The 57,671-nt window shown below is 72.5% G+C and carries 49 protein-coding genes, 1 tRNA gene and 2 pseudogenes (1 of these 52 only partly in view); 37 read left to right on the top strand and 15 right to left on the bottom strand.

The features are described from left to right. From pflB to AB0D46_RS14885, 9 genes are all read left to right on the top strand, one after another. On the top strand, positions 1-267 hold the end of the coding sequence (gene pflB / locus AB0D46_RS14925) for a formate C-acetyltransferase (protein WP_362877718.1). The gene continues 2,004 nt to the left of window position 1, outside the view; 267 of the gene's 2,271 nt are visible here — the last part of the coding sequence; the start codon falls outside the window, past its left edge; it ends in the stop codon at positions 265-267. Between the two features lie 109 nt (positions 268-376). After that, positions 377-1,225, top strand: a complete 849-nt coding sequence (pflA, locus tag AB0D46_RS14920) for a pyruvate formate-lyase-activating protein (RefSeq protein ID WP_362877717.1) — start codon at positions 377-379, stop codon at positions 1,223-1,225. Positions 1,226-1,330: 105 nt separating this feature from the next. Continuing rightward, positions 1,331-2,431 carry an MFS transporter gene (locus tag AB0D46_RS14915; protein WP_362877716.1) on the top strand — a complete coding sequence of 367 codons (1,101 nt, stop codon included), beginning with the start codon at positions 1,331-1,333 and terminating at the stop codon, positions 2,429-2,431. After that, positions 2,428-4,755, top strand: a complete 2,328-nt coding sequence (locus tag AB0D46_RS14910) for a molybdopterin oxidoreductase family protein (protein ID WP_362877715.1) — start codon at positions 2,428-2,430, stop codon at positions 4,753-4,755. Before AB0D46_RS14915 ends, AB0D46_RS14910 begins: the two co-directional genes overlap by 4 nt. A gap of 6 nt (positions 4,756-4,761) precedes the next feature. After that, the gene (locus tag AB0D46_RS14905) at positions 4,762-5,361 is read left to right on the top strand and encodes a 4Fe-4S dicluster domain-containing protein (RefSeq protein WP_362877714.1); all 600 of its coding nucleotides are present in this window, start codon (positions 4,762-4,764) and stop codon (positions 5,359-5,361) included. After that, positions 5,358-6,044 (top strand): Rieske (2Fe-2S) protein, encoded by a 687-nt coding sequence (locus tag AB0D46_RS14900; RefSeq protein ID WP_362877713.1) that lies wholly within the window; start codon positions 5,358-5,360, stop codon positions 6,042-6,044. Before AB0D46_RS14905 ends, AB0D46_RS14900 begins: the two co-directional genes overlap by 4 nt. Continuing rightward, entirely contained in the window at positions 6,041-6,409 is a 369-nt protein-coding gene (locus tag AB0D46_RS14895) for a DUF6755 family protein (RefSeq protein WP_362877712.1), read from the top strand. Before AB0D46_RS14900 ends, AB0D46_RS14895 begins: the two co-directional genes overlap by 4 nt. A gap of 2 nt (positions 6,410-6,411) precedes the next feature. Continuing rightward, complete coding sequence (locus tag AB0D46_RS14890) at positions 6,412-7,839, top strand: NarK family nitrate/nitrite MFS transporter (protein ID WP_362877711.1); 1,428 nt, start codon at positions 6,412-6,414, stop codon at positions 7,837-7,839. Between the two features lie 106 nt (positions 7,840-7,945). Further along, positions 7,946-8,200: a hypothetical protein gene (locus AB0D46_RS14885; RefSeq protein ID WP_362877710.1), complete on the top strand. Its 255-nt coding sequence runs from the start codon at positions 7,946-7,948 to the stop codon at positions 8,198-8,200. Between the two features lie 13 nt (positions 8,201-8,213). On the opposite strand, the gene mscL is transcribed toward AB0D46_RS14885, so the two are convergent. From mscL to AB0D46_RS14850, 7 genes are all read right to left on the bottom strand, one after another. After that, positions 8,214-8,720 (bottom strand): large conductance mechanosensitive channel protein MscL, encoded by a 507-nt coding sequence (mscL, locus tag AB0D46_RS14880; RefSeq protein ID WP_362877709.1) that lies wholly within the window; start codon positions 8,718-8,720, stop codon positions 8,214-8,216. Between the two features lie 177 nt (positions 8,721-8,897). Further along, positions 8,898-9,326 carry a hypothetical protein gene (locus AB0D46_RS14875; RefSeq protein ID WP_362877708.1) on the bottom strand — a complete coding sequence of 143 codons (429 nt, stop codon included), beginning with the start codon at positions 9,324-9,326 and terminating at the stop codon, positions 8,898-8,900. A 420-nt stretch (positions 9,327-9,746) separates the two neighbouring features. Further along, positions 9,747-10,310, bottom strand: a complete 564-nt coding sequence (locus AB0D46_RS14870; RefSeq protein WP_362877707.1) for a carboxymuconolactone decarboxylase family protein — start codon at positions 10,308-10,310, stop codon at positions 9,747-9,749. A 198-nt stretch (positions 10,311-10,508) separates the two neighbouring features. Further along, on the bottom strand, positions 10,509-11,342 hold the full coding sequence (locus AB0D46_RS14865; protein WP_362877706.1) for an S-methyl-5'-thioadenosine phosphorylase: 834 nt from the start codon (positions 11,340-11,342) through the stop codon (positions 10,509-10,511). Positions 11,343-11,418: 76 nt separating this feature from the next. Continuing rightward, positions 11,419-11,733, bottom strand: coding sequence for an FmdB family zinc ribbon protein (locus AB0D46_RS14860; protein ID WP_362877705.1), 315 nt, complete (start codon positions 11,731-11,733; stop codon positions 11,419-11,421). Between the two features lie 67 nt (positions 11,734-11,800). Continuing rightward, positions 11,801-13,144, bottom strand: a complete 1,344-nt coding sequence (locus AB0D46_RS14855; RefSeq protein WP_362877704.1) for an MFS transporter — start codon at positions 13,142-13,144, stop codon at positions 11,801-11,803. A gap of 414 nt (positions 13,145-13,558) precedes the next feature. Then, positions 13,559-15,019: a potassium/proton antiporter gene (locus AB0D46_RS14850; protein ID WP_362877703.1), complete on the bottom strand. Its 1,461-nt coding sequence runs from the start codon at positions 15,017-15,019 to the stop codon at positions 13,559-13,561. Positions 15,020-15,333: 314 nt separating this feature from the next. Between AB0D46_RS14850 and AB0D46_RS14845 the strand changes: the two genes are divergently transcribed. Continuing rightward, positions 15,334-18,240 (top strand): penicillin acylase family protein, encoded by a 2,907-nt coding sequence (locus AB0D46_RS14845; protein WP_362877702.1) that lies wholly within the window; start codon positions 15,334-15,336, stop codon positions 18,238-18,240. Here AB0D46_RS14845 and AB0D46_RS14840 read toward each other — a convergent pair. After that, complete coding sequence (locus AB0D46_RS14840) at positions 18,237-18,860, bottom strand: 5-formyltetrahydrofolate cyclo-ligase (protein ID WP_362877701.1); 624 nt, start codon at positions 18,858-18,860, stop codon at positions 18,237-18,239. The two genes, AB0D46_RS14845 and AB0D46_RS14840, sit on opposite strands and share 4 nt — an antisense overlap. A gap of 94 nt (positions 18,861-18,954) precedes the next feature. Between AB0D46_RS14840 and galU the strand changes: the two genes are divergently transcribed. The 7 genes from galU (at position 18,955) to AB0D46_RS14805 (ending at position 24,387) form a co-directional block, all read left to right on the top strand. Beyond that, the gene (galU, locus tag AB0D46_RS14835) at positions 18,955-19,857 is read left to right on the top strand and encodes a UTP--glucose-1-phosphate uridylyltransferase GalU (protein ID WP_362877700.1); all 903 of its coding nucleotides are present in this window, start codon (positions 18,955-18,957) and stop codon (positions 19,855-19,857) included. Positions 19,858-19,861: 4 nt separating this feature from the next. Beyond that, on the top strand, positions 19,862-21,202 hold the full coding sequence (gene glp, locus AB0D46_RS14830) for a gephyrin-like molybdotransferase Glp (protein ID WP_362877699.1): 1,341 nt from the start codon (positions 19,862-19,864) through the stop codon (positions 21,200-21,202). A 71-nt stretch (positions 21,203-21,273) separates the two neighbouring features. Beyond that, complete coding sequence (moaC, locus tag AB0D46_RS14825; protein WP_362877698.1) at positions 21,274-21,753, top strand: cyclic pyranopterin monophosphate synthase MoaC; 480 nt, start codon at positions 21,274-21,276, stop codon at positions 21,751-21,753. After that, positions 21,750-22,349: a MogA/MoaB family molybdenum cofactor biosynthesis protein gene (locus tag AB0D46_RS14820; protein WP_362877697.1), complete on the top strand. Its 600-nt coding sequence runs from the start codon at positions 21,750-21,752 to the stop codon at positions 22,347-22,349. The genes moaC and AB0D46_RS14820 overlap by 4 nt, the downstream gene beginning before the upstream one ends. A gap of 17 nt (positions 22,350-22,366) precedes the next feature. After that, positions 22,367-22,987 (top strand): GNAT family protein, encoded by a 621-nt coding sequence (locus AB0D46_RS14815; RefSeq protein ID WP_362877696.1) that lies wholly within the window; start codon positions 22,367-22,369, stop codon positions 22,985-22,987. 155 nt (positions 22,988-23,142) lie between these two features. Next, on the top strand, positions 23,143-24,228 hold the full coding sequence (locus AB0D46_RS14810) for a hypothetical protein (RefSeq protein WP_362877695.1): 1,086 nt from the start codon (positions 23,143-23,145) through the stop codon (positions 24,226-24,228). 85 nt (positions 24,229-24,313) lie between these two features. Next, positions 24,314-24,387, top strand: a tRNA-Ala gene (locus tag AB0D46_RS14805). A gap of 197 nt (positions 24,388-24,584) precedes the next feature. Here the strand turns inward: AB0D46_RS14805 and AB0D46_RS14800 are convergent. Next, entirely contained in the window at positions 24,585-25,079 is a 495-nt protein-coding gene (locus AB0D46_RS14800; protein WP_362877694.1) for a GNAT family N-acetyltransferase, read from the bottom strand. A gap of 38 nt (positions 25,080-25,117) precedes the next feature. On the opposite strand from AB0D46_RS14800, the gene AB0D46_RS14795 reads away from it, so the two are divergent. Next, on the top strand, positions 25,118-25,921 hold the full coding sequence (locus tag AB0D46_RS14795; protein WP_362877693.1) for an exodeoxyribonuclease III: 804 nt from the start codon (positions 25,118-25,120) through the stop codon (positions 25,919-25,921). On the opposite strand, the gene AB0D46_RS14790 is transcribed toward AB0D46_RS14795, so the two are convergent. Next, complete coding sequence (locus AB0D46_RS14790) at positions 25,903-26,559, bottom strand: MerR family transcriptional regulator (RefSeq protein WP_362877734.1); 657 nt, start codon at positions 26,557-26,559, stop codon at positions 25,903-25,905. The two genes, AB0D46_RS14795 and AB0D46_RS14790, sit on opposite strands and share 19 nt — an antisense overlap. Before the next feature lie 215 nt (positions 26,560-26,774). On the opposite strand from AB0D46_RS14790, the gene AB0D46_RS14785 reads away from it, so the two are divergent. The 4 genes from AB0D46_RS14785 (at position 26,775) to AB0D46_RS14770 (ending at position 30,482) form a co-directional block, all read left to right on the top strand. After that, a complete protein-coding gene (locus AB0D46_RS14785; RefSeq protein WP_362877733.1) occupies positions 26,775-28,388 on the top strand; it encodes an NAD(P)/FAD-dependent oxidoreductase in 1,614 nt (537 codons plus the stop codon). Further along, positions 28,385-29,353 carry an alpha/beta hydrolase gene (locus tag AB0D46_RS14780; RefSeq protein ID WP_362877692.1) on the top strand — a complete coding sequence of 323 codons (969 nt, stop codon included), beginning with the start codon at positions 28,385-28,387 and terminating at the stop codon, positions 29,351-29,353. Before AB0D46_RS14785 ends, AB0D46_RS14780 begins: the two co-directional genes overlap by 4 nt. Next, complete coding sequence (locus tag AB0D46_RS14775) at positions 29,350-30,231, top strand: SDR family oxidoreductase (RefSeq protein ID WP_362877691.1); 882 nt, start codon at positions 29,350-29,352, stop codon at positions 30,229-30,231. The genes AB0D46_RS14780 and AB0D46_RS14775 overlap by 4 nt, the downstream gene beginning before the upstream one ends. Before the next feature lie 74 nt (positions 30,232-30,305). Then, positions 30,306-30,482: a hypothetical protein gene (locus tag AB0D46_RS14770; RefSeq protein ID WP_362877690.1), complete on the top strand. Its 177-nt coding sequence runs from the start codon at positions 30,306-30,308 to the stop codon at positions 30,480-30,482. Positions 30,483-30,549: 67 nt separating this feature from the next. Here AB0D46_RS14770 and AB0D46_RS14765 read toward each other — a convergent pair whose 3' ends face one another. Then, entirely contained in the window at positions 30,550-33,831 is a 3,282-nt protein-coding gene (locus AB0D46_RS14765) for a S41 family peptidase (RefSeq protein ID WP_362877689.1), read from the bottom strand. Positions 33,832-34,022: 191 nt separating this feature from the next. Between AB0D46_RS14765 and AB0D46_RS14760 the strand changes: the two genes are divergently transcribed. Further along, positions 34,023-34,622 (top strand): TetR/AcrR family transcriptional regulator, encoded by a 600-nt coding sequence (locus AB0D46_RS14760; protein WP_362877688.1) that lies wholly within the window; start codon positions 34,023-34,025, stop codon positions 34,620-34,622. Positions 34,623-34,748: 126 nt separating this feature from the next. Then, the gene (locus AB0D46_RS14755) at positions 34,749-36,965 is read left to right on the top strand and encodes an MMPL family transporter (RefSeq protein ID WP_362877687.1); all 2,217 of its coding nucleotides are present in this window, start codon (positions 34,749-34,751) and stop codon (positions 36,963-36,965) included. A gap of 82 nt (positions 36,966-37,047) precedes the next feature. On the opposite strand, the gene AB0D46_RS14750 is transcribed toward AB0D46_RS14755, so the two are convergent. Continuing rightward, entirely contained in the window at positions 37,048-37,446 is a 399-nt protein-coding gene (locus AB0D46_RS14750; RefSeq protein ID WP_362877686.1) for an SsgA family sporulation/cell division regulator, read from the bottom strand. Positions 37,447-37,624: 178 nt separating this feature from the next. Here AB0D46_RS14750 and AB0D46_RS14745 point away from each other — a divergent pair, with 178 nt between their 5' ends. The 4 genes from AB0D46_RS14745 to AB0D46_RS14730 all read left to right on the top strand — a co-directional run bounded on the left by AB0D46_RS14745 (position 37,625) and on the right by AB0D46_RS14730 (position 41,715). Further along, complete coding sequence (locus AB0D46_RS14745) at positions 37,625-38,692, top strand: energy-coupling factor ABC transporter permease (RefSeq protein WP_362877685.1); 1,068 nt, start codon at positions 37,625-37,627, stop codon at positions 38,690-38,692. A gap of 1 nt (position 38,693) precedes the next feature. Then, complete coding sequence (gene cbiQ / locus AB0D46_RS14740) at positions 38,694-39,455, top strand: cobalt ECF transporter T component CbiQ (protein ID WP_362877684.1); 762 nt, start codon at positions 38,694-38,696, stop codon at positions 39,453-39,455. A gap of 139 nt (positions 39,456-39,594) precedes the next feature. After that, positions 39,595-40,407 carry an ABC transporter ATP-binding protein gene (locus AB0D46_RS14735; RefSeq protein WP_362877683.1) on the top strand — a complete coding sequence of 271 codons (813 nt, stop codon included), beginning with the start codon at positions 39,595-39,597 and terminating at the stop codon, positions 40,405-40,407. 120 nt (positions 40,408-40,527) lie between these two features. Then, on the top strand, positions 40,528-41,715 hold the full coding sequence (locus tag AB0D46_RS14730) for a serine hydrolase domain-containing protein (RefSeq protein ID WP_362877682.1): 1,188 nt from the start codon (positions 40,528-40,530) through the stop codon (positions 41,713-41,715). A gap of 42 nt (positions 41,716-41,757) precedes the next feature. Here the strand turns inward: AB0D46_RS14730 and AB0D46_RS14725 are convergent, their stop codons facing one another. From AB0D46_RS14725 to AB0D46_RS14715, 3 genes are all read right to left on the bottom strand, one after another. Continuing rightward, on the bottom strand, positions 41,758-42,231 hold the full coding sequence (locus tag AB0D46_RS14725; protein ID WP_362877681.1) for a YbaK/EbsC family protein: 474 nt from the start codon (positions 42,229-42,231) through the stop codon (positions 41,758-41,760). A 190-nt stretch (positions 42,232-42,421) separates the two neighbouring features. Beyond that, positions 42,422-44,062: a penicillin-binding transpeptidase domain-containing protein gene (locus tag AB0D46_RS14720; protein WP_362877680.1), complete on the bottom strand. Its 1,641-nt coding sequence runs from the start codon at positions 44,060-44,062 to the stop codon at positions 42,422-42,424. Positions 44,063-44,273: 211 nt separating this feature from the next. Further along, complete coding sequence (locus tag AB0D46_RS14715) at positions 44,274-45,959, bottom strand: phospholipid carrier-dependent glycosyltransferase (protein ID WP_362877732.1); 1,686 nt, start codon at positions 45,957-45,959, stop codon at positions 44,274-44,276. A gap of 261 nt (positions 45,960-46,220) precedes the next feature. Between AB0D46_RS14715 and rsmI the strand changes: the two genes are divergently transcribed. The 9 genes and pseudogenes from rsmI (at position 46,221) to AB0D46_RS14670 (ending at position 57,563) form a co-directional block, all read left to right on the top strand. Then, a complete protein-coding gene (rsmI, locus tag AB0D46_RS14710; protein ID WP_362877679.1) occupies positions 46,221-47,114 on the top strand; it encodes a 16S rRNA (cytidine(1402)-2'-O)-methyltransferase in 894 nt (297 codons plus the stop codon). Positions 47,115-47,376: 262 nt separating this feature from the next. Further along, a complete protein-coding gene (locus AB0D46_RS14705) occupies positions 47,377-47,796 on the top strand; it encodes a hypothetical protein (RefSeq protein ID WP_362877731.1) in 420 nt (139 codons plus the stop codon). Positions 47,797-47,806: 10 nt separating this feature from the next. After that, positions 47,807-48,718, top strand: a complete 912-nt coding sequence (locus AB0D46_RS14700) for a TatD family hydrolase (RefSeq protein WP_362877678.1) — start codon at positions 47,807-47,809, stop codon at positions 48,716-48,718. Between the two features lie 728 nt (positions 48,719-49,446). Beyond that, positions 49,447-50,658, top strand: a complete 1,212-nt coding sequence (locus AB0D46_RS14695) for a ubiquitin-like domain-containing protein (protein WP_362877730.1) — start codon at positions 49,447-49,449, stop codon at positions 50,656-50,658. Further along, positions 50,655-51,557: a 16S rRNA (adenine(1518)-N(6)/adenine(1519)-N(6))-dimethyltransferase RsmA gene (rsmA, locus tag AB0D46_RS14690; protein WP_362877677.1), complete on the top strand. Its 903-nt coding sequence runs from the start codon at positions 50,655-50,657 to the stop codon at positions 51,555-51,557. The genes AB0D46_RS14695 and rsmA overlap by 4 nt, the downstream gene beginning before the upstream one ends. After that, positions 51,554-52,450, top strand: coding sequence for a 4-(cytidine 5'-diphospho)-2-C-methyl-D-erythritol kinase (locus AB0D46_RS14685; RefSeq protein ID WP_362877676.1), 897 nt, complete (start codon positions 51,554-51,556; stop codon positions 52,448-52,450). Before rsmA ends, AB0D46_RS14685 begins: the two co-directional genes overlap by 4 nt. A gap of 83 nt (positions 52,451-52,533) precedes the next feature. Beyond that, positions 52,534-53,873: pseudogene (locus AB0D46_RS14680) on the top strand (acyltransferase). Positions 53,874-54,064: 191 nt separating this feature from the next. Continuing rightward, positions 54,065-55,730: pseudogene (locus AB0D46_RS14675) on the top strand (IS200/IS605 family accessory protein TnpB-related protein). A 36-nt stretch (positions 55,731-55,766) separates the two neighbouring features. Beyond that, positions 55,767-57,563, top strand: coding sequence for an ABC-F family ATP-binding cassette domain-containing protein (locus AB0D46_RS14670; protein ID WP_362877675.1), 1,797 nt, complete (start codon positions 55,767-55,769; stop codon positions 57,561-57,563). The last annotated feature ends 108 nt before the right edge of the window (positions 57,564-57,671 follow it).

Genomic DNA, 57,671 nt, shown 5'->3' with positions numbered 1-57,671 from the left:
AACACCGTCACCCCCGACGGCCTGGGCCGCACCCCCGAGGAGCGGATCAAGAACCTGACGGGCGTCCTCGACGGCTACATGGCCGGCGACGGCTTCCACATGAACGTGAACGTGCTCAACCGCGACACGCTCATGGACGCCATGGAGCACCCGGAGAACTACCCGCAGCTGACCATCCGGGTCAGCGGGTACGCGGTGAACTTCGTCCGGCTCACGCGGGACCAGCAACTCGACGTGCTGAACCGCACCTTCCACGGCTCGCTGTAGAGCCCCGAACCGCGCCGCCCGGGGCCGGGCCCTCACCCCTCACCCCGGCCCCGGGACCGCGCGTCCCACCTCGATCCCACGGACACCGGCCCACTGTGGAGCGCCTGCCATGACCGTCCTCTTCGGTACGACCATCCCCGTCGGCCGGGCCAACGCCGTGACCACGGGCGCCGTCACCACGGGCGCCGGCACCGGCCGGACGCCGGCCGCCGCCGCGACGCAGCGACCGAGCGAGGGCTCGGTGCACTCCTGGGACCTGTCCACCGGCGTCGACGGCCCCGGGACGCGCTTCGTCACGTTCCTCGCGGGCTGCCCGCTCAGCTGCCTGTACTGCCACAACCCCGACACCCTGCGGATGCGCAACGGCAAGCGCACCGCGGCCGACGAGGTCATCGCCGAAGCCCGCAAGTACACCCGGTTCATCTCGGCATCGGGCGGCGGCGCCACCATCTCCGGCGGCGAGCCCCTCCTGCAGCCCGTCTTCGCGGGCGAGCTGCTGCACCGGATGAAGAACGACCTCGGCCTGCACACCGCCCTGGACACCTCCGGCTTCCTCGGCGCCCGCGCCACCGACGCCCTGCTGCGCGACGTGGACCTCGTCCTGCTCGACATCAAGTCCTGGGACCGCGCCACCTACCGGAAGGTCACCGGCCGCCCGCTGGAGCCCACCCTGGACTTCGCCCGCCGCCTCGCCGACCTCGGCAAGGAGGTGCACCTGCGGTTCGTCCTGGTCCCCGGGCTCACCGACGCGCGGGAGAACGTCGAGGGCGTCGCCGACTTCGCCGCCGCGCTCGGCAACGTCTCGCGGGTCGACGTCCTGCCGTTCCACAAGCTCGGCGAGAGCAAGTGGGAGGCCCTGGGCATGCCGTTCACCCTGCACGACACCCCGTCGCCCGACGCGGAGCAGGTCGCCGCGGCGAAGGCGGTCTTCGCCGCCCGGGGCCTGACGGCCGTCTGACCGGGCCGGCGGGCGCGCGTCCGGCCGACCCGGCCGACCCGTTCGGCCCAACCACATCACGGGCACAAGAGGCCGAAACGGGACGAACCACCTAGCGTGGTGGCTGTGTCCGAGCCCACAGAAGTCATCGTCGAAGCCCCGCCACCGCCGCCCGGGGTGCCCGGCACCCCGCCGCCCGCCGGCCGGTCCGTCACCGCACGGGCCACCCTGGCGGGCGTCGTCGTGTCGCTGCTGCTCATCGCCGCGATCGTGCTCGGCAGCCGGCTCCTGCGGGACTTCGACTCCGCCCTGCTGCCGTACGCCGTCGCCACCGTCTTCCTGGCCTTCGGCGTGGCCTACCGCTACACGGTGTGGGTCTCGGCGCCCGGTGCGCGCCGCCTCTTCAAGAAGGGGTTCGGCAGCTTCTTCTCGGTCGCCAACTTCAAGAAGGCGCCCACCGCGTTGCCCAGGATGATCGCCACCTACCTCGGCTTCCAGAAGTTCCTCGGCGCCCGCTCGCGCGGTCGTTGGGCCGCCCATCAGCTGATCTTCTGGGGTTGCCTGCTGGCCGCCGCGATCACCTTCCCCCTCACCTGGGGCTGGTTCACCTTCACCTCCGACAGCGGGGCCGGCCCCGGCTACGCGATGCGGATCTGGGGGATCAAGGTCCTCGGCTTCGACTCGCTGAGCATCCTGGGCTGGCTGATGTTCCACGGCCTGGACATCGCGGCCGTCCTCGTCATCCCCGGGGCCTCGTACTTCCTGTGGCGCCGGATGAAGGACCGCGGCGCCATCACCGGCCAACGTTTCGCGTACGACCTGCTGCCGCTGATCTGCCTGATCGTCATCTCGGTGACCGGGCTGCTGCTGACCTTCTCGTCGATCTTCCTGCACGGCGGCGGCTACGAGTTCCTCGCGATCCTGCACATGGTGTCGGTCGTCTTCACCCTCATCTACATCCCGTTCGGGAAGTTCTTCCACATCGTCCAGCGGCCCGCCGCCGTCGGCATGCAGCTCTTCAAGTACACCGGCCGCCAGGACGAGCAGGTCTTCGCCTGCAAGCGCTGCGGGGAGCCCGTCGACACCGCCCCGTACGTGGAGAACCTGCGCGGCACGATGAAAGACCTGAAGCTCGACTTCGACGCCTGGGCCGAATACTGCCCTCGCTGCAAGCGGATGCTGCGCGGCAACGCCTACCTGACCCACGTCAAGAAGGGCTTCAAGTGACCGCGACGGACCCCGCCCGGGCGGCCGGCACGGCCCCGATCCCCCTCGACCCGTCCATCGCCCCGCCCGGCACCCGCAACTTCCGCGACGCCGGCGGCATCCCCGCCGACCAGTGGCACGCCGACCAGAACGGCGAGACCCTCGTCCCCACCCACTGCTGCTTCTGCGGCGTCCAGTGCGGCATGTACCTGCGCGTGGACAAGGGCGGCAAGGTCTTCGGCGTGGAGCCCCGCAACCACGACATCAACCGGATGCGGCTGTGCCCCAAGGGCATCAACGCCTACCAGCAGGTCAACCACCCCGACCGGCTGACGGCCCCGCTCGTGCGCCGCTCGCGGGACGAGGAGTTCCGCGAGTGCTCCTGGGACGAGGCGCTGGACTTCACCGTCTCCGAGGTCCGGCGCATCCAGGCCGAGCACGGCAACGACGCCTTCGGGCTGCTCGGCGGCGCCAGCCTCTACTCCGAGAAGACCTACCTCGTCGGCAAGTTCGCCCGGGTCGCCCTCAAGACCCGGCACGTGGACTACAACGGCCGCCTCTGCATGGTCAGCGCGGCCGGCGCCAACAAGCTCGCCTTCGGCATCGACCGGGCTGGGAACCCCTTCTCGGACATCCTCCTCACCGACTGCCTGCTGATCGCCGGGTCCAACGTGGGGGAGTGCTTCCCCGTGATGACCCAGTACGTGTGGGGCGCCCGGGACCGGGGTGCCTCGCTGATCGTCGTCGATCCCCGCGAGACGGCCATCGCCCGCACCGCCGACATCCACGTCGCCCTCAAGCCCGGCACGGACTCCGCCTTCTTCAACGCCGTCCTGCACGTGATCATCGCCGAGGGGCTGGCGGACGAGGCCTACCTCGCCGCCCACGCCACCGGCTGGGAGGAGGTCCGGGAGAACGTTCAGGACTACCCGCCCGCCCGCGCGGCCGCGATCTGCGGGATCCCCGAGGAACAGGTCGTCCAGGTGGCCCGGACGTTCGGCCGGGCGGGCAACGCCATGGCCTTCCACGCCCGGGGCGTCGAGCACCACTCGCAGGGCGTCGAGAACTGCCTGTCCATCATCAACCTGTGCGTCGCCACCGGGAACATCGGCAAGCCCGGGGCCGGCTACGGAACCATCACCGGACAGGGCAACGGGCAGGGCGGCCGCGAGCACGGCCAGAAGTCGGACCTGCTGCCCGGCGGGCGCTCCATCATGAACCCGGAGCACCGCCGCCAGATCTGCCGGATCTGGGGCATCGAGGAGTCCGAACTGCCCCTCGCCGGAACTTCCATGATGGAGATGGTCTGGCAGATGCAGCGCCGGGAGATCCGCGGCCTCATCGGCATCTGCAACAACCCCTTCGTGTCGCTGCCCAACTACGGCGCGGTCAAGGACGGCTACGACGCCCTCGAATTCCATGCCCAGTTCGACTTCTTCCTCTCCGAGACCGCCACCAACGCCCACGTCGTCTTCCCCGTCACCGTGTGGGCCGAGGACGAGGGCGTCATGGCCAACACCGAGGCCCGCGTCGTCAAGCACAACAAGGCGCAGGAGCCGCCCGCGGGGGTGCGCACCGACACCTGGGTGATGTGCGAGCTCGCCCGCCGCCTGGGCGTCGGCGACAAGTTCGACTTCCCCGGCTCGCGCGAGGTGTTCGAGGAGCTGCGCGTGGCCTCCGCCGGCACCGTCAACGACTACTACGGCATCACCTACGAGCGGCTGGAGGAGACCGGCGGCATCGCGTGGCCGTGCCCGTCCACCGACCACCCGGGCACGCCCCGGCTGTTCGAGGGCGGCACCACCTACCACCCCGACGGGAAGATCCATCTCCAGGTCGTCGAGTGGCACGCGCCGATGGACCCCTACACCGAGGAGTACCCCCTCTCCCTCACCACCGGGCGCACCGTCGCGCACTTCCTCTCCGGCAACCAGACGCGCCGTCTGGGCGCCCTCGTGGAACAGACCCCGAGGCCCTGGGTGGAGGTCCACCCCTCGCACGGCTTCCGCAACGGCGATCCGGTCCGGGTCGTCACCCGGCGCGGCAGCGAGGTGTTCCCGGCCCTGGTCACCGAGGCCATCCGCCCCGACACGGTCTTCATCCCGTACCACTGGCCCGTCCCGACGGCCGCGAACGCCCTGACCATCGACGCCCTCGATCCCCGCTCGAAGATCCCCGAGTACAAGGTGTGCGCCGCGCGCATCGAGGCCGCCGAACGGGTCGACGAGGTGCCCGCGCCGCCCACGGCCCCCGGCCACGAGGCCTACCCGGAGACCCAGGTCTCCCGCACCGACGCCCTGCCGCCGACGTCCCCGCAGGGGCGTGGCACGGCCGAGAGGAGCTGACGCGCCATGATGGGTCGCACGATCTTCATCGATCCGGGCCGCTGCATCGGCTGCCAGGCCTGCGTCTCCGCCTGCCGCGAATGCGATTCGCATCGCGGCAAGTCGATGATCCACCTGGACTACACCGACCCCGGCATGTCCGTCGCCTCCCTCCCGACCGTCTGCATGCACTGCGAGGACCCGGTCGCGCCCTGCGCCGAGGTCTGCCCGGCCGACGCGATCCTCGTCACCGCCGACGGAGTGGTGCAACAGGCCGACACCACCCGCTGCATCGGCTGCGCCAACTGCGTCAACGCCTGCCCCTTCGGCGTGCCGAAGATCGACCTCCAGGCGAAGCTCCAGATGAAGTGCAACCTCTGCTACGACCGCACCGCCTACGGCCTGGCCCCCATGTGCGCCACGGTCTGCCCGACCGGGGCGCTGTTCTACGGAACCCTCGAAGAACTCCGGGCCGAACGCCCCGGCGTACAGGTCGCCGACTCCTTCGTCTTCGGTGACGTCGTCGTCAGCACCGGCGTGGCGATGGTCGTCCCCGCGGACAAGGTCCAGTGGCCCGTTCCCGGCGGTCTGCCCGTCGTCGAGATCAACGGAGTGGATGTCCGATGAGCGTGACCCAGCAGCCCTCACCCGGCCCGGGACCCGGACCCGACGGCCACGGCCACGGCCGCGGACCCGACGGCGACGCCGCGGCGGACCAACTGCGCGATCGGATCAGCGCCGACTCCCTCACCACCCGCCGCGACTACCTGCGGATCGTCGCCACCGTCTCCGGAGGCCTGGCCATCGGCGGGGTCGGCGTCGCCGCCGGCATCCTGCACCGGCACGGCGACAGCGAGACCCTGCCCGAGGCGAAGCGGGTCGCCGACGACCTGCCCCCGGGGCAGTCCGTCGCCTTCCGCTTCCCCGGCGAGGAGGACCGGGCGCTGGCCGTCCGGCTGTCCGACGGCAGCCTCGTCGGCTACTCCGCCGTCTGCACCCACCTGGCCTGCGGCGTCCTCTGGCGCGAGGACCGGGGCGCCGACGGAGAGCTGTACTGCCCCTGCCACGAGGGCGTCTTCGACGCCCGCACCGGAGAGGTGACGGCCGGGCCACCGCCCCGCCCCCTCCCCAGGATCATCCTGACCGAGCAGGCCGACGGCAGCGTCTGGGCCGTCGCCACCGCCCGGTCGGGAGAACCGGCCAAGGAAGCCCTGTGCCGGCAGTTCGGCGAGTCCCGACCGGAGATGGCCCAACGCCTGGGCTGCCCCGCGGCGGCCCGCGCCACGACGACCGGGAGCGGACGGACGTGAGCGAAGCACCCCTGCCCCCGCGCCCCGGCTACCGGCCCGGCAGCGCGGAGCCCCGACTGAACCGCCCGGTGCGCGAGCGGTATCCGCAGATCCGCCCCACGAGCGGCTACGGGGACCCGCGGATCCGGCACACCGGCCCCGGCCCCGGAGCCGGCACCGAACAGGAGCCGGAACGCTCCTCGAAGCTCAACGCGCGCCTCGCCCTGGCCCTGACCGTCGTCATCGGGCAGCTCTGGGCGCTGACCGTCACCGTCAACGAGTGGATGAAGGGAAACACCGGCACGGCCTGGTGGGGGGCGGGATTCCTGATCCTGTCCTTCCTCGTCGTGATCGGTCTGTGGCTCCTCGACCCGAAGGACCGATGACCATGTCCATACCCACGCCCACCCCGTCCGCGGTGCGTTCGCACCGTGCGGAGACCTACAAGCCCGGTGCCACGATCGGGGACTGGCGGCCCGAGGACGACGGCTTCTGGCAGTCCACCGGCCGCAGGGTCGCCCAGCGCAACCTGTGGGTGTCCATCCCCGCGCTGATGCTCGGCTTCGTGGTCTGGCAGGTCTGGTCGGTGACCGTGGTCAAGCTGAACGACGTCGGCTTCGCGTTCTCCAAGTCGCAACTGTTCTGGCTGACCGCCATACCCGGCCTCACCGGCGGCACCTTCCGGATCCTGTACACCTTCATCGGGCCGATCTTCGGCGAGCGCAAGTTCACCGCGTTCAGCACGATCATCCTGGTCGCCCCGATGCTGTGGCTGGGCTTCGCGCTCCAGGACACCGGAACGCCCTACTGGGAGCTGGTCCTCATCGCGGCCGTCTGCGGGATCGGCGGCGCGAACTTCGCCTCCTCGATGGCGAACATCGGCTTCTTCTTCCCCAAACGGGAGAAGGGCAGCGCCAACGGCCTCAATGGAGGGCTCGGAAACCTCGGCGTGAGCGTGGTCCAGCTGGTCGCGCCGCTGGTGGTCACCGCCGCCGTGCTGGGCGCCCCCGCCAGTGGCCCGCAGCACGACGCGAAGAACGACACCGACATCTGGCTCCAGAACGGCGCCTTCCTCTGGGTGCCCCTCCTGGTGATCATGGCGGCGCTCGCCTGGTTCCTGATGAACGACCTGAAGGTGGCCTCGGCCCCGTTCAGCCAGCAGAAGATCATCTTCAAGCGCAAGCACAACTGGCTGATGACCTGGCTCTACGTCGGCACCTTCGGTTCCTTCATCGGGTTCGCCGCCGGCCTGCCCCTGCTGATCAAGAACAACTTCGAGTCCCAGGGCTACCAGGCCACCACCTACGCCTGGATCGGCCCGTTCATCGGCGCCCTCATGCGCTGGGCCGGCGGCTGGCTCTCCGACCGCATCGGCGGCGCCAAGGTGACCATGCTGTCCTTCGTCGGCATGGCCGCGGCCCTGGTGGTCGTGATCTACGCACTGCCGCACGGCGACGACCAGGGCAGCTTCTGGGCCTTCTTCATCGGCTTCCTGGTGGCCTTCGCCTTCTCCGGACTGGGCAACGGCTCCACCTTCCGGCAGATCCCGGTGATCTTCCGGGAGCAGCACATGCGCCGGGCCGAGGGCCAGGGCCCCGAGGCACAAGCGGCCGCCATGAAGCAGTCCGAGATGGAGGCGGGCGCGGTCACCGGCTTCTCCTCCGCCATCGCCGCCTACGGCTTCTTCTTCATCCCCGCGATGTTCGCCGCCATGGCGGTCACGAACGCGCTGTGGCTGTTCATCGGGTTCTACGCGACCTGCCTCGCCGTGTGCTGGTGGTTCTACGCCCGCAAGGGCGCGGAAGCCCCCAGCTGACGAGCGGCGGTACGGGTACGGGGAGCACCGCGAGCGGTACCGGGAACGGAGGCGGGGTCGGCGGCCGGGGCGGGGGCCGCCGACCGGGCGGCCGTACCCTGGAGGCATGAGCACCGCCCGCGCCTCCGAACCGCAGCCCCCGCAGCCCGAGACCGAGGCGCAGTCGGCGGAGCCCGAACCGAAGCCCGCGCCGTCGAAGCCCGCACCGGCCAAGCCCGCGCCGCGCCTGGTCTTCGACGACCCGCTGGACCAGCAGTCCTCCGACGACTCGGACCGCGGCTGGGGCGAACGGGCTCCCGCCGGCGGAAGCGCGGCCGACCTGGCCCGCTTCCTCGACGAGAAGCCCCCGCACCACATCTGATCCGCCGCGGCGGTCAGAAGGCGTCGCGCGACCCCGGCGCCCCGGGGGCGCCCCCGCCGTTCGCGCCGCGCTGTGCGACGAGCGCGTCCCGGATCTCCTTGAGGACCTCCAGCTCGGTGATCTCCATGGTCTCCTGCACGCCCTCCTTGGCCTTGCGGCGCGCTTCCTGCTTGGCGAGGTACTTCGCCATCGGCAGCACCATCAGGAAGTAGACGACGGCAGCGGTGATCAGGAAGGTCAGCGTGGCGTTCAGGACCGAACCCCAGAGGATCTCCACGCCCGTCGGCTGGCCGTCCTTGCCGATGCCACAAGGGTTCTTGATGCAGGACTTGTAGACGTCCAGGTTCTTCGTGCCGATGGCGCCGATGACCGGGCTGATGATGCCCTTCACGAGCGAGTTCACGATGTTCGTGAAAGCGGCGCCGATGACGACCGCCACCGCCAGGTCGACGACGTTGCCGCGCATCAGGAAGGCCTTGAAGCCCGCCAGGACGCTCTCCTTCTTCTTCTCGCTCACCACTGAGCCTTTCTTCGCACCTACGGAACTTGGAGCCAACGGTTCCGAAAGCTACGGCAGTCCGGGCCCGGCGTGTCCAATCGCTGCCCTCCTTGAAGTGACTTGACTGCTCGCCCGTGCGAATCGGCGCCGCGCGAAACGGAGTCGTGCGAAGCGCCCGGCGGACCGGCGAGGTGCGGATCAACACAGCGTCACCGCCAGCTTCGCCACCGTGCCCGCACCGACGAGCGCCCGCGCGGTGTCCCGGGGTACCGACAGGACCACCAGCGCCCCGCCGTCCCCCACGTCCCGCTCCGCGCGCGGGACTTCGGTCACCCGCGCCCCCGCAGCCACCACTCGGGGCGGCCCCGCGCGCTCCGCCGCCACCACGTCCACCCGGTCCCCGGGCCGCAACAGCCCCACCGTCGCCGCGTCGGCGATGCGCACCGGGGCGGAGACCATGCGCACCACCGCCTGCGGCGGTTTCACCTCGGACGGCGGCGCGCTCCGCGCCGCCCGGGCCTCCGTCCCGCCGACGACCAGCGCCGCCGCCGTCACGGCCAGCCCGGCCGAGGCGGCACGCCGCCGACGCCGCACCGCGCGGCGCAGCCGGCCCCCGCCCCGCCCCACGCGCAGCGGGGGAAACAGCGGAACGGGGCGCGCGGGGGGACACGGGGAAGCGGGAGAACACCCGGGGACGGAGGCGACCGCGACAACCGGGGCGCCCGCAGCGACGGGCAAACAGGCAGCAGCCGGCGAACACGCCGACGGCGAAGCCGCGAGGGAGGTCGGGAGCGAGCCGCGGAGGGTCGGGGGAGTGGTCCTGGACATGGTGGGGCACCGCCGAACTGATCGGGTTCCGGTGTCCGGGCGGGCGCCCGAACACCCCTCACGATCCGCCCCACCACCGCATCCCGCTCCGCCCTGTGGACGGTCCCCAGGCTGTGGACAACCGCGTCACCCGGACGAGTGGGCCTCCCGAGCCGGCTTCACGTCCCGGACCGCCTCAGTACGCCGAACCGGCCCGATGCCCCGGACGCCCCGGCCCCCTCACGCCGTGGCGGCGGGCCGCACCGTGCAGGCCTCGGTGAACCCCTGGCTGGTCATGCCGAAGGCGCTGTTCACGCGCGAGCGGAAGTTCTCCAGGGCGACCATGGCGGTGAGTTCGACGAACGCCTCCTCGCCCAGCAGCCCGATCAGCCGCGCCGCCAGCTCGTCGGTCACCGTCGGCTCGGTCTCGGTCATGGCCTCGGCGTACTCCATGACGAGCAGCTCGGTCGCGGTGAACACCTCGCGGGCCTCCCGCCACCGCGGCACCCGCTCGATCTTCTCCGGCGACAACCCCAGCCCGGCGCCGGCCCATTGACCGAAGTCCATGCACCACGAGCAGTTGACCCGCGCCGCGGTGGCCATGACCGCGAGGTGCTTCAGCCCGGCGTCCAGCTTGTTCCACTTCGCCGCCCGCTGTTCGAGCCGGACGTACGAGAACAGCACGCGCGGGTTGTGTCCGTACGCCAGCCCCGGCTCCAGCACCTTGCCGTAGGTGCGGCGCGAGTACCAGGTGGCGATCCGTACGAGGAGCGTGCGCGGCGGGGTGAGCGAGATGCGCGGCATGATCGGCCTCTTCCGGTCGGGGGCGGGTGATGGCCGCCCGTTCACCATGGAGACAAAGGCACCGCGCGGAACGTGACACCTTCCGCGAAATTCCTTCGCGGCGAAATGCGGCCCCTACCAAAACCCGGCCCCGAACCCGGCCCCGGCCCCGAACCCGGCCCCGCACCCGACACCCGTCCCGCCCGGCCACGCCTCCGCCTACGGCAGCTCGATCCCCAGGTCCCAGCCGTCGTGGGCGTGGGTGCACAGGCAGTCGCGGGACTTCGTCTCCGGCAGCGCCTTCACCGCGTCGAAGAGGACCTCGCGCAGTCGGCCGACGTTCTCGCCGAACACCCGCAGGACCTCGGTGTGGGACACGCCCTCGCCCGTCTCGGCGCCCGCGTCCAGGTCCGTGACCAGCGCCATCGAGGTGTAGCAGAGCCCCAGCTCGCGCGCGAGGACCGCCTCGGGGTGCCCGGTCATGCCGACCACCGACCAGCCCGCCGCCGCGTGCCAGCGGGACTCGGCGCGGGTGGAGAAGCGCGGCCCCTCGACGACGACCATGGTGCCGCCGTCCACCGGCTCCCAGTCCCGCCCGCGCGCCGCCGCCAGGGCCACGGAGCGCCCGACCGGGCAGTACGGATCGGCGAAGGTGGTGTGCACGACGTTCGGGACGGACCCGTCGGGCAGCGGTTCCCCGTCGAAGAAGGTCTGGGCGCGGGACTTCGTACGGTCCACCAGCTGGTCGGGGACGAGCAGCGTGCCCGGCCCGTACTCCGTGCGCAGGCCGCCCACCGCGCAGGGGCCCAGCACCTGGCGGACGCCGACGGAGCGCAGCGCCCACAGGTTCGCGCGGTAGTTGATCTTGTGCGGGGGTACCGTGTGGCTGCGCCCGTGCCGGGGCAGGAACGCCACCCGGCGGCCGCCCAGCTCGCCCAGGTACAGGGAGTCGCTCGGGGGCCCGTACGGGGTCTCCACCCGGATCTCGGAGACGTCCTCAAGGAAGGAGTAGAAGCCCGATCCGCCGATCACACCGATCTCTGCATTCGCCATGCCGTCACCCTAGCCGGGGACGCGCAAGGCCCCGCCGCCCACAGGGGCGACGGGGCCTTACGGAAGACGTACGAGGTCAGGCGGCCGACGTGGAGCCGGCGCTGCTGCCCGAGCCGGACGAGCCCGCGGACGACGAGGAGGACGACGCTGCCGGGGCGGCGGTCGCGGTCGTCGTCGACGCCGGCTTCGCGGCGGGCGTGCTGCTCGACGCGGAGCCGCGGCTGTCGTTCCGGTAGAAACCGGAGCCCTTGAACACGATGCCGACCGCGGAGAACACCTTCTTCAGGCGTCCATCACAGCTCGGGCACACGGTCAGTGCGTCATCGGTGAACTTCTGCACGGCCTCAAGGCCCTCACCGCACTCGGTGCACTGGTACTGATAGGTCGGCACGAATTTCCTCCTGGCACTCTGACTCGATGAGTGCTAACGACGCTCCATGGTGACGTATTCCGGCGGATCAGTCCACCGTCACCGGCGTGCGGTGACCGATCCCACGCTCGTTCACCCGATTACGGGCGACCGGAGCGGTGGCCGCCGAGCTGCTCGTGGTGCCCGTCGAGGACGAGCTCACGATCCGGCTCGGGGCCGTCGGGGCCAGCTTCGCGCGCAGCGCCAGCAAGGTGGCGAGCGCGACGACGGTGGCGACGAGCGGCACGAGGAAGCCGTACGAGGATCCGTGCGCGTCCGTCAGGCGGCCGGCCAGGGTCACGGCGCCGGCCTGGCCGAAGGCGACCGCGCCGGTCAGCCAGGTGAAGGCCTCGGTGCGCGAGGCGGCCGGGATGAGCTGCTCGATCATGGTGTAGCCGGTGATCAGCGCGGGGGCGATGCACAGGCCGACGACCAGGCCGAGCGCGCCCAGCAGGACCACGGAGTTCGCGGCCCACAGGAGCGAGGCGGCGGCGGTCAGGCCGACGTAGCCCAGGATCAGCCGGCGGCGCGGGCCGATCTTCCACGCGATGGCACCCATCGCGATGCCGGCGATCATGTTGCCCGCGGCGAAGACGCCGTACAGCATGCCGTTCGCGCCGGGGTTGCCGATCTCGTTGGAGAAGGCGGCGAGGGAGACCTGCATGCCGCCGAAGACGGCGCCGATGCCGATGAACGCGACGACCAGGACGCGCAGGCCCGGGAAGGAGAGGGCGGCGGCGTGCTTCTCGCCGTTCGCGAGGGCGGGGGTCGCCTTCGGTTCGGTGGAGCGCTGCGCGGCGAAGAACAGGCCGCCGAGCAGGGTCAGGGCGGCCTCGGTGGCCAGACCGGCCGCGGGGTGGACGCCCGTGCACAGGGCGGTGGCGAGCACCGGCCCGACGACGAAGGTGAACTCGTCGGTGACGGACTCGAACGCGGCCGCGGTCGGCAGCAGCGGGGAGCCCTCCAGCTTGGCCGCCCAGCGGGACCGGACCATCGGTCCGACCTGCGGGACGGAGGCGCCGGCCGGGACGGCGGCCAGCGCGAGCACCCACAGCGGGGTGCCGATCAGGGCGAGCGCCGTCAGGGCGCTCACGGCGACGGCGTGCACGAGCACGGCCGGAACCAGGACGGCGCTCTGGCCGCGGCGATCGGTGAGCTTGCCCATGACCGGGGCGAACAGGGCCATGGAGACGCCGGTGACGGCGGCGACGATGCCGGCGTCGCCGTAGGAGCCCGTGGAGTGCTGGACGAGCAGCAGGATGCTGATGGTCAGCATGCCGAACGGCAGACGGGCGGCGAAGCCGGGGAGGACGAAGGAGAGGGCACCGGGCGTGCGCAGCAGCTGCCCGTAGCCGGGTCGGGCGGACTTGTCGGTCGTGACCGCGGATGTCACGGCCTGGCCTTTCCGCTGCCTGGTAGAACTCCCCGTCTGCGGACGATGCGCCGCCTTGTGAGCGGCCGCACCCGTACATGTGGGAGCCCCGAGAGCTGTCCTCTTGCGCAGAACCGAGTGATACCTGGGCGCCCACTGCGGGAGGGAGCCACGGCCGCTTTGCGGTCGCGCCAGCTCTGCGTCAGGCAGAGTTGGTTCGATCTGGTGTGCCTTCATCATACAGGGGAATGCGCTAGCACGCCCTGTGATTACGGTGACAAGGCGTGACTTCACCTGCGATTAACCGGAATTTCGCATTCCCTGACCACCGATATAGGGGCAAGCTCGGTCACACACCACTGAAATTGGCCGAATTAGAACGTCGCTCTAACGAGAAACGTTCACACGCCCGCGGGTCCGGCCGGCCCCCGCCACCTAGAGTGACGCCGCGCCACCGGTTCCCAGCCACCCCGCGAGCTTGCCGCCGCGGGCCACGGCGCGCAGCCGCGCCTCCGCCGCGTCCCGCACCGGATCGGTGGCCACGACCAACAGCTCGTCCCCGCGGCGCAGCACGGTCGACGGCGCCGGTACGAAGCTCTTCGCGTCCCGGACGACCAACGTCACGGAAGCCCCCGCGGGCAGCCGCAGCTCGCTGACCTCCACGCCGTGCATCCGCGAGGCGGCCGGGATCGCGAAGGACAGCAGGTGCCCGCGCAGCTTCTCCAGCGGCGCCGACTCGATGCCGAGGTCCGACGCGGCCTCGTCGGTGTCGCCGAGTTCCAGCTTGCGCGCCAACCACGGCAGCGTCGGACCCTGCACCAGGGTGTAGACGACGACCAGCACGAAGACGATGTTGAAGACCCGCTCGCTGCCCTCGATCCCGGACACCATGGGGATGGTCGCCAGGATGATGGGCACCGCGCCGCGCAGTCCCGCCCATGACATCAGGGCCTGCTCCTGCCAGGGGATACGGAAGGGCAGCAGGCTGACGAAGACCTCCAGCGGCCGCGCCACCATCGTCAGCACCAGTCCGATGATCACGGCGGGCCAGAAGTCGTGGACCAGCTCGTGCGGCGTGACCAGCAGGCCGAGCAGCACGAACATGCCGATCTGGGCGATCCAGCCCAGCCCGTCGGCGAACCCCCGAGTGGCCGGCCAGTGCGGCAGCTTGGCGTTGCCGAGCACCATCGCGGCCAGGTACACCGCGAGGAAGCCGGAGCCGTGCGCCATCGCGCCGGCCGCGTACGCGGTGATCGCGATCGCCATCACGGCGATCGGGTAGAGGCCCGAGGCGGGCAGGGCCACGTGCCGCAGCCCGTACGAACCGAGGAAGCCGACCGTCAGGCCGATGGCGGCGCCGATGGCCAGCTCCAGCGCGATCTTGCCGAGCAGCATGTACCAGTCGTCGACCGGACCGACCGTCGCGAAGGCGACGACCAGGATGACGACGGGAGCGTCGTTGAAGCCCGACTCGGCCTCCAGCACACCCGTGATCCGGGAGGGCAGCGGGACCTTGCGCAGCACCGAGAACACGGCCGCCGCGTCGGTCGAGGAGACGACCGCGCCGACCAGCAACGCCTGCCGCCATTCCAGTCCGACCAGGTAGTGCGCCCCGGCCGCCGTCACGCCGACGCTGATCGCGACGCCCACCAGCGACAGCATGATCGCGGCCGGGAGGGCCGGTTTGATCTCTTTCCACTTGGTGCCCAGACCACCCTCGGCGAGGATCACGACGAGCGCGGCATAGCCGATGACCTGGGTCAGTTCGGCGTTGTCGAAGACGACGTTGCCGATGCCGTCCTGGCCTATCGCGATGCCTATGCCGAGGTAGATGAGCAGGCTGGGAAGTCCGCTGCGCGACGAGACGCGCACCGCCGCCACGGCGACGAGCAGCACGAGCGAGCAGACCAGCAGGAGCTCATTGAGCGTGTGGACAGTCAGTGGGCGGCCCTTCCTGGAGGCGCCGCCCGGCGGATCGTTCCTCCCGAGGGCGCATTCGGCAAGTACTTCGTTACTTTACCTAATCTTTGACGCTTTCTTGACGCGCTCCTCACATTGTGAAACGCCGGATCGGCCTTGTCCTCAGCACCCGCGACCCCGCTTCCGCGTCGGGCCGGGCTGCCCCCCTACCCCTGGCGGATCAACGAACCCGGGTCTGCGCCTATGGTTGCTCCCAGACTCAGGACCACCCTGCCCCTCTAAGGACAGCGATGCCCGCCAACGAATCCGGACCTTCCGTCAAGAAGAAGGGACGACGCGCACGCCTGCTCGTGCTCGTCATGGTCCTGGCGCTCTTGGCGGGCCTCGGCTACGGCGCGTACTGGAGCGCGGACACCGTACGCGCCTCGTTCCCGCAGACGACCGGCTCCCTCAAGGTCCCCGGCCTGACCGGGACCGTCGACGTCAAGCGCGACGAGCACGGGATCCCCCAGCTCTACGCCGACAACGACGAGGACCTCTTCCGCGCCCAGGGCTTCGTGCACGCCCAGGACCGGTTCTGGGAGATGGACGTACGCCGCCACATGACCTCGGGCCGTCTCTCCGAGATGTTCGGCTCCGGGCAGGTGGAGACCGACGCCTTCCTGCGCACCCTGGGCTGGCGGCAGGTCGCGCAGGCCGAGTACGACACGAAGCTCTCGCCCGAGACCAAGAAGTACCTCCAGGCCTACGCCGACGGGGTCAACGCGTACCTGAACGGGAAGTCCGGCAAGGACCTCTCCGTCGAGCACGCCACCCTCAAGCTGAGCGAGGGCTACGCGCCGGAGAAGTGGTCGCCGGTGGACTCGGTGGCCTGGCTCAAGGCGATGGCCTGGGACCTGCGCGGCAACATGCAGGACGAGATCGACCGCTCGCTGATGGCCAACAAGCTCTCGCAGGCGCAGATCGACGAGCTCTACCCGCCGTACCCCTTCGACCGGAACAAGCCGATCGTCGAGGGCGGCACGGTCGCGGGCGGCAAGTACACCCCGCAGGGCACGGGAACCGGAACGGGCACGGGCACGGGCTCCAGCACCGGCTCGGGTACGGGTACCGGCTCGGGTACCGGCTCCGGCACCGGCTCGGGTACCGGCACCGGCTCCGGTACGGGCAACGGCGCCGGCTCGCAGGTCGCCCCGCAGGGCGGCAGCACCGCCACCGGTCTCGCCGGCAACGCCACCGCCCAGGGCGCGAGCGTCGGCCTGCGCACGCAGCTGACCTCCCTCGCCAAGACCCTGGACGAGATCCCGGCCATCCTCGGCCCCAACGGCAGCGGCATCGGCTCGAACTCCTGGGTCATCGCGGGCAAGTACACGACCACCGGCAAGCCGCTCCTCGCGAACGACCCGCACCTGTCCCCGCAGCTGCCCTCGGTCTGGTACCAGATGGGCCTGCACTGCCGCGCGACCTCGCCCCAGTGCCAGTACGACGTCGCCGGCTACAGCTTCTCCGGCATGCCCGGCGTGGTCATCGGCCACAACGCCGACATCGCCTGGGGCATGACCAACCTCGGCGCAGACGTCACCGACCTCTACCTGGAGCAGGTCCGCCCCGACGGCTACGTCTACGACAACAAGACGCTCCCCTTCACCGTCCGCGACGAGGTCATCAAGGTCGCCGGCGGCCCCAGCAAGAAGATCACCGTCCGTTCCACCAACAACGGACCGCTGATCTCGGACCGCAGCGACGAACTCGGTACGGTCGGCTCCCGCGCCCCCGTCCCCAGCTCCGCGCCCGACCGGGGCGACGGCTACGCCGTGGCCCTGCGCTGGACCGCGCTGGACCCGGGCAAGTCGATGGACGCGGTCTTCAAGCTGAACCGGGCCAAGGACTTCAACAGCTTCCGGGCCGCCGCCGCGGACTTCGAGGTCCCGTCGCAGAACCTGATCTACGCCGACAACAAGGGCGCCACCGGCAACATCGGCTACCAGGCCCCGGGTCGCATCCCGATCCGCACCCAGGGCGACGGCCGACTGCCCGCCCCCGGCTGGGACCCCAAGTACGCCTGGAAGAGCGGCAACGCGGGATACATCCCGCAGAACGAGATGCCGTGGGAGCTCAACCCCGCACGCGGTTACGTCGTCACCGCCAACCAGGCGGTCACCGAGAGCGGCACCGGCGCGGGCAAGTACCCGTACCTGCTGACCACCGACTGGGGCTACGGCGCCCGCAGCCAGCGGATCAACGACCTCATCGAGGCGAAGATCAAGGACAGCGGCAAGATCTCCACCGACGACATGCGCACCATGCAGATGGACAACAGCAGCGAGATCGCCGCGCTGCTGACCCCGATGCTGGCCAAGATCCAGGTCTCGGACCCGGACGTGCGCTCGGCGCAGAAGCTGCTGGAGGGTTGGAACTACACCCAGGAGCCCGACTCGGCCGCCGCCGCCTACTTCAACGCGGTCTGGCGCAACATCCTCAAGCTGTCCTTCGGCGACAAGATGCCGAAGGAACTGCGCATCGAGGGCAGCTGCGTCAACGTCCGCGACCAGACCAGCGGTCCGGCCGACGACCTCGCCGAGCTGGTCCGCGAATGCGGTACCCGAGGCGCCGACTCGGCCCAGCCCGACGGCGGTGACCGCTGGTTCGAGGTGGTCCGCCGACTGGTCAAGGACGAGAAGTCGGCCTGGTGGCAGAGCCCCGCGATCCGCGCGGAGAAGGCGACCACGACCCGTGACGAGCTGTTCGCGCGGGCCATGGAGGACGCCCGTTGGGAACTCACCGCCAAGCTCGGCAAGGACCAGTCGACCTGGAGCTGGGGCCGGCTGCACCAGCTGACGCTGAAGAACCAGACGATCGGCACCGAGGGCCCCGGCTTCATGCAGTGGCTCCTCAACCGCGGCCCGTGGAACCTGGGCGGCGGCGAGGCCACCGTCAACGCCACCGGCTGGAACGCCTCCGGCGGGTACGGGGTCACCTGGGTCCCGTCGATGCGCATGGTCGTGAACCTCAACGACCTGGACAAGTCCCGCTGGATCAACCTGACCGGCGCCTCGGGGCACGCGTACCACGACAACTACACGGACCAGACGAGCCTCTGGGCCAAGGGCGAACTGCTGGACTGGCCCTTCGGGAAGGCGGCCGTCGACAAGGCGACCGTCCACACCCTCACGTTGAAGCCGGCCGGCTCGAACTAGCCGAAGCGCACCACCCCCGAGGGGGTGGCGACCGCCCGAACGGGGTGGTCGTGCGGTTCCTCCGGGACCCGCGCGACCACCTCTTCGTCGTAGAGGAGCACCACCAGCGCCGGGTGCGCCCCGGCCCGTTCCAGCCGCGCCAGCACCCGGTCGTACGAACCGCCGCCGCGGCCGAGCCGCATGCCGCGCCCGTCCACCGCCAGCCCGGGCAGCAGGACGGCGTCCGCCCCGGTCACCGCGTCCGGGCCGAGCGCCGGCCCGACCGGCTCCCACAGCCGCATCTTCCCCGGGTGCGCGGCCTCCGCGAGGCGGTCGGGGCCTTCGTACACCGCCCAGTCAAGGTCGTTGTCGGGCAGCAACAGGGGCAGCAACACCCGCTTGCCGGCGGCCCGCAGCGCGTCGAGCAGGTCCCGGGTACCGGGCTCGCCGCCGACGGAGACGTACGCGGCCACCGTGGCGGCGTCGGCCAGTTCGGGCAGCGCGAGGGCGGTGCGGGCGAGCGCGCGGGCCGCCGTCCGGCGCGCGTCGTCGGTCAGGGCGCGCCGGGCGGCGAGCAGTTCCCGGCGCAGGGACGCCTTCTCGGGCGAGCGGGGTCCGTTTTCGGGCGGATTTTCTACCACAGTTGAGTCTCAATCGCTCGTTCATTCGGGCATATCGGGAGGTATTTACCGGTATCCAGCGGAGTGTTCGATGGGAGCCACTATCGTTCTGCCCATGACTCAGTTGCACCCCGTGATCAAAAAGGCCGTCATTCCGGCTGCGGGCCTCGGCACTCGGTTCCTTCCGGCGACCAAGGCGACCCCCAAGGAAATGCTCCCGGTCGTGGACAAACCGGCCATCCAGTACGTCGTGGAGGAGGCCGTCTCGGCCGGCCTGGACGACGTCCTCATGATCACAGGACGTAACAAGCGCGCACTCGAAGACCACTTCGACCGGAACTACGAGCTGGAGTCGGCCCTCATCGCCAAGGGTGACGACGACCGACTGAAGAAGGTCCAGGAGTCCAGCGACCTGGCCACCATGCACTACGTCCGCCAGGGCGACCCGCGCGGTCTCGGTCACGCCGTGCTCTGCGCCGAGCCCCACGTCGGCGACGAGCCGTTCGCCGTCCTCCTCGGTGACGACCTCATCGACCCCCGCGACCCCCTGCTGCGCCAGATGGTCGACGTCCACGCGCGCACCGGCGGCACCGTCATCGCGCTCATGGAGGTCGACCCGGCCAACGTGCACCTCTACGGCTGCGCAGCCATCGAGGCGACCGACGAGGCGGACGTCGTCCGCGTCACCGGCCTCGTCGAGAAGCCGGACGCCTCCGAGGCGCCCAGCAACTACGCGGTCATCGGACGGTACGTCCTGAACCCGGCGATCTTCGGCATACTGCGGGAGACCGAGCCGGGCCGCGGTGGGGAGATCCAGCTCACCGACGCCCTGCAGAAGCTGGCCGCCGACGAGACCGTGGGCGGCCCGGTGCACGGCGTGGTCTTCCGCGGCCGCCGCTACGACACCGGCGACCGGGGTGACTACCTGCGGGCCATCGTCCGACTCGCCTGCGAGCGCGATGACCTGGGACCCGAGTTCCGCACCTGGCTTCACCGTTACGTCACGGAGGAGATGTAGCACCTTGAGCAGTCCCGCACCGCAGGACACCGGCCACCAGCGTCTGTGGTCCGTGGACGAGCACCTCGCGGACGTCCTCGCCACCGTCCGGCCGCTGGAGCCCATCGAGCTCCAGCTGCTCGACGCCCAGGGCTGTGTCCTGGTCGAGGACGTCACCGTGCCCGTCGCCCTCCCGCCCTTCGACAACAGCTCCATGGACGGTTACGCCGTCCGCACGGCCGACGTCCAGGGTGCGACCGAGGAGTTCCCCGCGGTGCTCGCGGTGATCGGGGACGTGGCGGCGGGCAGCGGCGAGCTGCCCACCGTCGGCCCCGGCCAGGCCGCGCGCATCATGACCGGCGCCCCGCTGCCCCCCGGCGCGGAAGCCGTCGTCCCGGTCGAGTGGACCGACGGCGGCGCCGGCGGCGGTGCGGCCTCCGGGATGACCCCGGCCGCCACCGCGCCCGAGGGCGCGGGCGGCGAGGTGCGGGTCCACCGGCCCGCCGAGGCGCGGGCGCACGTCCGCGCCCGCGGCAGCGACGTACAGGCCGGGGACCTGGCGCTGGCCGCCGGTACCGTCCTCGGGCCGCCGCAGATCGCCCTGCTGGCCGCCATCGGGCGCGGTACGGTCCGGGTCCGGCCGCGACCGCGGGTCGTCGTCATGTCCACCGGCAGCGAGTTGGTCCAGCCGGGTGAGACGCTGGCCGCGGGCACGATCTACGACTCCAACAGCTTCGCGCTGGCCGCGGCCGCGCGGGACGCCGGTGCCATCGCCTACCGCGTCGGCGCCGTCGCGGACGACGCGGACACCCTGCGCTCGACCATCGAGGACCAGCTCATCCGGGCCGATCTGCTGGTCACCACGGGCGGGGTCAGCGTCGGCGCGTACGACGTGGTCAAGGAGGCCCTGACCTCCGTCTCCGCCGGCGACGACGCGGCCGCGGCGGGGAACGTCGACTTCCGCAAGCTCGCCATGCAGCCCGGCAAGCCCCAGGGCTTCGGCACCATCGGCCCCGACCACACCCCGCTGCTGGCGCTGCCCGGCAACCCGGTGTCCTCGTACGTCTCCTTCGAGCTGTTCGTGCGGCCCGCGATCCGGGCGCTGATGGGCCTGCCCGCGTCCGCGGTCAACCGGCCGAGCGTGCGGGCGGTGCTCACGTGCGACAAGCCCCTCGGGTCGCCGGCGGGCCGCCGGCAGTACCTGCGCGGCAAGTACGACGCCGATAACGGCACCGTCTCCCCGGTCGGCGGATCGGGCTCCCACCTGATCGCCGCGCTGGCCCACGCCGACTCCCTGATGGTCGTACCGGAGGACGTCACCTCGGTGGAGCCCGGCACCGACCTGGAAGTGATCCTGCTCGGCTGACCACCCGCCGGTGCGGGTAGCGTGTGTCGCACCACACAGGCCCCCCGGGGCCCAGAGCGGAGCGGCACAGCATGAGTACCGAGAGCAGGCTCACCCACATCGACGAGGCCGGCGCTGCCCGGATGGTCGACGTCTCGGCGAAGGACGTCACCACCCGGACGGCCCGCGCCAGCGGACGCGTCCTCGTCTCCCCCCGGGTGATCGAGCTGCTGCGCGGCGAGGGCGTGCCCAAGGGCGACGCCCTCGCCACCGCGCGGATCGCCGGGATCATGGGGGCCAAGAAGACCCCCGACCTGATCCCGCTGTGCCACCCGCTGGCGGTGTCCGGCGTGAAGGTCGACCTGTCGGTCGTCGACGACGCCGTCGAGATCCTCGCCACGGTCCGCACGAGCGACCGCACGGGTGTCGAGATGGAGGCCCTGACGGCCGTCGCGGTCGCCGGGCTCACCGTGATCGACATGGTGAAGGCCGTCGACAAGGGCGCGGTCATCACCGACGTCCGGGTGGAGGAGAAGACCGGCGGCAAGTCGGGCGACTGGAGCCGGGGATGAACGCCCCCCGCGGCGGCGAGGTCCACAGCCACGTCCCGCCGGCGGCCGGCGGGGCCCGGACGGCGGCGGCGCCCGCCGCGGCCGAGACGCCCGCGCCGCGCGCCCTGGTAATCACCGCCTCCAACCGCGCCTCGCGGGGCGTCTACGCCGACAAGGGCGGCCCCCTGCTCGCCGAGGCGCTGGAGAAGCTCGGCTTCGCGGTGGACGGCCCGCGCGTGGTCCCGGACGGGGACCCCGTCGAGGCGGCGCTGCGCGAGGCCGTGGTCGCCGGGTACGACGTCGTCCTCACCACCGGCGGCACCGGCATCTCGCCGACCGACCGGACCCCGGACGCGACCGCCCGCGTACTGGACTACGAGATCCCCGGCATCCCCCAGGCCATCCGCGCCGAGGGCCTCGCGAAGGTACCGACCGCCGCCCTGTCCCGGGGCCTGGCGGGCGTCGCCGGCCACACCCTCATCGTGAACCTGCCCGGCTCGACGGGCGGCGTGAAGGACGGCCTCGCCGTGCTGGCCCGGATCCTGCCGCACGCCGTCGACCAGATCCGCGGCGGCGACCACCCCAGACCCCCGGCGGACCCCGGGAGCCAGAACTGAACGGCCCCTCCTGGCCGGTGGCGCTCGCGGACGGTGACGTCACGCTCCGGCCGATAAAGGTGCGGGACCAGCGGGCCTGGCGCGAGGTCAACCGCCGCAACCGCGAATGGCTGCGGCCGTGGGAGGCCACCATTCCGCCGCCCGCGCCCTGGGGCCCCGTCGTGCACCGGCCGACGTTCCGGCAGATGGTCCGCCACCTGCGGGGGGAGGCGAACGCGGGCCGCATGCTGCCCTTCGTCATCGAGTACCAGGGGCGCCTCGTCGGCCAGTTGACGGTCGCCGGGATCACCTGGGGCTCGATGTGCGCCGCCCACGTGGGCTACTGGGTGGACCGCGACGTGGCGGGCCGCGGCGTGATGCCGACGGCCGTCGCGCTCGCCGTGGACCACTGCTTCGCGAAGGTGGGACTGCACCGCGTCGAGGTGTGCATCCGCCCGGAGAACGGTCCCAGCCGCCGGGTGGTGGAGAAGCTCGGCTTCCGCGCGGAGGGCACGCGTCCGAGGTACCTGCACATCGACGGGGCCTGGCGGGACCACCTGGTCTTCGCGTTGACGGTGGAGGAGGTCCCGGAGGGGCTGCTGCGCCGGTGGCACCGGACGCGACCGCAGCCCCAGGACATGCCGCCGACGGTCGCCTGAAAAGCGGTTATCGTAAATGCGTTCGAATTCTTGACCGGGTCGCCCATAACCTGATCCGAAGAATCACAAAAAAAGTCCGTGATATCAGCCTGATCGTGCGACACACCGACTCAATTGGCTGATCCCCCCGCCCGCGCCCCTCTACGGTGTGGGGTGTGAGCAGCAGCGGCCTCATCTACGCAGTCATTGTCGGGGCCTGGGCCGCCTACTTGGTGCCCATGTGGCTCCGGAGGCAGGACGAGCTGAACGAAGCGCGTCCGACGGAACGCTTCTCCACCGCCATCCGGCTGCTTTCCGGCCGGGCGGGAATGGAGCGCCGTTACGCCAAGGGGCTGCGTGAGCGCGGTGACGAACAGGCGGAGCCCCAGCCCCGCGGGGAGCCGGACGCCGCGACGGAAACGGTCAACTCCGTGGACGCCGACGCCCGGGCCTTCGACGTGCCCCCGACCAGGGCCGAACCGAGATTGGCCGAGGCCGAACGGGTCCGGCGCCAGCAGCGCCTCCAGGTGCTCGCCCGCCGCCGGCGCACCACCGCGCTGCTCTTCCTGGTGTTCAGCTGCGGAGCGGTCGTCGCCGCGGTCGGCGGCCTCCACTACCTGTGGGCGCCGGCCGTCCCCGCCCTGCTGCTGAGCGCCTACATCGTGCACCTGCGGGTCCACGAGCGGCGGCGCTACGAGTTCACCATGGACCGGCGCCGCGCCGAGGCCGCCGCCCGCAACCTGCGGGAGAACCGGCCCCGGCGCCGGACGGCCGACGACGGCGCCGCCGCGGGCGCCGAACCGGACCCCGCGCCACCGGTCTCCCCCCAGGAGGCCGGGCGCCGCGCGCTCGTCGAGCAGACCGACCACGCCGAGTGGGTGGACCAGCAGCGCGAACGTGAGCGCGGTCCGGCGCGCGGCGACAGCTGGGAGCCGGTCCCGGTCCCGCTGCCGACGTACGTGACCGCCCCCGTCGCCCCCCGCGCCACCGGACCGGCCGCCCCCGACGGCTGGAGCTCGACCCGCTCCAGTACCGCCGAGCCGACGGAACCCCGACTGCGGGCGCAGCCCGGGGTGCCGAAGCCGGCGTCGGAGCCGATGCCGGAGGTGAAGGCGGCGACGGGTCCGGAGACGGGCCGGGCGGCCCGACCGGAACTCGGGGCCCAGGCCACGACGCCCCGCCCCCGCGGCCGCGAGCGGGGTCGCACCCCGCTGTTCGACCAGTACGAGGGCGAGGACCGCCCGCGCGCCGCGAACGAGTGACCGGCGATCGGTGACCTGCGCGGACGCTCCGGAGAATCGGTTTTGGAGCACCCGCGAGGGGATGCTAATGTTTCACACGTCGCAAGGGCCTGTGGCGCAGTCTGGTAGCGCACCTCGTTCGCATCGAGGGGGTCTGGGGTTCAAATCCCCACAGGTCCACAAACGACAGTTCACGGGTTGCTCCCGAGAACGTCCCGAAATCCCGTCAGGTCGAAAGACCGGGCGGGATTTCGGCGTTCGTGGGGTCGTGGCGATGTTCGGGTGCGGGCGCCCGTGGGCGCGGTCCGACTCGGGTGAGGGTCGGTGAGCGGCGGGGGTCCGCCGGAGTCGACCCGGCGGGCCCGCCGTCGGGTGGGTCAGGCCGTCAGGGACTTCGTCATGCAACGGCTGGACTCGTGGAAGCGGTAGTGGCCGAACTTCTCCGACAGGGCGTAGCCCGAGGAGAGGTAGAGGGCGATGGCCTCCGGCTGCTGGTCGCCGGTCTCCAGGACCATGCGGCGGCGGCCGGCGGCGCGGGCGTCGGCTTCGAGGTCGGCCAGGATGCGGCGGGCCAGGCCCAGACCGCGGGCCTCGGGGACCACGTACATGCGCTTCACCTCGGCGTCGCCCTCGGAGTAGCCCTCCTCGGCGCGCTCCATGCGGCGCCAAGCCCCGCTGGCCACGGGGGTGTCCGAGGCGTCGTAGGCCAGCAGGTACAGGCCGTTCGGCGGGACGAACATGCCGGGGTCGAGGAAGGTGGCGTCGCCCTCGCCCTGGTAGCGCTGCTGGTATTCCAGCTGGACCCGGGCGTCGAGGTCGACGGCGTGGGGGTGGTCGTAGGCGGCGGTGCGCAGGTGTATCCCGTGAGACATCAGGACATCGTACGGAAGGCTCCGGCTATGGTGCGGGGATGCTCACTGTGACCTCCGTGAATGTGAATGGGATCCGCGCCGCCGCCAAGAAGGGCTTCGGGGAGTGGCTCGCGGGATCCGACGCCGACGTCGTGTGCCTCCAGGAGGTACGGGCCGAGGAAGGGCAGATTCCGGACGAGGTGCGCACGCCCGCGGGCTGGCACACGGTGTTCGCGCCGGCCGCCGCCAAGGGGCGGGCCGGGGTCGCGCTGTACACGCGCCGGGCCCCGGAGCGGGTGCGCGTCGGCTTCGGGAGCGAGGAGTTCGACGCCGCCGGGCGGTACCTGGAGATCGACCTGCCGGGGGTGACCGTCGCCAGCCTCTACCTGCCCTCCGGCGAGGCGGGGACCGAGAAGCAGGACGAGAAGTACCGGTTCATGGACGAGTTCCTCCCCTACCTGACCGCGCTCAAGGTGTCGGCCGCAGCCGACGGCCGCGAGGTCGTGGTGTGCGGTGACTGGAACATCTGCCACCGGGAGGCCGACCTGAAGAACTGGAAGACCAACCGCAAGAACGCCGGCTTCCTGCCGGAGGAGCGGGAGTGGCTGGGGAAGGTGTACGCGGAGGCCGGTTACGTCGATGTCGTGCGCGAGTTGCACCCCGACACCGAGGGTCCGTACTCCTGGTGGTCCTACCGGGGTCGGGCCTTCGACAACGACGCCGGCTGGCGCATCGACCTCCAGGTCGCGACCCCGGGGCTGGCCGCGAAGGCCGTGAAGGCCTGGGTGGAGCGCGCCGAGACCCACCCGGAGCGCTGGTCGGACCACGCCCCGGTGTCGGTGGCCTACGCGCTCGGGTCCTGATTCGAGGCCGTCAGCCGGTCCATCGCCATGGTGAGCTCCGCCTCGACCACGCTCTTCGCGAGGGGGCGCAGGCGGGGCAGGGACTCCTCGGACAGGTGCGTGGAGATGAGCTCGGTGAAGAGGGCGGCCATGGCGTCCGCGTGCTCGCGTACCCGACGGCCGGTCTCCAGCACGGCCGCCAGCGGTACGCCCTCGCGCACCAGCGCCGAGGAGACGTCCAGCAGGCGGCGGCTGACGTGCACGATGGCCTCGCCGTCGACGGCGAGGTAGCCGAGGTCGAGGGAGGTCGCGAGGTTCTCCGGGGTGACCTCGCCCTCGAAGTGGTCGGCGAGGGCCTCGGGGGTGAGGCGGACCGGGGTCTCCTCGGACCAGCCCATGCCGAGCAGCTCGCCGAGCTGGCCGACGTCGCGGCCGTTCTCGAAGGCGGCGATCAGTTCGGCGATGCCGCCCAGCGTGTGACCGCGGTCCAGGAGTGCGGCGATGGTGCGCAGGCGGGCCAGGTGGTGGTCCTCGTACCAGGCGATCCGGCCCTCGCGGCGGGGCGGCGGGAGCAGCTTGCGCTCGCGGTAGAAGCGCAGGGTGCGCAGCGGTATGCCGGCCGCGTCGGCCAGTTCCGCGGTCCGGTATTCGCGTGCCATCGCGGGCCCGTCCTCCGTCGTCACTGCTGTCTCCTCGTGCGCCACACGCGCAGCCTAGGCCGTACATCGGGTCGTACCCGCAGTAACTTTCCCGGCGCGACCCCTACCCATGGGTACGGAGCTGCTCTACTCTCCCGATTGTGCCAGTGATTGCTGGCAGTGTTGCGGTGTGGTGGCTGGGACTGCGGAAGCGGAAGGCGGCGGGCATGGGCGGCATGGCAGAACACGGACGCGAGCACGTACGAGTGGCGGTGATCGGATCCGGATTCGGCGGGCTGGGGGCGGCCGTGAGGCTGCGGCGCGAGGGGATCACGGACTTCGTCGTCCTGGAACGGGCCGACTCCGTCGGCGGCACCTGGCGCGACAACAGCTATCCGGGGTGCGCGTGCGACGTCCCCTCGCACCTGTACTCCTTCTCCTTCGCGCCCAACCCCGACTGGCCGCGGACCTTCTCCGGGCAGCCCGCCATCCGGGAGTACCTGGAACACGTCGCCGACGTGTTCGGGCTGCGCCGCCACATCCGACTGAACCACGAGGTCGAGATGATGCGCTGGGACACCGAGGAGCTGCGCTGGGAGATCGAGACCTCCGCCGGCGCGCTCACCGCCGACGTGGTCGTCTCCGCGACCGGGCCGCTCTCGGAACCGAAGCTGCCGGAGATCCCCGGGCTCGCCGAGTTCCCGGGCAAGGTCTTCCACTCCGCCCGCTGGGACCACGACTACGACCTGCGCGGCAAGCGCGTCGCGATGATCGGGACCGGAGCCTCCGCGATCCAGATCGTGCCGGCCATCGCCCCCGAGGTGGAGCGCCTCACGCTCTTCCAGCGGACCCCGCCGTGGGTCATGCCGCGCACCGACCGGGCGATCGGCGGCGTCGAGCGGTGGCTGCACCGTCAGCTGCCCTTCACCCGCGCCGCGCGCCGCGGGCTGCTGTGGGGGATCCGCGAGCTCCAGGTCAGCGCCTTCACCAAGCGGCCGAACCAGCTCGGGCTGGTCGAGTCGCTGGCCAAGGCCAACATGGCGCGCTCCATCAAGGACCCGGAGCTGCGGGCCAAGCTGACGCCCTCGTACCGGATCGGCTGCAAGCGGATCCTGCTGTCCAACGCGTACTACCCGGCGCTGGCCCGGCCCGACGTGGACCTGGTGGCCTCCGGGCTGGCCGAGGTCCGCGGTTCGGTGCTGGTGGCGGCCGACGGGACCGAGACCGAGGTCGACGCGATCATCTTCGGCACCGGCTTCCACGTCACGGACATGCCGATCGCCGACCGGGTCGTCGGCGCGGAGGGGCGGACCCTCGCGGACACCTGGAAGGACGGCATGCAGTCGCTGCGCGGCGCGACCGCGGCCGGCTTCCCCAACTGGATGACGATCATCGGTCCCAACACCGGGCTGGGGAACAGCTCGATGATCCTGATGATCGAGTCGCAGCTGAACTACATGGCCGACTACATGCGTCAGCTGGGCGTGCTGGGCGGGCGCACCGCGCTGTCCGCGCGGCCCTCCGCGGTGAACAGGTGGAACCGGAACGTGCAGGCCCGCATGGAGCGGACCGTGTGGAACACCGGCGGCTGCACCAGCTGGTACCTGGACGCCCAGGGCCGCAACACGACCGTCTGGCCGGGCACGACCGGCGAGTTCCGCAAGGAGACGCGGACCGTCGACCTGTCCGAGTACGAGGTCATCCGGGGGCGGGACCGCGAGCGGGTCCCGGCGGTCGCCGTCGCCGTCGCCGCCCCCGCAGCCGCCCCCGTGGGAGCGGCCGAGCCGCGCCGGGGCGCGAAGGCCGCCGCGGAACCCGCCCCGGCCGCCGCCGAGGAGGGGGCGGCGTGAGCCGGCCCGCGTACGTCACCACCGGGCGCTGGGCGCCCCCCGCGCCGGCCCGGGTGGTGGCCGTGACCTCCGCCGACGGGGCCCGCCTGCACGCCGAGGTGCACGGAGCCGAGGGCGCCCCGGCCGTGGTCCTGGCGCACGGCTGGACCTGCTCCACCGCCTTCTGGGCGGCGCAGGTGCGCGACCTGGCGAAGGACCACCGCGTCATCGCCTACGACCAGCGCGGCCACGGCCGCAGCCCCGCGGCCCGCGCCTACGGCACCGACTCCCTCGCCGACGACCTCGTCGCGGTACTGGGGGCCACCCTCGCCCCCGGCGAACGGGCCGTCGTCGCCGGGCACTCCATGGGCGGCATGACCGTCATGGCCGCAGCCGGCCGGCCCGCGTTCACCGAGCACGTCGCGGCCGTCCTGCTGTGCAGCACCGGCAGCTCCGGGCTGGTCGCGGAGTCGACCGTACTGCCGCTGCGCGCCGGACCGTTGCGGACCCGCGCGACCCGGGGGGTGCTCGGCGCGCGCGCCCCCCTCGGGCCCGTCACGCCGGTGGCCCGCGCCCTGCTCAAGTACGCGACGATGGGCCCCGGACCGGCGCCGGACCGGGTGGAGGCCTGCGCCCGCATCGTGCACGGCTGCCCCAGCGGGGTCCGGCACGCCTGGTCGCGGGTGCTGGCCGCCCTCGACCTGGACGCCGAACTGGCCCGGCTGACCGTCCCCACCGCCGTGATCGGCGGCACGGCCGACCGGCTCACCCCGATCCGGCACGCCCGGGCGCTGGCCGCCGCGCTGCCGAACTGCGTGGGCCTGACCGAACTCACCGGGGCGGGCCACATGACGCCCATCGAGGCGCCGGAGGCCGTCTCGGCCGCCCTGCGCGAACTCACCGCCCGCCACCTGCCCGCACGACAGGCCGCCCCGGCCGCGGGAACCGCCCCGGCCGCAGAGGCCGAGAAGGAGAAGACGCCGTGAGCCGCAGCAGTCTCGAAGGACAGGTCGCCGTCGTCACCGGAGCCGCCCGCGGGGTGGGCGAGCTGCTCGCCCGCAAGCTCTCCGCGCGCGGCGCCAAGGTCGCCCTGGTGGGCCTGGAGCCGGAGGCCCTCAAGGAGGTCTCCGAGCGCCTCCACACCGACAGCGCCCACTGGCACGCCGACGTCACCGACCACGAGGCGATGGCGCGGGTCGCGCGGGAGGTCAAGGAACGCTTCGGCAAGGTGGACCTCGTCGTCGCCAACGCCGGCGTCGCCGCCGGCGGGCCGTTCGTCGACTCCGACCCGGTGGCCTGGCGCCGCGTGATCGAGGTCAACCTCATCGGCGGGGCCGTCACCGCCCGCGCCTTCCTGCCCGTCCTCACCGAGAGCCGCGGCTACTTCCTCCAGATCGCCTCGCTCGCCGCGATCACCCCGGCCCCGATGATGACGGCGTACTGCGCCTCCAAGTCCGGCGTCGAGGCCTTCGCGCACTGCCTGCGCGCCGAGGTCGGCCACAAGGGCGTCAAGGTCGGCGTCGGCTACCTGTCCTGGACCGACACCGACATGGTGCGCGGGGCCGACCAGGACGAGGTCATGCGCGACCTGCGCCGCAGCCTGCCGTGGCCGGCGAACCGCACGTACCCGCTCGGACCGGCCGTCGACCGGATCGTGGCGGGCATCGAGCGGCGCTCGGCGCACGTCTACGCGCAGTGGTGGCTGCGCGGCATGCAGGGCACGCGCGGCTACCTGCCGGGGATCATCGCGGCGGTCGGGCAGCGCGAGATGCGGCGGTTCGAGCCGCGGCTGTCCGGCGTCTCCACGGGACTCGTCGGCGCCGGCGGGGCGGCCGACGAGAAGGAACGCACCTACCACGGATAGACCGGAATGCGAGGAACGTCCCCTCGTGCCAGGCTGGTCGGCATCACGCCCCACCCTTTCCAGGAGGGAACAGCATGGGTCTGAGGGACCAGTTCCAGGACAAGGCGAGACGGCTCGCGGAGCAGGCCGAGGCGCGGGCCGCCGCGCAGGGCGCCGAGGCGGAGGCCGGCCGGGCCCCGGCCCCGGCGCGGGAGGCGGGGTCACCGACCGGCCAGGTCCGTGACGCACTGGACGACGCGCTCGACAGGTAGCGCGTCCCGACACCGAGGGGCGCGGTCCGCACCACGCGGGCCGCGCCCCTTTCGCGTGCCGGCCCGCCTACTCCCGCGGCGGCAGCTTCGGGCGGCGCCGGTCCGGGACGTCCGTGTAGCCGGGCGGTACGGCCGCCGGGTCCTGTTCCAGCAGCTCCAGCGCCAGGTGGACGGCGTCGTCGAGCTGGGCGTGCCGGCCCTCCGCCCAGTCCAGCGGGGTCCGCAGGATCGAGAGGTCGGGCTCGACGCCGTGGTTCTCCACCGACCAGCCGTACTCCGGGAACCAGGCGGCGTTCATCGGCACCGTGATCACCGTCCCGTCGCCCAGGGTGTGCCGGCCGGTCATGCCGACGACCCCGCCCCAGGTGCGCTGGCCCACCACCGGTCCCAGGCCCAGCAGTTTGAACGCGGCGGTGATCATGTCCCCGTCGGAGGAGGTCGCCTCGTCGGCCAGGGCCACGATCGGGCCGCGGGGGGCGTTGGAGGCGTACGAGACGGGCTGGGCGTCCCGGGTCAGGTCCCAGCCGAGGATCGAGCGGGTCAGCTTCTCCACGACCAGCTCGCTGATGTGTCCGCCCGCGTTGCCGCGCACGTCGACGATCAGGGCGGGCCGGGACATCTCCATCCGCAGGTCCCGGTTGAACTGCGCCCAGCCCGAGCCGCCCATGTCGGGGATGTGCAGGTAGCCGCAGCGCCCGCCGCTGACCTCGCGGACCACGGCCCGCCGCTTGGACACCCAGTCCTGGTAGCGCAGCGGCCGGTCGTCGACGAGCGGTACGACGGCCACCCGTCGGGCCCGGCCGGACCCCTCGGCCGGCTCGAAGGTGAGCTCGACGGTGGTGCCGCCGGCCGCCGCGAGCAGCGGGTAGGGGCCGGTGACCGGGTCGACGGGGCGGCCGTCGACGTGGGTGAGCACGGCGCCCTCGCGGATGCCGGTGCCGGCGAGGGGGGAGCGGGCCTTGGAGTCGGAGGATTCGCCGGGCAGGATCCGGGCGAGCATCCAGGCGCCGTCCCGGGGCACGAAGTTGGCGCCGAGCAGCCCGATGGCCCGCTGGTAGTGCGGCGGGCCCTCGTTGCGGCGGGCGGGGGAGACGTAGGCGTGCGAGGTGCCGAGTTCGCCGAGGACCTCGCGCATCAGGTCGGCGAACTCGTCGGGGGAGGCGACCCGTTCGACCAGCGGGCGGTACTGGCGAAGCACCGCGTCCCAGTCGATCCCGCACATGCCCGGGTCCCAGAAGTAGGCGCGGATCAGTCGGCCCGCCTCCTCGAAGGCCTGGCGCCATTCGGCCGCCGGGTCCACCTCGTGCAGGATGCGCCGCAGGTCCAGGTAGACCGTCGAGTCCCCGTCGCCGGACTCCGTCGAGGGGACCGCGCGCAGGTCGCCGTCGTCGTTGACGACGAGGCGGGTGCCGTCGCCGCTGACGGCGAACCAGTCCAGTCCGGTGGCCAGTTCGGCCTTGCGGGCCTTGGTCATGTCGAAGTGCTCCAGCGTCGGCTTGCCGCTGGTGTCGGCCGGGTTGGCGAAGGTCTCGCCGAGCGCGCCGGAGATGGGCCAGCGCAGCCACACCAGCCCGCCGCCGCTGACCGGGTACAGGGCCGAGTACTTCGACGCGGACACCGGGAAGGGGGTGACCCGGCTCTCCAGCCCCTCGACCTCCACGGTCACCGCGCCGTCGCCGGACTCCGAGTCCCCCTCGGCCGGGTCGAGTCCGCCGGCCGCCGGGCGTCCGTCGGGGGAGAACGCGAAGGGGGAGTTCGTCGCGGAGGACAGCGGCACCAGGTACGGGCGGCAGCCCAGCGGGAAGGAGAGGTCGCCGGTGTGCACGTCGTAGACGGGGTCGAAGCCGCGCCAGGACAGGAAGGCGAGGTAGCGGCCGTCGCGGGTGAAGACCGGGTTCTCGTCCTCGAAGCGGCCGTTGGTGACGTCGACGACGGTGTGCGGGCCGGGGCCGGCGATCTTCGCCATCCTGATCTGCCGCAGTGAGCGCCCGATGCCGGGGTGCGACCAGGTCAGCCAACAGCCGTCGGGGGAGAAGGCCAGGTCGGTGACGGGCCCGTTGATCGACCGGACCAGCTCGGTGACCTCGCCGTTGGACTCCTCCGTCGCGTCGAGGAGCAGCAACCGGCCGTCGTTGGAGGCGATCGCGAGGCGCTCCCCGTCGGGATCGGACAGCAGCTCCAGGACGCGGCCCACCGCGCCCGAGGCCAGCCGTCGGGGTTCGCGTTCGCCGGAGGCGCGGGGGAGGTAGGCGATCTCGATCGCGTCCTCGCCCTCGGCGTCGGTGACGTAGGCGACCTGGCCGCCGCTGCCGAGCATCTCGGGCAGCCGGACCCGCACGCCCGGGGTGTCGGCGATGGTGCGGGCGGGCCCGTCGCGGTGGGTCAGCCAGTAGAGGCTGCCGCGTACGACGACGGCGCTGGCCCGGCCGGTGGCGTCGACGGACAGCGAGTCGACATGGCTGGCGGCCGGCACCTGGTACGGACGGCGCCCCGCGCGCGGCCCGCCGAGGCGGACCCGGAGCTTGCGCGGGGAGGCGCCCGGGGCGAGGGAGTCGACGAGCCAGATGTCGCCGCCGCACTGGTAGACGACCCGGGAGCCGTCGCTGGAGGCGTGCCGGGCGTAGAACTCGTCGTGATCGGTGTGCCGGCGCAGGTCGGTGCCGTCCGGCAGGCAGGAGTAGAGGTTGCCGATGCCCTCGTGGTCGGAGAGGAAGGCGATCCGGCCGTCGACGAACACGGGGGAGTCGAGGTGCCCCTCGATGTCCTCCAGGAGCCGTTTGCCGTGCAGCCACAGCCGGCCGGTGGCGCCGCCGCGGTAACGCTTCCAGGCGGCGGGCTCGTGCGGCGGCTTGCCGGTCAGCAGCAGGCTGCGCCGCTCGCCGTCCGGCCCCTCCTGGACCTGGAGGTCGGAGACGGGCCCCCAGGGGAGGCGGCCGCCGGGGCTGCCGTCGGTGGGCAGGCTGTAGGCCCAGGCGAAGTAGGAGAACGGTTGGCCGTGCGAGGACACCGCCAGGATGTCGCTGCGGCCGTCCTCATCGGGCGGGGTCCAGCCGCAGACGCGCGTGTCGGTGGCGCCCCAGTGGCTCAGCTGCCGGGCCGGCCCGCCGTCCACGGGGACGAGGTGGATCTCGGGGTCGAGGCTGCGCCAGGTGGTGAAGGCGATGTGTCGGCCGTCGGGGGAGAACCGCGGGTGGCTGACCCGGGTCCGGTCGACGGTGATCCGCCAGGCCCGGCCGGGGCTGGCTCCTTCGGGGGCGAGGGGGGCGACCCAGAGGTCGTCCTCGGAGGCGAAGCACAGCAGGTCGTCGTGCAGGTGCGGGAACCGGAGGTACGCGACGTCGTGACTCACCCCCCAATGCTTTCCGCGACGGGGGGCCGCGGCAACTCGTACAGGTGATCCCCTTCGAGGGATTCGGGGCGTTCGCCGGCCGGGTGACCGACGCCACTCCCCCCAACGAAACGGAACGGTTTCGTTCCCTTGAGGGTGGGGGTATCGTCTTAACGGTACGGAACAGTTTCGCTCGGGCAGGGGGCGCGGAGATGACCGAAGAGGCGTCGGAGACGTCGGCACGGCGTACCCGGATCACCCCCGAGCGGCAGGCCGAACTCCACGAGGCGGTCCTGGACCTCCTGCGCGAGGTCGGCTACGACGCGTTGACCATGGACGCGGTCGCCGCCCGTACGAAGTCCAGCAAGGCCACCCTCTACCGCCAGTGGGGGAGCAAGCCGGAGCTGGTCGCCAAGGCCCTGCGATGTACCCAGCCGGTCTCCCTCGGGGAGATCGACACGGGGACGCTGCGGGGGGACTTCGCGCTGATGGTGGCGCACTCCGATGACGCGCAGATGGCCAAGGACACCGCGCTGATGCGGGGTCTGGCCCATGCGGTCCACGAGAGCCCGGAGCTCCACAAGGCGCTGCGGGACCTACTGGTCGACCCGGAGATCAACGGGCTCCAGCAGATGCTGCGGCGCTCCGTGGACCGGGGTGAGATCCGGTCGGACTGCCCGGCCCTGGATTTCGTGCCGCACATGCTCATCGGAGCGTTCATCGCGCTCCCGCTGATCGAGGACCGGTCCGTCGACCGGGCCTTTCTCGGCGAATTCATCGACGCCGTGGTCTTCCCCGCCCTCGGCGTCTGACTCCCTCCCCACCAGCGTTCCGCACCGCCCGCTGCTCCTGACACGCCGCTCTCGTCGTCGGGCCGGCTTTCCACGCCCTGATCCGTCCCGGATCCATCCCACGACCTGAACGGGAGAACCACCCTCGTGGCCACCTTCCTCTACCGGCTCGGCCGCGGCGCCTTCCGGCGCCGCCGCCTCGTCGTCCTCGCCTGGGTGGCGCTGCTGTTCGCCGCCGTCCTCGGCGCCGCGACGGCCTCCGCGCCCACCTCCGGCTCGTTCTCGATACCCGGCACCGAGGCCCAGCGGGCCTTCGACCTGCTGGACAAGAAGTTCCCGGGCATGGCCGCCGACGGCGCCACGGCCCGGATCGTCATCAAGGCGCCCGAGGGTGCCAAGGTCACCGACCAGAACATCAAGACCGAGGTCGAGAAGGTCATCACCGGCCTGAAGACCGGCCCCGGCGCCGCCGAGGTCGCCTCCGTCGACGACCCGTACACGACGCAGGCGGTGAGCCAGGACGGCTCCACCGCCTACGTCAGCGTGAAGTACAAGGTCAGCGGGATGGAGCTGGAGGACGCCACCCGCGACGCGCTCAAGGAGTCCGGCCAGGACGCCCGGGCGCAGGGTCTCGGCGTCGAGATCGGCGGCGACGCCCTGATGGTGGCGCCCGAGACGGGCTCCGGCGAGATCATCGGCATCCTGGTCGCCGCGATCGTCCTCGTCATCACCTTCGGCTCGCTGATCGCGGCCGGCCTGCCGCTGCTGACCGCGCTGATCGGCGTGGGCATCGGCGTCTCCTCCATCACCGCGCTCGCCAACGTGCTGGACCTCGGCTCCACCACCTCCACCCTCGCGATGATGATCGGCCTCGCGGTCGGCATCGACTACGCCCTCTTCATCGTCTCCCGCTACCGCGCGGAGCTCGCCGAGGGCCGCGCACGGGACGAAGCCGCCGGCCGCGCCGCCGGAACCGCTGGTTCCGCCGTCGTCTTCGCCGGTCTGACCGTGGTCATCGCCTTGGTGGGCCTGGCCGTCGTCAACATCCCGATGCTGACCAAGATGGGCGTCGCCGCCGCCGGCACGGTGGTCATCGCGGTGCTCGTCGCCCTGACGCTCGTCCCGGCGATCCTCGGCATCGCGGGCAAGAGGGTGCTGCCCGCCGGCGAGAAGAGCAAGCTGTTCGGCAAGGGCAGGGCCAAGAACCCCGCCGACACCGACGCCAAGCCCAAGCCCAACGGCGGCACCCGCTGGGCCCGCTTCGTGCTCCGCCGCCCCGTCATGGTGCTGCTCGCCGGCGTCATCGGCCTCGGCATCATCGCCATCCCGGCGAGCAAGCTGGAGATGGGCCTGCCGGACGACGGCGCGCAGCCGGTGTCCACCACGCAGCGCAAGGCGTACGACCTGATGTCCGACGGCTTCGGCCCCGGCTTCAACGGCCCCCTGATGGTCGTCGTCGACGGCGACAAGGCGCTCGCCGACAGCACCGCCGAGCGGATCAAGGGACTGCCGGGCGTGGCCGCGGTGGCCCCGCCGATGCAGAACGAGGCCAAGGACGCGGCGATCGTCAGCGTCATCCCCAAGGACCGGCCCTCCTCGCACGCCACCGAGGAACTGGTCCGCGACATCCGGGACGGCAGCGGGGACGACGTGCTCGTCAGCGGTCAGACCGCGATGAACATCGACTTCTCGCAGAAGATGAACGACGCGCTGCTGCCCTACCTGGCGCTCGTGGTCGGTCTCGCCTTCCTGCTGCTGATGCTCGTCTTCCGCTCGATCCTGGTTCCGCTCAAGGCGGCCCTCGGCTTCCTGCTGTCGGTCGTCGCGGCCCTCGGCGCCGTCGTCGCGGTGTTCCAGTGGGGCTGGCTCGCCTCGGTCTTCGGGGTGGAGCAGACCGGTCCGATCATGTCGATGATGCCGATCTTCATGGTGGGCGTGGTCTTCGGCCTGGCCATGGACTACGAGGTCTTCCTGGTCACCCGCATGCGGGAGGCGTACGTCCACGGCGAACGCCCGGGCCAGGCCGTCGTCACCGGCTTCCGGTACAGCGCCCGCGTGGTCGTGGCCGCCGCCGTCATCATGATCGCGGTGTTCGCCGGCTTCCTCGGAGCCAGCGACCAGATGGTCAAGATGATCGGCTTCGGCCTGGCCATCGCCGTCCTCTTCGACGCCTTCGTGGTCCGCATGGCCATCGTCCCGGCGGTGCTCGCGCTCCTCGGGCACAAGGCCTGGTGGCTGCCGAAGTGGCTGGACCGGATCCTGCCGAACGTCGACGTCGAGGGCGAGAGCCTGCGCAAGCACCTCGGCGAGGACTCCGGCCCCGCGGACGGCCCGGACAAGGACCGCGAGCTGGTCAACGCCTGACACCCGCGCCCGCGCGTCGCCCCGGCCCCGCACCCCTTCGAGGGTGCGGGGCCGGGGCCTTTTTCGTACCCGGCCGCTGCGCCTAACGGGTGGCGGGGGCGGCGGGGGCGTACGTACGGCGCAGGAAACGGCGCAGCGCGGCGATGTCGAACTGGACGACGGCGACCCCGTCGGGGGAGTGGAACTCCACGACCGCCTGCACCCGGCCGCACGGCCAGACGCGGACGTCCCCGGTGCCGGTCGGGGAGCTCAGGCCCGCCTCCAGCAGGGCGCGGGGGAAGACCCACTCGTTGTCGGTGCCCTCGGGGGACAGCTCGGCGGGGAAGACGATCCGTACGGCCAGCGGTTCGTCGGGGGCGAAGCGCAGCGCGACCGGGATCGTCCGGTAGAGGGGGTCGTCGGTGATCACGCGGGCGCGCACCCGCTCCTCGACGGCGGTCGTGTCTGCGGTCGCTGCTGGATTCTCCGCGGTGGCTGACATCGACAGGGCTCCTCGAAATCGGAACATTTGCGTCCGTTTGTCCGTCCAGACTCGCACATTCCAACGAAACCGCGCGCCACCATTTGTGACGTGACCGCTCTTGCCAACGATTTGCAACTGGGCACTATTCTTGAACGGTTAAAGATTTTGTGAGGTAAACAGGAAGCGGAGCCACTCCATGCATGTGCCCGACGGATTCATCAACGCACCCGTGTCGGTGGCCGCCGGAGTGGTGGCCGCGGCCGCCGTCGCCGTCAGCCTCCGCGGCGCCCGCCGCGAACTCGACGAACGCACCGCCCCGCTGGCGGGCCTCGTCGCCGCCTTCATCTTCGCCGTGCAGATGCTGAACTTCCCGGTCGCCGCGGGCACCAGCGGCCACCTCCTCGGCGGAGCGCTCGCCGCGATACTCGTCGGCCCGTACACCGGCGTGCTGTGCGTCTCCGTCGTCCTGCTGATGCAGGGCATCCTGTTCGCCGACGGGGGCCTGACCGCCCTCGGCGTCAACATCACCGTCATGGGCGGCGTCACCGTCGTCGTCGCGTACGCCGTCTTCCGCGGCCTGCTCAAGGCGCTGCCGGCCACCCGCCGGTCCGTCACCGTGGCCGCCTTCTGCGGGGCCCTGCTCTCCGTACCGGCCGCCGCGGCCGCCTTCACCGCCCTGTACGCCCTCGGCGGGACCACCGACGTCCCGATCGCCAAGGTGTTCACCGCGATGGTCGGCGTGCACGTCCTCATCGGCATCGGCGAGGCCCTGATCACCGCCGCGACCGTCGGCGCCGTCCTCGCCGTCCGGCCCGACCTCGTCCATGCCGCGAGCGGCGTGAGCACCCCGCTGAAGCTGCGCGTCAACGGCGAACTCGTCGACGCCCCGGCGCCCGCGCCCGCCGCGCCCGTCGCCGCCCGCTCCACCCGCGCGGTGTGGCTGACCGGGCTGGCCACCGCCCTCGTCCTGGCCGGTGTCGTCTCCTTCTACGCCTCGGCCGACCCGGACGGACTGGAGAAGGTCGCCGCCGACAAGGGCATCGACGCCAAGGTCGAGGACCACGCCGCCGCGGACTCCCCGCTCGCCGACTACGGCGTCAAGGACGTCGAGGACGCCCGCCTGTCCGGCGGCCTCGCCGGGGTCATCGGCGTCGGCGTCACCGTCGTCGTCGGCACCGGGATCTTCTGGAGCGTGCGTCGCCGCCGCGCCGAGGACCTGACCGCCACGTCCACGTCAGCGCCGTCGGCCCCGTCGGCCCGCTGACATGGGAGCCGGGCACGCGCACAAGCTCTACCGGCACGGGCACTCGCCCGTCCACGCGCTGCCGCCGCACTGCAAGATCGCCGCGGTCTTCGCCTTCGTGGTCGTCGTCGTCTCGACGCCGCGCGAGGCGATGTGGGCCTTCGGCGCGTACGCCGTCCTGGTCGCCGGCGTCGCGGCGGCGGCCCGGATCCCGGCCGGATTCCTGCTGCGCCGGCTGCTGATCGAGGTGCCGTTCGTGGCCTTCGCCGTCCTCATGCCCTTCGTGGCCGAGGGCGAGCGGGTGGAGGTGCTCGGCATGTCGCTGAGCGTCTCCGGACTCTGGGGGGCCTGGAACGTACTCGCCAAGGGCACCCTCGGCGTCGCCGCCTCCGTCATCCTCGCGTCCACCACCGAACTGCGGTCCCTGCTGCTGGGCCTGCAACGCCTGAAGCTGCCGCCGCTGCTCGTCCAGATCGCCTCCTTCATGATCCGCTACGGCGACGTCATCACCGGCGAGCTGCGGCGCATGTCCATCGCCCGCCGCTCCCGCGGCTTCGAGGCCCGCGGCATCCGGCACTGGGGCGTCCTCGCCAAGACCGCGGGCGCCCTGTTCATCCGCTCCTACGAACGCGGCGAACGCGTCTACCTCGCGATGGTCAGCCGCGGCTACACCGGCTCCATGCCGGTGATCGACGACGTGTCGGCCACCCGCGCCCAGTGGGCGTACGCGGCGGTGCTCCCGGCGGCGGCCCTCACGGTGTGCCTGCTGGGGTGGACGCTGTGACGGCGCGGGGCGGGGTCGGGGTGGGCGTGGGCGTCGGCGTCGTCGTCCCGCCGGCCGGGGTGGGCGCCGTGACCTCCTGCTGCGGGGCCGATGCCGTGAGCCCGTCCCGTGCGACGGGTACCCCGACCGCTCTGATGGGATGGACACCGTGACCGCTGCTTCCGCCTCCTCCGCCCCCTCCTCGCCCGCGGCCGTGCCCTCCCTGGAGGTGGCCGGTGTGGCGTACGCCTACCCGGACGGGCACCAGGCCCTCTTCGGGGTCGACCTCACCGTCGGCCACGGCGAGCGGGTCGCCCTGCTCGGGCCCAACGGCGCGGGCAAGACCACCCTGGTCCTGCACCTCAACGGCATCCTCGGCGGCGGCGTCGGCACGGTGACCGTGGCCGGACTGCCCGTCGAGAAGCGGCACCTCGCCGAGATCCGCCGCCGCGTCGGGATCGTCTTCCAGGACCCCGACGACCAACTGTTCATGCCGACCGTCCGCGAGGACGTCGCCTTCGGCCCCGCCGCCGCCGGGATGCGCGGCGCCGAGCTGGAGACCCGGGTCCGCGAGGCCCTGGAACAGGTCGGCATGGCGGCCTTCGCCGACCGGCCGCCGCACCACCTGTCCTTCGGCCAGCGCCGCCGGGTGGCGGTGGCGACCGTCCTGGCCATGCGCCCGGAGATCCTCGTCCTCGACGAGCCCTCCTCCAACCTCGACCCGGCCTCCCGCCGCGAACTGGCCGACATCCTGCGCTCCCTGGACGTCACCGTCCTGATGGTCACCCACGACCTGCCCTACGCCCTGGAGCTGTGCCCCCGCGCGGTCATCCTCAGCGAGGGCGTCATCGCGGCGGACGGCCCGACCCGCGACCTGCTCTGCGACGAGGAGCTGATGGGCGCGCACCGCCTGGAACTCCCCTTCGGCTTCGACCCCCGCGCCACCGCCGCCCCGGGCCGCCGACCCCGCTGAGCCCCGGCCCCCGCCCCCGGCCCGGACGGGAAGCAGGACCGGCCGGGCGGCGTTGCATCCTGGTGGGCGGCCCCGCACGGGGGCCGTCGGAGCAGGCGAGCAGCACGCGAGGAGTCGGCCGTGGAGGTCCAGGGGACGGTGACGGAGGGCTTCGAGGCCGTCCGGGAAGCGTTCGTACGAAACTTCGAGGCCCGGGGCGACCGCGGCGCGGCCGTCGCCGTGTACCGGGACGGACGACGGGTCGTCGACCTGTGGGCCGGCTCCCGGGACGCCGACGGGCCGGCCGCCGAAGGCACGGCCGGCGGGGGCTCCGGGGCGTGGCGGGCCGGTACCGCCCAGGTGGTCCGCTCCGCCACCAAGGGCGTCGCGGCGGCCGTGCCGCTGCTGCTGCACCAGCGGGGCCTGCTGGACCTGGAGGCGCCGGTCGGGGCGTACTGGCCGGAGTTCAAGGCGGGCGGCAAGGAACACGTACGGGTCCGCGACCTGCTCGCCCACCGCGCGGGCGTACCGGCGCTGGAGCGGGGTCTGAGCCCGGCGGAAGCGGTCGACGGGGTGTCCGGGCCGCGCGCCGTCGCCGCGCAGGCCGCCCTGTGGGAGCCCGGCACCGCGCACGGGTACCACGCCCAGACCTACAGCTGGCTGCTGTCGGAGCTGGTGCTGCGCGTCACCGGCGTCTCCCTGGGGAGCTGGCTCGCGGAGCAGGTCACCGGGCCGCTGGGGCTGGACTTCTGGATCGGCCTGCCGGACGCGGAGGCGGGCCGGGTGGGTCGCGTGGCCCCCGTGGACCCGCCGGAGCGTGCGGGCGCGCTGAAGGTCCGCCCGCGCAGGAACGTTTCCGAAGCCTGGGCCGACCCGCACTCCCTCACCCGGCGCGCCTTCGCCGCGATCGACCCGCTGCCCGACGAGAACGCCCCCGCCTACCGGGCGGCGGAGCTGCCGGCCTCCGCCGGCATCGGCACCGCCCGGGCGCTGGCCGGCTTCTACGCGGCGCTGATCGGCGACACCGAGCACGGCGCCCGTCTCTTCGACCCCGCGACCACCGCGCTCGCCGGGACGGAGCTCTCCGCCGGGGCGGACCGGGTCCTGGTCGTCAACACCCGCTTCGGCCCCGGCTACATGCTGCACGGCCCGGCGTCACCGCTGCTGTCCCCGGCGTCCTTCGGGCACCCCGGGCGGGGCGGATCGTTGGCGTTCGCGGACCCGGAGGCGGGCATCGGCTTCGGCTACGTCACCAACGGCCTCGCCAAGTCCGTCACCGCCGACCCGCGCGCGCAGGCCCTCGTACGGGCGGTGGGGGCAAGCCTGTAGGGCCGGGCGGGGGTCGGGTCGGGCGGGCGCCCGGGGGCTTCGTCAGTCCCGTTCGCGTACGTCGGCCACGGTGGCCCCGGCCTGCTCGACGAGCTCCTTCGGGGCCATCGGGAACACCGAGTGCGGGGTGCCGGCGGCCGCCCACACCACCTCGTGGTCCAGCAGGCCGGGGTCCGCCAACACCCGGGTCCGGGTGCGGTGGCCGAAGGGCGGGACGCCGCCGATCGCGTAGCCGGTGGTCTCCCGGACCAGGGCCGCGTTCGCCCGCGTCACCTTACCCGCGCCCAGCTCCCGCCGTACGGCCTCCATGTCGACCCGCGAGGAGCCGTCCATCAGCACCAGAACCGGGACCCCGTCGGCGGCGAAGATCAGCGACTTCACGATCTGGCCGAGCTCGCAGCCGATCGCGGCGGCGGCATCGGCCGCGGTCCGGGTCCCCTCGGGGAAGGTCCGGACGGGAAGGTCGAGGCCCAGCCGGGCCAGGGCCTCGGCGAAGAGGGGATGCGTCGTCGTCATGCGGGGACGCTAGCCGCCACTGGCAGCCGGGGCGAGCGCGTTTCGCCCCGTGGACCGGACGGGCGCTCGGGTTTCGCGGGCCCCGGGTACGGCCCCCGGGCCCCCGCCCGCGCCGACGTACGCGCACGAGGGACCGTCGGCGCGGGCTGCGCCCCCCGGGGGCCGGGACGGGCGTTCGAAGGGGCAGCCGTCAGGAGGTGAGGACCCCGGCGACGATCCGGCCCGCCGAGTCGCCGCCGTGGCCGCCGCCCTCGACCATCGCGGCGGCGGCCAGGTCGCCGCTGAAGCCCGTGAACCAGCTGTCCGGGCTGCTCGCGCCGTCGACCTCCGCCGAACCGGTCTTCGCGCCCTTGTCGGAGCCGGGGACCGAGGCCATCGCCGCGGCCGCGGTGCCGCCGGGGGCGGCCGTCTGCTTCATCATCCTGACCAACTGCGCCGATACGCCCGGCTGGAGCGGCCGCGAGGCCGTGGCCAGGGTGCGCCCGTCCAGCGAGGCCTTGACGACCACCGGCTGACGGAACACCCCGGTCCGGGCGGTGGCGGTGATCGAGGCGAGGTTCAACGGGTTCATCTGGATCGTGCCCTGGCCGATGTACTCGGCGGCGGCCGCGGGGCCCGAGGTCACCGGGACGGACCCGTCCTGGGTGACGACGCCCGCCTTCCAGTCCAGCCCGATGCCGAAGACGTCCTTCGCCTCGCGCGGCAGCGCGCCGTTGTCGTCGACCTGGTCGATCAGGCCGATGAAGGCGGTGTTGCAGGACCGGGCGAAGCTCGTGGAGAAGTTCTGGTTCTGCAGGCTGAAGCCGTTGAGGTTGCGGAAGGACTTGCCCTCCCACGACACGGTCGGCGCGCACTCCGCCGGCTTGTCCGCCGCCACCAGGCCCTTCTCCAGCAGCATCGCCGCCGTTACGATCTTCATCGTCGAGCCGGGCGCGCGCCGGCCCTGGAGTGCCGCGTCGAATCCGTCCTTGCGGTGGTTGGCGACGGCCAGGATGTCCCCGGTGCTGGGCTTGACCGCGACGACCGAGGCCTCGGCGTACGAGGTCACGGCCTTCTCCGCGGCGGCCTGCACCTCGGCGTCCAGCACGGTCCTCATCTCCCCGGGCTTGCCCTCCACCAGGGTCAACAGGGTCCGCTTGGGGGCGTCCGGGGCGGTCGGCTCGATCCACAGCTCGACGCCGGGGGTGCCGCCGGTCTTCTCCCCGTACGCCTTGCGGAGCTGGTCCAGCACCGTGCGCAGCGAGGGGTACAGCTCGGCCGTCAGCTCCTTGCCGTTGCGGTCGAGGGCCTTGACCGGCGGGCTCGACGGGGTGCCGGTGCGCAGCGCCTCGCCCTTCCGGAGCTGCGGGTGGACCACCGATTCCTGCCAGTCGACGAGCGGCTTGCCGCTGTTGACGCCGCGTACGACGGTCAATCGGGAGTCGTAGACGAGGGGCTTGGTCGAGCCCTCGTACGTCACCTCCGCCTCGACCTTGAACGGCACGGTGGTGCCGTTGGGGGTGCCTGGGGTGATCACCGTCCTGGCGACGTGGGCCTTGGTGCGGTAGTCGCCGACCGCCGTCCGCGCGGCCTGGGCGTTGTTGGTCAGTTCGGCCGCCGCGCCGTCGTCGCCGGCCGCCCACGCGGCGAGGAAGGCCTTCGCGGTGGCGGCGGCGTCCTTCTCCCCGACCGGCCCGGTCCCCTTGGGCGCGGGGGCGGCCTTGCCGCCGACCTCGGCCCCCTTGGCGCCGCCGCTCTCGTCCGCCACCAGCGTCCAGGCGCCGTACCCCGCCCCGCCGATCATCGCGAGGAACACCCCGCCGATGATGGCGCCCTTTGTCGCCCCGTTCATCCTTCGTCCTCCCCCGTGACCACAGTTCCCTGAACATGTTCAAAGAACCCCTGGTGCGGACCTTACTCTGCGCGAACGGGTGAGGTACGTGTTGTTACCCGACCGGAACGTGGACGCGGGGACTCCGGATCCGCGCTCGGGGGGCGGTGTCCGGGTCGGGGAAACGCGACGGGCCCGACACCGTGCGGTGCCGGGCCCGTCGTTCGCGCCGCTAGATCCAGGTGTCCAGCCACATCCTGTTGCGCCAGGAGTCCATCGGGAGGGTCTGGCCCGTGTAGATGGGCCAGAAGTAGATGAAGTTCCAGACGATCAGCAGGACCAGGACGCCCGCGCCGATCGCGCCGAGCGTGCGGCGGCGTTCCGTGGAACCCGCCGGGCCCAGTAGGGCGCCGATCATCATCGCCACGGCCAGGCACAGGTACGGGATGAAGACCACCGCGTAGAAGTAGAAGATCGTCCGCTCCTGGTAGTTGAACCAGGGCAGCAGCCCGGCGGCCAGCGCGCACGCGATGGCGCCCGCCCGCCAGTCGCGGCGGAAGAACCACCGCCACAGCACGTACAGCAGCGCGAAGCAGCCCGCCCACCACAGCAGCGGCGTGCCGAGCGCCAGGACCTCGCGGGCGCACTTGCCCGCCTCGGTCGCCGGGCAGCCGTCGGTGCCGGGGTCGGGGGACTCGTAGAAGTAGGAGACGGGCCGACCCAGGACCAGCCAGCTCCACGGATTGGACTCGTAGGTGTGGCCGGAGGTCAGGCCGACGTGGAACTTGTAGACCTCCGTCTCGTAGTGCCACAGGCTGCGCAGCCACTCCGGCAGGAAGGACAGCGAACTGCCCTGGTCGTTCTTGGCGGCCCAGTCCCGGAAGTAGCCGCCCTTGCCGTTGTCGGGCGAGAGGATCCAGCCCAGCCAGGACATCAGGTAGACGCCGATCGCCACCGGGACCGTCGACAGGAAGGCCGGCAACGCGTCGCGGCGCAGCATCGACGCGTACGGGGAACCCGCGCCGGCGGTGCGGCGCGCGGCCGCGTCCCACACGACGGTCAGGACCCCGAAGAACGCCAGCACCACGAGGCCGTTCCACTTGGTGCCGAACGCCAGGCCGAGGCAGACGCCCGCCAGGATCCGGTACGGGCGCAGGCCCAGCCGCAGCGTCTCGGCGATCTTGAGGTCGGGTCGCGTGCGGCCCTCCTCGTCCACCGGTAGGGCCGCCGCGAGCCGGGCCCGCGCCCGGTCCCGGTCGATGAGCAGCGCGCCGAAGGCCCCCAGCACGAAGAACATCAGCACCAGGTCGAGGAGCGCGGTGCGGCTCATCACCAGGTGCAGGCCGTCCACGGCGAGCAGGGCGCCCGCCAGGCAGCCGAGGAAGGTCGAGCGGAAGAGTCGGCGGCCGATCCGGCACAGCATCAGCACCGACAGGGTGCCGAGCACCGCCGTCATGAACCGCCAGCCGAACGGGTCGAAGCCGAACATCCACTCGCCGAGGCCGATCACCCATTTGCCGACGGGCGGGTGCACGACGTAGCCGGGATCCGTGGGCAGCGCGACGCCGTCGGGGTTGGCGAGGATCGCCTTGTCGATGTCCTTCGGCCAACTGGCCTCGTAGCCCTGCCGGATCGTGGCCCAGGCGTCCTTGGCGTAGTACGTCTCGTCGAATATCACCGCCTTCGGGCTGCCGAGGTGGGTGAACCGCAGTACCCCCGCCACCAGCGTCACCAGCAGCGGACCGGCCCAGGCCATGACCCGCTGCCAGGTCTGCGTCGCGGACGGCGCGACGCCGAGCGCCGTCCACAGCTGGGCGGACGGGCGGGCGTACGGGGGCACGAGCCGCGTACGGACGTCCGCACGCGCCCCGCCCTGGGCGGGGCGCGGCGCGTATCCGAAGCCGCGCAGTCGGCGCAGCCAGACGGGCGACCCCTGTTCGAGGTCGCGGTCGCCGGTCGGCTCGGGCGGGGCCCCCGCGGGGCTGGGCGGCGGCGTCGCGGTACTGGTCACCGGGTCATCGTAGGGAACACCCCTGTGCGCACCCCAGCCCCCACAGGCGCGGCTCCGCCCGAACCCACCCGAAACTCCCGTCCCGCGCACACCGTTCGCGGTCCGGTACCCGGTCCGGGACTCCGTCCGCGCCCCGGGGGCACGGGGACCCAATGAGAGGATGGTGGCGTGACTGATCAGCCCCGTTCTGCCGATGCCCCCTCCTCCGCAGGCGTCCTCGTCCTCGCCGGTACGCCCATCGGGGACCTCGCCGACGCCCCGCCACGCCTGGGCGCCGAGCTGGAGCGGGCCGATGTGATCGCCGCCGAGGACACCCGGCGGCTGCGCCGCCTGACGCAGGGCCTCGGCGTGCACACCACCGGGCGGGTGCTCTCGTACTTCGAGGGCAACGAGTCCGCCCGCACCCCGGAGCTGGTGGAGGCCCTGGAGGCCGGCAAGCGGGTGCTGCTGGTCACGGACGCCGGGATGCCGTCGGTGTCCGACCCCGGCTACCGGTTGGTGGCGGCGGCCGTGGAGAAGGACATCAAGGTGACGGCCGTGCCCGGGCCGTCCGCCGTGCTCACCGCGCTGGCCCTGTCGGGACTGCCGGTCGACCGGTTCTGCTTCGAGGGCTTCCTGCCGCGCAAGGCCGGCGAACGCCTGGGCAAGCTCCGCGAGGTGGAGGGCGAGCGGCGCACGCTCGTCTACTTCGAGGCGCCGCACCGGCTGGACGACACCCTGGCGGCCATGGCCGAGGTGTTCGGCCCGGACCGCCGGGCGGCCGTGTGCCGCGAGCTGACGAAGACGTACGAGGAGGTCAAGCGCGGCGGGCTCGGCGCGCTGGCGCTCTGGGCGGCCGAAGGTGTGCGCGGGGAGATCACGATCGTGGTCGAGGGGGCTCCGGCGGCGACCCCAGGAGACGTGGACGCCGAGGAGCTCGTACGTCGCGTGCGGGTGCGCGAGGAGGCCGGGGAGCGCCGCAAGGAGGCCATCGCGGCGGTCGCGGCCGAGGTCGGCGTACCCAAGCGCGAGGTGTTCGACGCGGTGGTGGCGGCAAAGAACGCGGCACAAAAGGTGCCGTAAGTCGGTAAAGAGCTAACCTGAAAGGCAAAGCTCAGACCGCGCACCGGGCGCTTTGGGCATGAGTCGCCCAAGGACCGTCCAACACTCGACAGGGCCTGATGCGCTCCCGCCCGAAGAGGCGTCCACTGGCAGTGGCACCAGTGGAACAAGAGGAGCTGGCATGAGTGAGATCGCAGACACCCCGGCACCCGCCCCCGCCCCCGTGCACGTCCCGGTCGCACCGACCGTGCCGACCGTGCGCGAGGCGTACTCCTTCGCCTGCATGAAGTGCGGGTACGGCTGGGAGCAGGCCTACGAGATAGAGCACCACGTCGACGGCAGGGGCGAGGCGTTCATCGTCTACCGGGCGAACAGCGAGCGGGTGCCGTCGCCGCTGTCGAACCCGACCTGCCTGAACTGCGACGGCCACGTCGTACGGATCATGCGGGAGGGGCAGGTCTCGTCGGTGACCGGGATGCTCGACAAGCTCTACCACCACCCCGTCGCGCCCGGCATCGCCGGACCGGTTCCGGCGGGCGCCTCCCTGCCGCGCACGCCCCGACCGCGCGGGGCGAGGCCGCCGAAGGCGGCGGCCGCGAAGGCGCCGCAGCCGGCGCACGACGCGCCCGGGCCCGTGGCCGTGGACCCCGAGGAGGGGCGCGGCCCGATCGCCCGGCTGATGGGGTTGTTCCGCCGGTCATAGGATCGGACGCATGAGCCCCAGCCCTTCCTCCTCCGCCGCCGCCAAGGACGTCAAGGACGCCAAGGACACCCCGCCTCCGCTGCCCGAACCGCTCCGGGTGGCGGTGGCGGATTCGCACACCCACCTCGACATGCAGTCCGGCACGGTCGAGGAGGGCCTCGCGAAGGCCGCCTCGGTGGGCGTGACCACCGTCGTCCAGGTGGGGTGCGACGTGAAGGGTTCCCGGTGGGCCGCCGAGACCGCGGCCGCCCACCCGAACGTCCACGCGGCGGTGGCCCTGCACCCGAACGAAGCGCCCCGCATCGTGCACGGCGACCCCGACGGCTGGTCCCGGCAGGGCGCCCGGCCCGGCGGCGGCGACGCGGCCCTGGACGACGCCCTCGCCGAGATCGAGGCGCTGGCGGTGCTGGACCACGTGAAGGCGGTCGGCGAGACCGGCCTCGACTTCTTCCGTACCGGCCCCGAGGGGATGGCCGCGCAGGAGCGTTCCTTCCGGGCCCACATCGAGATCGCGAAGCGGACGGGCAAGGCGCTGGTCATCCACGACCGCGACGCCCACGCGGACGTGCTGCGCGTGCTGCGGGAGGAGGGCGCACCCGAGCGGACGGTCTTCCACTGCTACTCCGGGGACGCCGACATGGCCCGCGAGTGCGCGGCCGCCGGCTATTACCTGTCCTTCGCCGGGACCGTCACCTTCAAGAACGCCGCGCCGCTGCGCGAGGCCCTCGCGGTGGCCCCGCTGGACCTCGTGCTGGTCGAGACGGACGCCCCGTTCCTCACCCCGGCGCCCTACCGCGGTCGGCCCAACGCGCCGTACCTCATTCCGCTGACGGTACGGGCGATGGCCGCGGTCCGCGGTCTGGACGAGGACGCGATGGCGACGGCCCTCGCCGCGAACACGGCCCGCGCCTTCGGGTACTGACCCGCCCGCTCGCCCGTCCTCCACGCACCCCCACCCCTCGCTTCGCACGTCCGTTCGTTCGACACGCTGGGTAGTCGAACGACTTTGAAGCGTGACGCCCGCTCCGGCTAGGGTGCCCTGCCCCGACCACCTGGGGCCGGACCAGTGGAGCGAGCGACGTGAGCGAAACACAGGGCAGTCACCGCCGTGTCTCCTGGCCGGGGACCGAGCCGGACGCCGGTCCGGCCCCGGCCCCCGACCGCGCGCTCGACCTCGAACTCGACCCCGCGCTCGACCTCCCCCTCGACCCCGAGCTCGACTTCGCCCCCGACCGGGACCCGGACCCGGAGCTCGACCTCGCCTCCGCGCTCGGCCTCGTCGCCGACGGCGGACCCGACGGCGGGGTCCCGGCCCCCCGCGGCGAAGGCCGCCGGGGGGCGCGGCGGCGGGGTGCGCCGACCGTCCCCACCCCCGGGACCGGCCTGCGCCCCACCGGCCGCCGCCGCGCCTCGGACCCGGCGCCCCCGCCCCCGCTGCCGACTCCGGACGCGGACGCCCCACCGGGCGGCCGCGCCGCCGGTCGGCGCCGGGCCGGGGACCCGGTCCCCCCACCTCCGCTGCCGGGGCCCGACGCCGACGCCCCCGCCGGGCGGCGGCGGGCCGCGGATCCCGGGCCGGGGACCGGTGTGCCCGGGACGCGTCGGCCCACCGGACGCCGTCGGGCTGCGGACCCCGTACCGCCGCCCCCGCTGCCGGGGCCGGACGGGGACGACCCGGACACCGGGCGGCGGCGGGCCTCCGTCCCCGCCCAGGGCGGCGGCGGGTCCGGGCAGCGGGCCGCCGGCCGCGGCCGGCGGGGCGCGGCGGCCCGCGGCAGTTGGCGGCGGATCATCCCGCAGGCCCTCGTCGTGGCCGTCCTGGCCGGCGGCACCACCGCCTTCGTCGCCGCCGACAAATCGGTGCGGCTCACCGTCGACGGAGCGCCCCGCAGCCTGCACACCTTCGCCGGGAGCGTCGACGCCCTGCTCGCCGCCGAAGGCCTCGGCGTCGGCCCCCACGACCTCGTCGCCCCCGCCCGCGGCTCCGACCTCGCCGACGGCGAGGAGATCGTCGTCCGCTACGGCCGCCCGCTGGAACTGATCCTCGACGGCCGCACCCGCCGACTGTGGACCACCGCCCGCACCGTCGAGAGCGCCCTGCGCCAGCTCGGCGTCCGCGTCGAGGGCGCCTTCCTCACGCTGCCCCGCACCGCCGCCGTCCCGCGCGCCGGCCTGACCCTGGGCGTGCGCACCGAACGCGGCGTCACCTTCATGGCCGACGGCCGCGAACGCACCATCCGCACCAACGCCGCCACCGTCCAGGAGGCCCTGGACCAGGCCGGCATCACCCTCGGCGGCCAGGACACCACCTCGGTCCCGCCCGGCGCGTTCCCGCGCGACGGGCAGGTCGTCACCGTGCTGCGCATCACCGGCACCCGCGAGGTCCGCGAGGAGCGCATCCCCTTCACGACCGAGCGCGTCCAGGACGGCGACCTGTTCGCCGGGACCGAGGTCGTCGAACGGGCCGGCCGGCCCGGCGCCCGCCGGGTCACGTACAGCCTGCGCACCGTCAACGGGGTCCGCCAGCAGCCCCGCCGGATCGCCGAGGAGGTGGTCCGCGAGCCCGTCGGCCAACTCGTGAAGGTCGGGACGAAGCGGCTGCCGAACTCCGTCGCCGGCGCGGACGGCCTCGACTGGGGCGCGCTGGCCCAGTGCGAATCCGGCGGCCGGGCCTCGGCCACCGACCCCTCGGGGACCTACGGCGGCCTCTACCAGTTCGACGTGCGCACCTGGCAGGGCCTCGGCGGCAGCGGTCGCCCGCAGGACGCGTCGGGCTCGGAGCAGACGTACCGGGCCAAGAAGCTCTACGTGCAGCGGGGGGCGAGTCCGTGGCCGCACTGCGGCCGTAGGCTTTACCGGTGAGCACCGCAGAGCAGCAGCCCCACGAGACCCCTTCCGACGCCCTCCTCGGACCGGCCGACATCCGGGAACTGGCCGCCGTACTCGGCGTCCGGCCGACGAAGCAGAAGGGCCAGAACTTCGTCATCGACGCCAACACGGTCCGCCGCATCGTCCGCACCGCGGAGGTGCGCCCGGACGACGTGGTCGTCGAGGTCGGTCCGGGACTCGGCTCGCTGACGCTCGCCCTGCTGGAAGCCGCCGACCGGGTCGTCGCCGTCGAGATCGATGACGTCCTGGCCGCCGCCCTGCCCGCCACCATCGAGGCCCGGATGCCCGCGCGGCAGGACCGGTTCGCGCTCGTCCACTCCGACGCCATGCTGGTCAAGGAGCTGCCCGGACCGCCGCCGACCGCGCTCGTCGCGAACCTGCCGTACAACGTGGCCGTTCCGGTGCTGCTGACCATGCTGGACCGGTTCCCGACCATCGAGCGGACCCTCGTCATGGTCCAGGCCGAGGTCGCCGACCGGCTCGCCGCCGAACCCGGCAACAAGGTGTACGGGGTCCCCTCCGTCAAGGCCAACTGGTACGCGCACGTCAAGCGCGCCGGGTCCATCGGCCGCAAGGTGTTCTGGCCCGCGCCGAACGTCGACTCCGGTCTGGTCTCACTGGTGCGCCGCACCGAGCCGATCCGGACCACGGCGTCCAAGGCCGAGGTCTTCGCGGTCGTCGACGCCGCCTTCGCGCAGCGCCGCAAGACCCTGCGCGCCGCCCTGGCCGGCTGGGCCGGTTCGGCCGCCGGCGCCGAGACCGCGCTCGTCGCCGCCGGGATCTCCCCGCAGGCGCGCGGCGAGTCCCTCACGGTCGAGGAGTTCGCGGCGATCGCCGAGCACAAGCCCGCCGCGGAGAGGCCCGCCCTGTGAGCGTGACCGTACGGGTCCCCGCGAAGGTCAACGTGCAGCTCGGGGTGGGCGCCGCCCGCCCCGACGGCTTCCACCCCCTCGCGACCGTCTTCCTCGCCGTCTCCCTGTTCGACGAGGTCACGGCCACCCCCGCCGCGGCACTGACCGTCACCTGCGAGGGCCCCGACGCCGACCAGGTGCCCCTGGACCGCACCAACCTCGCCGCCCGGGCCGCCGAGGTCCTCGCGGCGCGGGCCGGCATCGAGCCGGCCGTCCACCTCCACATCGCGAAGAACATCCCCGTCGCCGGCGGCATGGCGGGCGGCAGCGCCGACGGCGCGGCCGCGCTGCTGGCCTGCGACACCCTGTGGGGGCTGGACACCCCGCGCACGGAACTCCTCGACCTGTGCGCCGAACTGGGCAGCGACGTCCCCTTCAGCCTGCTCGGCGGCGCCGCCCTCGGGACCGGTCGCGGCGAACTGCTCACCCCGGTCGACGCGGGCTCCTTCCACTGGGTGTTCGCGGTGGCCGACGGGGGCCTGTCCACCCCGGCCGTGTTCCGAGCGTTCGACCGGCTGACCGCGGGGACCGCCGTCCCGGAGCCGCAGCCCTCCCCGGAAATCCTCGCGGCCCTCGCCTCGGGGGACCCCGACCGGCTGGCGCCCGCCCTGTCCAACGACCTCCAGGCGGCCTCGCTGTCGCTGCGCCCGGCGCTGGCCGACACCTTCGCGGCGGGCACCGGAGCCGGCGCGCTGGCCGCGCTGGTCTCCGGCTCCGGGCCGACGACCGCCTTCCTGGTCCGGGACGAGGAGGGCGCCGCCAAGGTCGCCGCCGCGCTGGAGGCCTCCGGTACCTGCCGCACCACCCGGACCGCCTCGGGGCCCGTCCCGGGCGCCACGGTCCTGCGGGGCTGACCCCGGAACCCGGCCGGGTACCCAGCGGGATCTGAGTATCCGTACCCTGTCGCGGCGGCCGCCCCGCCGCGACCGTGGTGGACATGACAGTCACCGCACGCGACCTGGCCGCCGCGACCCCCGCCACCAGGGACCGCTGGGTCGACCTGCTGCGGGTCGCCTCGCTCGGCACGGTCGTGCTCGGCCACTGGCTGATGGCGGCCGTCGCCGGCGACGGCATCGGGAACCTGCTCGCCCTCGTGCCCCCGCTCCAGGTGCTGACCTGGGGGCTCCAGGTCATGCCGGTGTTCTTCTTCGTCGGCGGGTTCGCGCACGCCCTCTCGTACCGCTCCCTGGCCCGCAGGGCCGACGGGCCGCTCTACGCCGCCTTCCTGCGGGCCCGCCTCCAGCGGCTGCTGCGGCCCACCCTCGTCTTCGTCCTGGCGTGGACCGCCCTCGCACTGGCCGTCCAACTCGCCGGCCTCGACGGCGGCCGGCTGACCGGCGCCGCGCTGCGGCTGGTCACGCAGCCGCTGTGGTTCATCGGGATCTACCTCGCGGTGGTCGCCTTCACCCCGCCGCTGCTGAGGCTCCACGAACGCCACGGCTGGGCCGCCTTCGCCGCGCTCGCCGGGGCCGCCGCGCTGGTCGACGTCCTGCGCTTCGCCTTCGGCGTCCCGTACGTGGAGTTCCTGAACTTCGCCTTCGTGTGGTTGGCCGTGCACCAACTCGGCTTCCTGCGCGCCGACGGCCGCATCACCCGACCGGCCGTCCTGGCCGCCGCCGGGCTCGCCGGGGCCGTCCTGCTCGTCGCGGCCGGCCCGTACCCGCTGTCGATGGTCGGGATGCCCGGCGAGAAGGTGTCCAACATGGCCCCGCCCACCCTCGCCCTGCTCTGCCACGGCCTGTGGCTGGTCGGCGCCGTCCAGCTGCTCGCCCGGCCCGCGCGGCCCTGCTGGAGCGGCCCCGCGTGTGGCGGCGGGTCGTCGCCGCCAACGGCGTCGCCATGACCGCGTTCCTGTGGCACCTCACCGCCATGCTCGGCGTGTACGCCGCCCAGCTCGCCCTCGGCCTCGCGCTGCCCGAGCCGGCCACCGCCGCCTGGTGGGCGCAGGTCCCGCCGCGGATCCTGCTCGCGGCGCTGGTGACGGCCCTGCTCGTCGCCTGCTTCCGCCGCTTCGAGGCCCCCGTACCGGCCGCGCCGACGCCGGGGAGCGGACCCGTCGCCGCCCTCGGGATCACCCTCGCCCTGCTCGGGATCCTCGGCCTCTCCCTGACCGGCCTCGGCGGGATCCTGGACGGCCACGGCGCCACCCTGATCGCCCTGCCGCTGACCGCGCCCGCCGCCATCGGCATGGCCCTCGCGGGCGCCCTGCTGGTGGATCGGTCGGGGTCGGCCCGGAGGGTCGGCGCTATTGGTCCTTCAGTTCACCCCTGTGAGTGATGGTGCGTTGGGGTGGGTGTCGTTACGGTCGGGTGCATGGACCCGAAGGAGAGGGCGAAGGCGCGGGGTGTGCATCCGCAGACCGCGTATCGCTGGTTCCGTGAGGGCGTGTTGCCGGTCCCTGCCCGGTGGGTGGGACCGCCGCTCCGCGACCAGGCGGGCGACGAAGGCACGGGAAGCGGCGGCTGCCGATGACTGAGCAGCCCAAGAAGCAGCAGCTACGCACCATCGACGCGCCCTTCGTGGCGTTGGGCCCGTCCGGTGTGGCGATACGCGACCGTCTCAAGAACTTGAGCGTCGAGGACGACAAGGTGTTGCGCCTGGTGGGCGAGCACCTGGGGCGTCTGGCGTCCCTCGACCTGGCGGCCCGGTGCGGGGATGGTAAGGGCCATGACGCGCAGAGGTGGGCGGCCCGCAAGCAGGGCCTGACCGCCGCGTCGTCGTCCCGTTGGGCCGGGAGCATCACGAGGGCCACCCACGATCAGTGGGCGCTCTCGCGCCGTTGTCAGTTCGCGCACATCCGAAACCTTGAGGCGCGCGTCCGTACGCTGATCGACCGGCTGTCCCGGCCGATCGGGCAGAAGGGCACGAAGCGGGCGCCGGGTGGATACCGCTCCAAGCATGAGTGGTTCCACAAGACACGGCGTCTGCACATCCTGGAGCACCGTCTCGACACAGCCCGAGCCGACCGGGACGAGGGTGTTGTGCACGTGGTGCGCGGCGGCAGAAAGCTCCTCAACAGCCGGCACAACCTCGAAGAGGCGCGGCTCACCGAGGACGAGTGGCGCCGGCGGTGGGAGGCGGAACGCTGGTTCCTGGCCGCTGATGGCGAGTCGGGCAAACGCTTCGGCAACGAGACGATCCGCGTCACCCCGGACGGTGAGGTGTCGATCAAACTTCCCGCGCCGCTTGCGTACCTGGCGAACGCGAAGCATGGCCGGTACGTCCTGACCTCCCGCATCGCTTTCGCGCACCGGGGCGCCGAGTGGCGGGACCGGATCGACAGCAATCGGGCCGTCGCCTACCGCATCCACTACGACGCCACGCGCGGGCGCTGGTACCTCACCGCCTCCTGGCAGCGCCCCGTCGTCCGGACGGTCCCGCTGGAGACGGCACGGGCCAAGGGCGTGATCGGCGTTGATACGAACGCCGACCACTTCGCCGCCTACCGCCTCGACACCCACGGCAATCCGATGGGTGAGCCCCACCGGTTCTTCTATGACCTGTCGGGCACCGCGGACCATCGGGACGCGCAGATCCGGCACGCCATCACCCGAGTTCTGCACTGGGCCGGGCGCGCCGGCGTCGTCGCCATCGCGATGGAGGATCTGGACTACCGCCGAGAAGACCCGCGAGAAGCACGGCAGGCAGAAACGGTTCCGGCAGCTCATCTCCGGTATGCCCACCGGCAAGCTCAAGGCCCGACTGGTCTCCATGGCCGCTGACGCCGGTCTGTCGATCGTCGCGGTCGATCCGGCCTACACCTCCCAGTGGGGCGCCCAGCATTGGCAGGAACCGCTGGTCACCCCGCGACGCAAGATGTCCCGTCATGATGCCGCCGGTATCGCGATCGGGCGACGCGCCCTCGGGCACCCGATCCGGCGTCGGACGGCACCGCCCCCGCAGCACCGGAGTGATGCTGCGGGGCATCGGACCGTCCAGGCCGGCCGTGGTACCCCAGGACGTGAGGGAACCCGCCGCCTCGTCACGGAGCGTGCGCACGATGCACGTGCCCGAGCGGGGACACCACGAGGAACGCGGGAGACCAGTGCATCCAAAACCGTTCGGGATGCGCGCAGTGCCAGGACGTGGGTCCACGTCTCACTCCTGCTCACTGATGAGGAACGGTTAGGCTGAGGGGCTGATCCACACCCCTTCCCTGGAGCGCGTCTGATGGCCGTCAATCTGGTCAATGTCGAGGCAGTCAGCAAGGTGTACGGCACCCGTACCCTGCTCGACGGCATCTCCCTCGGCGTGTCCGAGGGGGACCGGATCGGTGTCGTCGGCCGCAACGGCGACGGAAAGACCACCCTCATCCGGATGCTCGCCAAACTGGAGGAACCCGACACCGGCCGGGTCACCCAGAACAGCGGCCTGCGGATGGGCGTCCTCACCCAGCACGACTCGCTCGACCCCTCCGCCACCATCCGGCACGAGATCATCCGCGACATGGCCGACCACGAGTGGGCCGGCAACGCCAAGATCCGCGACGTGCTCACCGGCCTCTTCGGCGGACTCGACCTGCCCGGCTTCGGCCAGGGCCTCGACACCGTCATCGGCCCGCTCTCCGGCGGCGAGCGCCGCCGCATCGCGCTCGCCCAGCTGCTCATCGCCGACCAGGACCTCCTCGTCCTCGACGAGCCCACCAACCACCTCGACGTCGAGGGCATCTCCTGGCTGGCCAAGCACCTCCAGGAACGCCGCTCCGCGCTCGTCTGCGTCACCCACGACCGGTGGTTCCTCGACCAGGTCTGCACCCGCATGTGGGACGTCCAGCGCGGTGACGTCCACGAGTACGAGGGCGGCTACAGCGACTACGTCTTCGCCCGCGCCGAGCGCGACCGGATCGCCGCCACCGAGGAGTCCAAGCGGCAGAACCTGATGCGCAAGGAGCTGGCCTGGCTGCGCCGCGGCGCCCCCGCCCGGACCTCCAAGCCGCGCTACCGCATCGAGGCCGCCAACGAGCTGATCGCCGACGTGCCGCCGCCGCGCGACACCTCCGAGCTGATGAAGTTCGCCAATGCCCGCCTGGGCAAGACGGTCTTCGACCTGGAGGACGTGACCGTCCAGGCCGGCCCCAAGACCCTCCTCAAGCACCTCACCTGGCACCTCGGCCCCGGCGACCGCGTCGGCCTCGTCGGCGTCAACGGAGCCGGCAAGACCTCGCTGCTGCGCGCCCTCGCCGAGGCCGCCCGTACCCAGGGCGACGTCCAGCCCGCCGCGGGCAAGGTCAGCGTCGGCAGGACGGTGAAGCTGGCCTACCTGTCCCAGGAGGTCGGCGAGCTCGACCCCTCGCTGCGCGTGCTGGAGGCCGTCCAGCGGGTGCGCGACCGCGTCGACCTCGGCAAGGGTCGCGAGATGACCGCGGGCCAGCTGTGCGAGCAGTTCGGCTTCACCAAGGAGAAGCAGTGGACCCCGGTCGGGGACCTGTCCGGTGGGGAGCGGCGGCGGCTGCAGATCCTGCGGCTGCTCATGGACGAGCCGAACGTCCTCTTCCTCGACGAGCCCACCAACGACCTCGACATCGAGACCCTGACCCAGTTGGAGGACCTCCTCGACGGCTGGCCCGGCTCGATGATCGTGATCTCCCACGACCGGTTCTTCATCGAGCGCACCACCGACACGGTGATGGCGCTGCTGGGCGACGCCTCCCTGCGGATGCTGCCGCGCGGACTCGACGAGTACCTGGAGCGCCGGCAGCGCATGATCGAGGCCGCCGCCCCGGCGGCCCCGGCGCCCGCCGCGAAGTCCTCCGCCTCGGGTGACTCGCGGGCCGCGAAGAAGGAGCTGCAGAAGATCGAGCGGCAGCTCAACAAGATGTCCGACCGCGAGTCGAACCTGCACGCGCAGATCGCCGAGAACTCCACCGACTACGACAAGGTGGCCAAGCTCGACGCCGAGCTCCGGGAACTGATTTCCGAGCGCGACGAGTTGGAGATGCGCTGGCTGGAACTGGCCGAAGACGCCTGATTTCGGACAGATTTGCACAGTGTCCGGTCGGATAACGACCGAGTCACGGGCCGGTCCTCCCTTGGGAACAGGGGTCGGACCGGCCCGTCGCATGTCGGCCACGAGTGA

The sequence above is a fragment of the Streptomyces sp. NPDC048383 genome (assembly GCF_040651775.1).
GTDB lineage: Bacteria > Actinomycetota > Actinomycetes > Streptomycetales > Streptomycetaceae > Streptomyces.
This window is presented reverse-complemented; position numbering and strand designations above follow the sequence as displayed.

What these genes read in the sequence shown, in the direction of transcription:
- pflA (WP_362877717.1), top strand. Translation starts at nt 377, where the DNA reads ATGACCGTCCTCTTCGGTACGACCATCCCCGTCGGCCGGGCCAACGCC.
- AB0D46_RS14905 (WP_362877714.1), top strand. Translation starts at nt 4,762, where the DNA reads ATGATGGGTCGCACGATCTTCATCGATCCGGGCCGCTGCATCGGCTGC.
- AB0D46_RS14900 (WP_362877713.1), top strand. Translation starts at nt 5,358, where the DNA reads ATGAGCGTGACCCAGCAGCCCTCACCCGGCCCGGGACCCGGACCCGAC.
- AB0D46_RS14890 (WP_362877711.1), top strand. Translation starts at nt 6,412, where the DNA reads ATGTCCATACCCACGCCCACCCCGTCCGCGGTGCGTTCGCACCGTGCG.
- AB0D46_RS14885 (WP_362877710.1), top strand. Translation starts at nt 7,946, where the DNA reads ATGAGCACCGCCCGCGCCTCCGAACCGCAGCCCCCGCAGCCCGAGACC.
- AB0D46_RS14870 (WP_362877707.1), bottom strand. Translation starts at nt 10,310, where the DNA reads ATGCCGCGCATCTCGCTCACCCCGCCGCGCACGCTCCTCGTACGGATC.
- AB0D46_RS14865 (WP_362877706.1), bottom strand. Translation starts at nt 11,342, where the DNA reads ATGGCGAATGCAGAGATCGGTGTGATCGGCGGATCGGGCTTCTACTCC.
- AB0D46_RS14845 (WP_362877702.1), top strand. Translation starts at nt 15,334, where the DNA reads ATGCCCGCCAACGAATCCGGACCTTCCGTCAAGAAGAAGGGACGACGC.
- galU (WP_362877700.1), top strand. Translation starts at nt 18,955, where the DNA reads ATGACTCAGTTGCACCCCGTGATCAAAAAGGCCGTCATTCCGGCTGCG.
- moaC (WP_362877698.1), top strand. Translation starts at nt 21,274, where the DNA reads ATGAGTACCGAGAGCAGGCTCACCCACATCGACGAGGCCGGCGCTGCC.
- AB0D46_RS14820 (WP_362877697.1), top strand. Translation starts at nt 21,750, where the DNA reads ATGAACGCCCCCCGCGGCGGCGAGGTCCACAGCCACGTCCCGCCGGCG.
- AB0D46_RS14800 (WP_362877694.1), bottom strand. Translation starts at nt 25,079, where the DNA reads ATGTCTCACGGGATACACCTGCGCACCGCCGCCTACGACCACCCCCAC.
- AB0D46_RS14795 (WP_362877693.1), top strand. Translation starts at nt 25,118, where the DNA reads ATGCTCACTGTGACCTCCGTGAATGTGAATGGGATCCGCGCCGCCGCC.
- AB0D46_RS14790 (WP_362877734.1), bottom strand. Translation starts at nt 26,559, where the DNA reads ATGGCACGCGAATACCGGACCGCGGAACTGGCCGACGCGGCCGGCATA.
- AB0D46_RS14785 (WP_362877733.1), top strand. Translation starts at nt 26,775, where the DNA reads ATGGCAGAACACGGACGCGAGCACGTACGAGTGGCGGTGATCGGATCC.
- AB0D46_RS14770 (WP_362877690.1), top strand. Translation starts at nt 30,306, where the DNA reads ATGGGTCTGAGGGACCAGTTCCAGGACAAGGCGAGACGGCTCGCGGAG.
- AB0D46_RS14760 (WP_362877688.1), top strand. Translation starts at nt 34,023, where the DNA reads ATGACCGAAGAGGCGTCGGAGACGTCGGCACGGCGTACCCGGATCACC.
- AB0D46_RS14750 (WP_362877686.1), bottom strand. Translation starts at nt 37,446, where the DNA reads ATGTCAGCCACCGCGGAGAATCCAGCAGCGACCGCAGACACGACCGCC.
- AB0D46_RS14745 (WP_362877685.1), top strand. Translation starts at nt 37,625, where the DNA reads ATGCATGTGCCCGACGGATTCATCAACGCACCCGTGTCGGTGGCCGCC.
- cbiQ (WP_362877684.1), top strand. Translation starts at nt 38,694, where the DNA reads ATGGGAGCCGGGCACGCGCACAAGCTCTACCGGCACGGGCACTCGCCC.
- AB0D46_RS14735 (WP_362877683.1), top strand. Translation starts at nt 39,595, where the DNA reads ATGGACACCGTGACCGCTGCTTCCGCCTCCTCCGCCCCCTCCTCGCCC.
- AB0D46_RS14725 (WP_362877681.1), bottom strand. Translation starts at nt 42,231, where the DNA reads ATGACGACGACGCATCCCCTCTTCGCCGAGGCCCTGGCCCGGCTGGGC.
- AB0D46_RS14720 (WP_362877680.1), bottom strand. Translation starts at nt 44,062, where the DNA reads ATGAACGGGGCGACAAAGGGCGCCATCATCGGCGGGGTGTTCCTCGCG.
- AB0D46_RS14705 (WP_362877731.1), top strand. Translation starts at nt 47,377, where the DNA reads ATGAAGTGCGGGTACGGCTGGGAGCAGGCCTACGAGATAGAGCACCAC.
- AB0D46_RS14700 (WP_362877678.1), top strand. Translation starts at nt 47,807, where the DNA reads ATGAGCCCCAGCCCTTCCTCCTCCGCCGCCGCCAAGGACGTCAAGGAC.
- AB0D46_RS14670 (WP_362877675.1), top strand. Translation starts at nt 55,767, where the DNA reads ATGGCCGTCAATCTGGTCAATGTCGAGGCAGTCAGCAAGGTGTACGGC.